Origin of the sequence: Pseudohongiella sp. (assembly GCF_040877505.1) — a bacterium.
Lineage (GTDB): Bacteria > Pseudomonadota > Gammaproteobacteria > Pseudomonadales > Pseudohongiellaceae > Pseudohongiella.
Map to the genome: position 1 here is coordinate 172752 of NZ_JBBDNQ010000019.1, position 56440 is coordinate 229191.

General features: G+C 55.9%; 61 protein-coding genes (2 of these 61 only partly in view). 24 read left to right on the forward strand and 37 right to left on the reverse strand.

Features of this window, described 5'->3' with window-relative positions; translation table 11 throughout:
* A protein-coding gene (locus WD071_RS07670; RefSeq protein ID WP_368047760.1) for a type II toxin-antitoxin system VapC family toxin crosses the window boundary here: on the forward strand, window positions 1-325 show its 3' portion. 65 nt of this gene lie to the left of the window's left edge; 325 of the gene's 390 nt are visible here — the last part of the coding sequence; its start codon lies beyond the left edge, outside the window; its stop codon occupies window positions 323-325.
* Window positions 326-329: 4 nt separating this feature from the next.
* Window positions 330-548: a hypothetical protein gene (locus WD071_RS07675; protein WP_368047761.1), complete on the forward strand. Its 219-nt coding sequence runs from the start codon at window positions 330-332 to the stop codon at window positions 546-548.
* A gap of 136 nt (window positions 549-684) precedes the next feature.
* Here WD071_RS07675 and WD071_RS07680 read toward each other — a convergent pair whose 3' ends face one another.
* Together WD071_RS07680 and WD071_RS07685 are read right to left on the reverse strand one after the other, a co-directional pair.
* On the reverse strand, window positions 685-1053 hold the full coding sequence (locus WD071_RS07680; protein ID WP_368047762.1) for a cytochrome c5 family protein: 369 nt from the start codon (window positions 1051-1053) through the stop codon (window positions 685-687).
* A gap of 96 nt (window positions 1054-1149) precedes the next feature.
* On the reverse strand, window positions 1150-1593 hold the full coding sequence (locus WD071_RS07685) for a cytochrome c5 family protein (RefSeq protein ID WP_368047763.1): 444 nt from the start codon (window positions 1591-1593) through the stop codon (window positions 1150-1152).
* 211 nt (window positions 1594-1804) lie between these two features.
* On the opposite strand from WD071_RS07685, the gene WD071_RS07690 reads away from it, so the two are divergent.
* Genes WD071_RS07690 through WD071_RS07700 form a run of 3 tightly spaced genes read left to right on the forward strand, consistent with a single transcriptional unit; the run spans window position 1805 to window position 2674 of the window.
* A complete protein-coding gene (locus WD071_RS07690) occupies window positions 1805-2116 on the forward strand; it encodes a type II toxin-antitoxin system Phd/YefM family antitoxin (RefSeq protein ID WP_368047764.1) in 312 nt (103 codons plus the stop codon).
* The gene (locus tag WD071_RS07695) at window positions 2113-2523 is read left to right on the forward strand and encodes a type II toxin-antitoxin system VapC family toxin (RefSeq protein WP_368047765.1); all 411 of its coding nucleotides are present in this window, start codon (window positions 2113-2115) and stop codon (window positions 2521-2523) included. The genes WD071_RS07690 and WD071_RS07695 overlap by 4 nt, the downstream gene beginning before the upstream one ends.
* 4 nt (window positions 2524-2527) lie before the next feature.
* A complete protein-coding gene (locus WD071_RS07700) occupies window positions 2528-2674 on the forward strand; it encodes a helix-turn-helix domain-containing protein (RefSeq protein ID WP_368047766.1) in 147 nt (48 codons plus the stop codon).
* 20 nt (window positions 2675-2694) lie between these two features.
* Here the strand turns inward: WD071_RS07700 and WD071_RS07705 are convergent, their stop codons facing one another.
* From WD071_RS07705 to WD071_RS07720, 4 genes are all read right to left on the reverse strand, one after another.
* Window positions 2695-3354 (reverse strand): hypothetical protein, encoded by a 660-nt coding sequence (locus tag WD071_RS07705; RefSeq protein WP_368047767.1) that lies wholly within the window; start codon window positions 3352-3354, stop codon window positions 2695-2697.
* Entirely contained in the window at window positions 3351-4169 is an 819-nt protein-coding gene (locus tag WD071_RS07710) for a SapC family protein (protein WP_368047768.1), read from the reverse strand. The genes WD071_RS07705 and WD071_RS07710 overlap by 4 nt, the downstream gene beginning before the upstream one ends.
* 92 nt (window positions 4170-4261) lie before the next feature.
* Window positions 4262-5797 (reverse strand): methyltransferase regulatory domain-containing protein, encoded by a 1536-nt coding sequence (locus WD071_RS07715; protein WP_368047769.1) that lies wholly within the window; start codon window positions 5795-5797, stop codon window positions 4262-4264.
* 153 nt (window positions 5798-5950) lie between these two features.
* Window positions 5951-8542: a bluetail domain-containing putative surface protein gene (locus WD071_RS07720; protein WP_368047770.1), complete on the reverse strand. Its 2592-nt coding sequence runs from the start codon at window positions 8540-8542 to the stop codon at window positions 5951-5953.
* A 385-nt stretch (window positions 8543-8927) separates the two neighbouring features.
* Between WD071_RS07720 and WD071_RS07725 the strand changes: the two genes are divergently transcribed.
* Together WD071_RS07725 and WD071_RS07730 are read left to right on the forward strand one after the other, a co-directional pair.
* The gene (locus tag WD071_RS07725) at window positions 8928-9227 is read left to right on the forward strand and encodes a BrnT family toxin (RefSeq protein WP_368047771.1); all 300 of its coding nucleotides are present in this window, start codon (window positions 8928-8930) and stop codon (window positions 9225-9227) included.
* Complete coding sequence (locus WD071_RS07730) at window positions 9211-9447, forward strand: CopG family transcriptional regulator (RefSeq protein ID WP_368047772.1); 237 nt, start codon at window positions 9211-9213, stop codon at window positions 9445-9447. The genes WD071_RS07725 and WD071_RS07730 overlap by 17 nt, the downstream gene beginning before the upstream one ends.
* Before the next feature lie 109 nt (window positions 9448-9556).
* Here WD071_RS07730 and WD071_RS07735 read toward each other — a convergent pair whose 3' ends face one another.
* On the reverse strand, window positions 9557-9703 hold the full coding sequence (locus WD071_RS07735) for a hypothetical protein (protein ID WP_368047773.1): 147 nt from the start codon (window positions 9701-9703) through the stop codon (window positions 9557-9559).
* Between the two features lie 93 nt (window positions 9704-9796).
* On the opposite strand from WD071_RS07735, the gene WD071_RS07740 reads away from it, so the two are divergent.
* The gene (locus WD071_RS07740; RefSeq protein WP_368047774.1) at window positions 9797-10039 is read left to right on the forward strand and encodes a type II toxin-antitoxin system Phd/YefM family antitoxin; all 243 of its coding nucleotides are present in this window, start codon (window positions 9797-9799) and stop codon (window positions 10037-10039) included.
* On the forward strand, window positions 10036-10299 hold the full coding sequence (locus tag WD071_RS07745; RefSeq protein ID WP_368047775.1) for a Txe/YoeB family addiction module toxin: 264 nt from the start codon (window positions 10036-10038) through the stop codon (window positions 10297-10299). Before WD071_RS07740 ends, WD071_RS07745 begins: the two co-directional genes overlap by 4 nt.
* Before the next feature lie 222 nt (window positions 10300-10521).
* On the opposite strand, the gene WD071_RS07750 is transcribed toward WD071_RS07745, so the two are convergent.
* A complete protein-coding gene (locus WD071_RS07750; RefSeq protein ID WP_368047776.1) occupies window positions 10522-11841 on the reverse strand; it encodes a tetratricopeptide repeat protein in 1320 nt (439 codons plus the stop codon).
* Between the two features lie 293 nt (window positions 11842-12134).
* The gene (locus WD071_RS07755) at window positions 12135-12401 is read right to left on the reverse strand and encodes a type II toxin-antitoxin system Phd/YefM family antitoxin (protein ID WP_368047777.1); all 267 of its coding nucleotides are present in this window, start codon (window positions 12399-12401) and stop codon (window positions 12135-12137) included.
* Between the two features lie 208 nt (window positions 12402-12609).
* On the opposite strand from WD071_RS07755, the gene vapB reads away from it, so the two are divergent.
* Window positions 12610-12849, forward strand: a complete 240-nt coding sequence (vapB, locus tag WD071_RS07760; protein ID WP_368047778.1) for a type II toxin-antitoxin system VapB family antitoxin — start codon at window positions 12610-12612, stop codon at window positions 12847-12849.
* Window positions 12849-13247: a tRNA(fMet)-specific endonuclease VapC gene (vapC, locus tag WD071_RS07765; RefSeq protein ID WP_368047779.1), complete on the forward strand. Its 399-nt coding sequence runs from the start codon at window positions 12849-12851 to the stop codon at window positions 13245-13247. The genes vapB and vapC overlap by 1 nt, the downstream gene beginning before the upstream one ends.
* A gap of 17 nt (window positions 13248-13264) precedes the next feature.
* On the opposite strand, the gene WD071_RS07770 is transcribed toward vapC, so the two are convergent.
* Together WD071_RS07770 and WD071_RS07775 are read right to left on the reverse strand one after the other, a co-directional pair.
* Window positions 13265-15289, reverse strand: coding sequence for a CHASE2 domain-containing protein (locus WD071_RS07770; RefSeq protein WP_368047780.1), 2025 nt, complete (start codon window positions 15287-15289; stop codon window positions 13265-13267).
* A gap of 1 nt (window position 15290) precedes the next feature.
* A complete protein-coding gene (locus WD071_RS07775; RefSeq protein WP_368047781.1) occupies window positions 15291-16691 on the reverse strand; it encodes a FecR domain-containing protein in 1401 nt (466 codons plus the stop codon).
* Between the two features lie 195 nt (window positions 16692-16886).
* Between WD071_RS07775 and WD071_RS07780 the strand changes: the two genes are divergently transcribed.
* From WD071_RS07780 to WD071_RS07795, 4 genes are all read left to right on the forward strand, one after another.
* Complete coding sequence (locus WD071_RS07780; protein WP_368047782.1) at window positions 16887-17588, forward strand: Crp/Fnr family transcriptional regulator; 702 nt, start codon at window positions 16887-16889, stop codon at window positions 17586-17588.
* 211 nt (window positions 17589-17799) lie between these two features.
* Complete coding sequence (locus WD071_RS07785; RefSeq protein ID WP_368047783.1) at window positions 17800-19503, forward strand: type I secretion system permease/ATPase; 1704 nt, start codon at window positions 17800-17802, stop codon at window positions 19501-19503.
* Between the two features lie 48 nt (window positions 19504-19551).
* Window positions 19552-20868, forward strand: a complete 1317-nt coding sequence (locus tag WD071_RS07790) for an HlyD family type I secretion periplasmic adaptor subunit (RefSeq protein WP_368047784.1) — start codon at window positions 19552-19554, stop codon at window positions 20866-20868.
* A 5-nt stretch (window positions 20869-20873) separates the two neighbouring features.
* Window positions 20874-22313 carry a TolC family protein gene (locus tag WD071_RS07795; protein WP_368047785.1) on the forward strand — a complete coding sequence of 480 codons (1440 nt, stop codon included), beginning with the start codon at window positions 20874-20876 and terminating at the stop codon, window positions 22311-22313.
* 20 nt (window positions 22314-22333) lie between these two features.
* Here the strand turns inward: WD071_RS07795 and WD071_RS07800 are convergent, their stop codons facing one another.
* The 4 genes from WD071_RS07800 to rfbC form a co-directional block, all read right to left on the reverse strand.
* Entirely contained in the window at window positions 22334-23818 is a 1485-nt protein-coding gene (locus tag WD071_RS07800; RefSeq protein WP_368047786.1) for a matrixin family metalloprotease, read from the reverse strand.
* Window positions 23815-24426 (reverse strand): hypothetical protein, encoded by a 612-nt coding sequence (locus WD071_RS07805; RefSeq protein ID WP_368047787.1) that lies wholly within the window; start codon window positions 24424-24426, stop codon window positions 23815-23817. The genes WD071_RS07800 and WD071_RS07805 overlap by 4 nt, the downstream gene beginning before the upstream one ends.
* Window positions 24427-24495: 69 nt before the next feature.
* Window positions 24496-25380, reverse strand: coding sequence for a dTDP-4-dehydrorhamnose reductase (gene rfbD / locus WD071_RS07810; protein ID WP_368047788.1), 885 nt, complete (start codon window positions 25378-25380; stop codon window positions 24496-24498).
* Window positions 25377-25952 (reverse strand): dTDP-4-dehydrorhamnose 3,5-epimerase, encoded by a 576-nt coding sequence (rfbC, locus tag WD071_RS07815; protein ID WP_368047789.1) that lies wholly within the window; start codon window positions 25950-25952, stop codon window positions 25377-25379. Before rfbC ends, rfbD begins: the two co-directional genes overlap by 4 nt.
* Here rfbC and WD071_RS07820 point away from each other — a divergent pair.
* Complete coding sequence (locus WD071_RS07820; RefSeq protein ID WP_368047790.1) at window positions 25873-26286, forward strand: DUF4160 domain-containing protein; 414 nt, start codon at window positions 25873-25875, stop codon at window positions 26284-26286. The two genes, rfbC and WD071_RS07820, sit on opposite strands and share 80 nt — an antisense overlap.
* Before the next feature lie 3 nt (window positions 26287-26289).
* Window positions 26290-26532: a DUF2442 domain-containing protein gene (locus tag WD071_RS07825; protein WP_368047791.1), complete on the forward strand. Its 243-nt coding sequence runs from the start codon at window positions 26290-26292 to the stop codon at window positions 26530-26532.
* Here the strand turns inward: WD071_RS07825 and rfbA are convergent.
* The 5 genes from rfbA to WD071_RS07850 all read right to left on the reverse strand — a co-directional run bounded on the left by rfbA (window position 26522) and on the right by WD071_RS07850 (window position 30899).
* Window positions 26522-27427, reverse strand: a complete 906-nt coding sequence (rfbA, locus tag WD071_RS07830) for a glucose-1-phosphate thymidylyltransferase RfbA (protein ID WP_368047792.1) — start codon at window positions 27425-27427, stop codon at window positions 26522-26524. The two genes, WD071_RS07825 and rfbA, sit on opposite strands and share 11 nt — an antisense overlap.
* A 72-nt stretch (window positions 27428-27499) precedes the next feature.
* Window positions 27500-28435, reverse strand: a complete 936-nt coding sequence (locus WD071_RS07835; protein ID WP_368047793.1) for an NAD-dependent epimerase/dehydratase family protein — start codon at window positions 28433-28435, stop codon at window positions 27500-27502.
* Window positions 28432-29259 carry a glycosyltransferase gene (locus WD071_RS07840; RefSeq protein WP_368047794.1) on the reverse strand — a complete coding sequence of 276 codons (828 nt, stop codon included), beginning with the start codon at window positions 29257-29259 and terminating at the stop codon, window positions 28432-28434. Before WD071_RS07840 ends, WD071_RS07835 begins: the two co-directional genes overlap by 4 nt.
* Complete coding sequence (locus WD071_RS07845; RefSeq protein WP_368047795.1) at window positions 29260-30027, reverse strand: hypothetical protein; 768 nt, start codon at window positions 30025-30027, stop codon at window positions 29260-29262.
* Window positions 30028-30146: 119 nt separating this feature from the next.
* A complete protein-coding gene (locus tag WD071_RS07850; protein WP_368047796.1) occupies window positions 30147-30899 on the reverse strand; it encodes a PIG-L deacetylase family protein in 753 nt (250 codons plus the stop codon).
* Window positions 30900-31041: 142 nt separating this feature from the next.
* Here WD071_RS07850 and WD071_RS07855 point away from each other — a divergent pair, with 142 nt between their 5' ends.
* Together WD071_RS07855 and WD071_RS07860 are read left to right on the forward strand one after the other, a co-directional pair.
* A complete protein-coding gene (locus WD071_RS07855) occupies window positions 31042-31845 on the forward strand; it encodes an ABC transporter permease (RefSeq protein ID WP_368047797.1) in 804 nt (267 codons plus the stop codon).
* Entirely contained in the window at window positions 31845-33050 is a 1206-nt protein-coding gene (locus tag WD071_RS07860) for an ABC transporter ATP-binding protein (protein WP_368047798.1), read from the forward strand. Before WD071_RS07855 ends, WD071_RS07860 begins: the two co-directional genes overlap by 1 nt.
* Here the strand turns inward: WD071_RS07860 and WD071_RS07865 are convergent.
* The 13 genes from WD071_RS07865 to WD071_RS07925 form a co-directional block, all read right to left on the reverse strand.
* On the reverse strand, window positions 33047-34054 hold the full coding sequence (locus tag WD071_RS07865; RefSeq protein ID WP_368047799.1) for a general secretion pathway protein GspK: 1008 nt from the start codon (window positions 34052-34054) through the stop codon (window positions 33047-33049). The genes WD071_RS07860 and WD071_RS07865 overlap by 4 nt on opposite strands.
* Entirely contained in the window at window positions 34051-34734 is a 684-nt protein-coding gene (locus WD071_RS07870; protein WP_368047800.1) for a type II secretion system protein J, read from the reverse strand. Before WD071_RS07870 ends, WD071_RS07865 begins: the two co-directional genes overlap by 4 nt.
* On the reverse strand, window positions 34731-35144 hold the full coding sequence (locus WD071_RS07875) for a prepilin-type N-terminal cleavage/methylation domain-containing protein (protein WP_368047801.1): 414 nt from the start codon (window positions 35142-35144) through the stop codon (window positions 34731-34733). The genes WD071_RS07870 and WD071_RS07875 overlap by 4 nt, the downstream gene beginning before the upstream one ends.
* The gene (locus WD071_RS07880; RefSeq protein WP_368047802.1) at window positions 35134-35691 is read right to left on the reverse strand and encodes a GspH/FimT family protein; all 558 of its coding nucleotides are present in this window, start codon (window positions 35689-35691) and stop codon (window positions 35134-35136) included. Before WD071_RS07880 ends, WD071_RS07875 begins: the two co-directional genes overlap by 11 nt.
* Complete coding sequence (gene gspG / locus WD071_RS07885; protein WP_368047803.1) at window positions 35669-36076, reverse strand: type II secretion system major pseudopilin GspG; 408 nt, start codon at window positions 36074-36076, stop codon at window positions 35669-35671. The genes WD071_RS07880 and gspG overlap by 23 nt, the downstream gene beginning before the upstream one ends.
* 61 nt (window positions 36077-36137) lie before the next feature.
* Window positions 36138-38282: a type II secretion system secretin GspD gene (gspD, locus tag WD071_RS07890; protein ID WP_368047804.1), complete on the reverse strand. Its 2145-nt coding sequence runs from the start codon at window positions 38280-38282 to the stop codon at window positions 36138-36140.
* 56 nt (window positions 38283-38338) lie between these two features.
* Window positions 38339-39547 carry a type II secretion system F family protein gene (locus WD071_RS07895; protein WP_368047805.1) on the reverse strand — a complete coding sequence of 403 codons (1209 nt, stop codon included), beginning with the start codon at window positions 39545-39547 and terminating at the stop codon, window positions 38339-38341.
* On the reverse strand, window positions 39544-41040 hold the full coding sequence (locus WD071_RS07900) for a GspE/PulE family protein (RefSeq protein ID WP_368047806.1): 1497 nt from the start codon (window positions 41038-41040) through the stop codon (window positions 39544-39546). The genes WD071_RS07895 and WD071_RS07900 overlap by 4 nt, the downstream gene beginning before the upstream one ends.
* Window positions 41041-41043: 3 nt before the next feature.
* A complete protein-coding gene (locus WD071_RS07905; protein ID WP_368047807.1) occupies window positions 41044-41637 on the reverse strand; it encodes a hypothetical protein in 594 nt (197 codons plus the stop codon).
* Window positions 41637-43007, reverse strand: a complete 1371-nt coding sequence (locus WD071_RS07910) for a hypothetical protein (RefSeq protein WP_368047808.1) — start codon at window positions 43005-43007, stop codon at window positions 41637-41639. The genes WD071_RS07905 and WD071_RS07910 overlap by 1 nt, the downstream gene beginning before the upstream one ends.
* Before the next feature lie 92 nt (window positions 43008-43099).
* The gene (locus WD071_RS07915; protein ID WP_368047809.1) at window positions 43100-45178 is read right to left on the reverse strand and encodes a diguanylate cyclase; all 2079 of its coding nucleotides are present in this window, start codon (window positions 45176-45178) and stop codon (window positions 43100-43102) included.
* A gap of 74 nt (window positions 45179-45252) precedes the next feature.
* Window positions 45253-45894 (reverse strand): thiol:disulfide interchange protein DsbA/DsbL, encoded by a 642-nt coding sequence (locus WD071_RS07920; RefSeq protein WP_368047810.1) that lies wholly within the window; start codon window positions 45892-45894, stop codon window positions 45253-45255.
* A 126-nt stretch (window positions 45895-46020) separates the two neighbouring features.
* A complete protein-coding gene (locus tag WD071_RS07925) occupies window positions 46021-46632 on the reverse strand; it encodes a cytochrome c (RefSeq protein ID WP_368047811.1) in 612 nt (203 codons plus the stop codon).
* Between the two features lie 242 nt (window positions 46633-46874).
* Between WD071_RS07925 and yihA the strand changes: the two genes are divergently transcribed.
* Entirely contained in the window at window positions 46875-47477 is a 603-nt protein-coding gene (gene yihA / locus WD071_RS07930) for a ribosome biogenesis GTP-binding protein YihA/YsxC (RefSeq protein WP_368047812.1), read from the forward strand.
* A 3-nt stretch (window positions 47478-47480) separates the two neighbouring features.
* Here yihA and polA read toward each other — a convergent pair whose 3' ends face one another.
* A complete protein-coding gene (polA, locus tag WD071_RS07935) occupies window positions 47481-50252 on the reverse strand; it encodes a DNA polymerase I (RefSeq protein WP_368047813.1) in 2772 nt (923 codons plus the stop codon).
* A 74-nt stretch (window positions 50253-50326) separates the two neighbouring features.
* Window positions 50327-51259 (reverse strand): zinc ABC transporter substrate-binding protein, encoded by a 933-nt coding sequence (locus WD071_RS07940; RefSeq protein WP_368047879.1) that lies wholly within the window; start codon window positions 51257-51259, stop codon window positions 50327-50329.
* Between the two features lie 260 nt (window positions 51260-51519).
* Here WD071_RS07940 and znuC point away from each other — a divergent pair, with 260 nt between their 5' ends.
* Both znuC and znuB read left to right on the forward strand, forming a co-directional pair.
* Window positions 51520-52332, forward strand: coding sequence for a zinc ABC transporter ATP-binding protein ZnuC (gene znuC / locus WD071_RS07945; RefSeq protein ID WP_368047814.1), 813 nt, complete (start codon window positions 51520-51522; stop codon window positions 52330-52332).
* A complete protein-coding gene (znuB, locus tag WD071_RS07950) occupies window positions 52325-53110 on the forward strand; it encodes a zinc ABC transporter permease subunit ZnuB (protein ID WP_368047815.1) in 786 nt (261 codons plus the stop codon). The genes znuC and znuB overlap by 8 nt, the downstream gene beginning before the upstream one ends.
* Window positions 53111-53311: 201 nt before the next feature.
* Here znuB and WD071_RS07955 read toward each other — a convergent pair whose 3' ends face one another.
* On the reverse strand, window positions 53312-53971 hold the full coding sequence (locus WD071_RS07955; protein ID WP_368047816.1) for an SCO family protein: 660 nt from the start codon (window positions 53969-53971) through the stop codon (window positions 53312-53314).
* Between the two features lie 24 nt (window positions 53972-53995).
* The gene (gene cyoE, locus WD071_RS07960; RefSeq protein WP_368047817.1) at window positions 53996-54883 is read right to left on the reverse strand and encodes a heme o synthase; all 888 of its coding nucleotides are present in this window, start codon (window positions 54881-54883) and stop codon (window positions 53996-53998) included.
* A 262-nt stretch (window positions 54884-55145) separates the two neighbouring features.
* On the opposite strand from cyoE, the gene WD071_RS07965 reads away from it, so the two are divergent.
* Together WD071_RS07965 and WD071_RS07970 are read left to right on the forward strand one after the other, a co-directional pair.
* Window positions 55146-55685, forward strand: a complete 540-nt coding sequence (locus WD071_RS07965; RefSeq protein ID WP_368047818.1) for a hypothetical protein — start codon at window positions 55146-55148, stop codon at window positions 55683-55685.
* A 321-nt stretch (window positions 55686-56006) separates the two neighbouring features.
* Window positions 56007-56440, forward strand: partial view of a c-type cytochrome gene (locus tag WD071_RS07970; protein WP_368047819.1) — the beginning only. Its footprint extends 934 nt past the window's final position; the window shows 434 of its 1368 coding nt (coding positions 1-434); its start codon is at window positions 56007-56009; its stop codon lies beyond the right edge, outside the window.

Below are 56440 nucleotides of genomic sequence, written 5' to 3' on the forward strand. Positions count from 1 at the left end.
TATCATCAGTCTTACCATGGACTCATCAATCATTGCCCCTGAGATTTTGCCCTACGAAATAGGCAATGCATTATCCGCAATGATCAAGCGCAAGAAGCTATCCAAAAAGGAAGCCCTCGAGGTTGAGATAGTCACTAATTTGATACCTGTACGACTGGTATCGGTTGATATCCATGAGGCGTTGAGAATTGCAGCAGAACAGAATATTTACGCCTATGACGCATACTTCCTACAATGCGCCAGGGCCCATTCGCTGCCATTGCTCACTCTGGACAAACGTATGAAGCTGGTAGCCGAAATGCTCGGTGTTCAAGTATTGGAGTAACATCATGAAAGTATTTACATACTCAGAAGCCAGACAAAATCTCTCTAAGCTTTTGTCGCTGGCACAAGACGAGGAGATAGAAATTCGGCGTAAAGATGGAAGCGTTTTTATCTTGAGGTCCAAGCGTACGACAGATGGTTCGCCATTCGATTTGCCGGGCGTAACTACGAAGGCCAAGACAGACGATGTCCTTGAAGCCATCAGCGAATCGCGAAGCCGTTAAAGGTATAGGGGGAAGACTTTATGGTGATCAGCGCCGAGGATTGGGAGCGCGAACGGGAAGCGTATGAGCCCCTCCGACCTCTTTAAATCAACAAAAAGGGCGCCTAAGCGCCCTTTTCTTTAACCAATCGCGTCCATTACTCGACGCTTTCAGCCAGGATGTAATCAACCACCGCTTTCAGCTCGTCGTCAGAGCAGGTAAAGCACATGCCTTTGGGCGGCATGATGTTGTTGTAGCCATTAATGGTGTTCTCGTACAGCGTTTCAGTGCCTTTTTCGGCACGCGCTGACCAATCCTCAGAATTGCCAAACACCGGGGCACCGGCAGCACCACTGTTGTGGCAAGCGGAGCAGCTTTGCTGGTAGGTGCGCTCAGCGCTGAAGTCTTCGGAAATCTGCGCCAGTGTCAGGGGCTGCTGTGCGGATGCACCACCCACAGTCAGAACAGACGCCAGGACCATACCTGACAGTGCAACACCGGTCTTTACAAAGTTGTTCAATTTCACGTTTATACCCCTCACTTCACGCATTAAATTAGTACTGCGGTTTTGCAGCCATTATCTGCGCCCAATACTGAACAACAGATGAATGGATAGCATTTGCTATTCGTTGCCGGACAGATAATCAACCAGCTCAGCGATATTGTCATCGGAACAAGTGCTGCACATACCGCGCGGCGGCATGGCGTTCACGCCATTGATGGCATTGGTCACGATGGTGTCAATCCCTACATCCGCGATACGTGCTTCCCAATGGGCAGCGTTGCTGCGCTCAGGGGCACCGGCCATGCCCGTGTTGTGGCACATTGCGCAGTACTGGTCGTAGGTCGCTTCCGCGCTGAACACGGCGCTGGCGGCACTCGCAGCGATAGTCGCGCCACCGGAGTCACAATCTTCACCGGCCAGGCACACATTACCCACCGGCTGAAGGCGCTCAGCGATCTGCTGATCGCGGGTGGACTGAGCCCAGACAGAGCCGGCAATGCCGATGCTCAGAATCAACAGGCCGAGCTTTACTACACGGGACTTAAGACCGTTGCGCAACATACTTTAACTCCTGGCTTGAAAAACGATAGACACCCTGACTTGCAGAATACGTCCGAGCAGGGTGTGTCAGACCAATAACATCGGCATTATACACCGTCAGCGCGTTTATGGGGACGGAGGGAATACTTTTTATTCCCTCCGTCCCCATAAACGCGCGCCAACCGGTTGTGCTAAAACATACGTGACAACCCACTTGAACAGGAGACAGCCATTGAAAGCCCGCATGGAGGCGCCTATAATTCTGACTAGAATAGTCAGAAAACCGGAGTTCATGATGCAATCCTGGCAATTACAGGACGCCAAAGCGCGGCTGTCCAAACTGGTCAAGTGTGCCCAAAGCCACCCCCAGGACATCACTGTGCACGGCCAGTCGGTGGCAGTTGTGTTGTCACGAGAAGCGTTTGACCGCCTTTCCAGTCAACAACAATCGCTGGTGGAATTTATGCGCAGCTCACCTCTGTATGACACTGATGACATCCATTTTGACCGGGAGCCGGGCCTGACCCGGGATATTGACCTTTGAGCTACCTGGTCGATACCAATGTGCTTTCTGAACTGAGACGCAAAGCACCTGCCAAAACCGTGGTGGACTGGTTCAGTCAGCGACCGGCAGGCGTTCTCTACATAAGTGTCTTGACGCTCGGTGAGATCCGCAAAGGTGTTGAATCCCTGGCAGTGGGCGAGTGCAAAGCTGCCTTACAGGATTGGTTGGAGATCGATTTACCCGCTTTCTTTGCCGGTCGTATATTAAACATAGACACTGCTGTAGCGCAGCGCTGGGGAGTTCTGATTGCCGATGCCAGGCGCCCGTTGCCAGTCATTGACAGCCTGCTGGCCGCCACAGCACTTGCGCATAACCTGACCGTTGTCACCCGCAATACCGCGGATTTTGACGGCCTGCCGGTACCGATCGTTAATCCCTGGGCTTAGTCAGGTGGCATTTTCTCAGCGCATCAACGTGCCACTGGACACAATCCGTAACTGGGAACAAGGCAAACGCACACCCACAGTTCCGGCCAAAACACTGCTGCGCGTGTTCGATCAGGACCCCGAACACGCATTGCGTGCGCTGCATGGGTAGAACATGGGCCCATGCAGAGGCTAATGCGGCCGGAGGGAATATTTCTTGCCACTGCCGCCCTCGGCAGGCGGTTCAATCCAGGGCAGTTCCAGCGGCAGATGCCATTGGGCCTGCTGGCACTTGTCTATCAATAGCTCGATTAGCTGATGCACGTTATCCACTTCCAGCGGAATGGCAAAAATGGGCTGATACCGGCTGGGCTTAACCATCGCCTCAGGCATGGGCAGGCCCTTGAATGCCAGGGTCATGCGCTCCTCGCCTGACCGCACCATCAGCTCGGTGGCCAGGAAAACATGTTGAGGGGCTGCATCCTCGGTCACGGACGAGTCGAGCGCCGTCTCCCCGGAGGCCTCAGCCGATGGCGGCTCTGCTTTTTCCGCCGCCTGGCGCTCGGCAATCTCCTTATCCGCCGCCGCCTTGGCCTCCATCGCCTCCTGATGCGCCATCTGCAACACCTCCTGCCAATACACCGCCGGTGTTTTCTCGAGCCCGGTCAGCTCCGGCAGCTTGTTCAGCAACTGCTGCAGCACCAGCATCACCATGCGCCGGGTCAGCAGCATGTGCACCTCCGTGGCGCCCACGCGCTGCGCGCGCACAATCAGGCGGTCCTCATAGGGACTGAAATGTATGTTGAACTGTTTGCTGATGGGGTAGGTGGTGTCTTTGCGTTTGTCAGTCATTTGCTGTCCGTGTCGTCATTCGATGACTCAAATGCGTCGAAGTTGAGTGAGCCGGAGTCTTCGTTGCTGAACAAATTGTCCATCCCGGATGTAGGAGTATTATTTAACTTTTCTTTGGCCAGGTGATCGGCTCGATGTGTCAATTGTTCTAATTGCGACATCGAGAATATCTGGGCATATGCTAGCGGCAAAGCACCTACGTCACGCAATGCGGCCATTCTTTCGGGGCTCTGCGAGTTCATTTTTTTTTCGTTGACTCGGTACATGCCGTTAATCGTCAGCGACTCCTGCCCTTCACCGCTGCTAATGGAAATCGGCCATGGCTCTAATAAGTCCGCATCGACCAATGCTGACGTGGCTTTTAACGTCAACAGGCGATTCCGTTCACAATGGCTGATAAAATCGAGAGTGTCAGCTGCAGTTTTTTCAAGTTCACCATCTTCCTGAAACAATCGCGGATGCATATCGTCGTCACTAATGTAGTCTTCATCTAAGCAAAAGATCTTATTGCCTTTCGGATCATTTAACACGGCAAACGGGTAAGCTCTCAGACTGGCGGGCACATAGCTACACAGCCATTGAGAATCACCAGTAACATAAAGGTTTCTTTCGCCGCCCATGCCGACCAGAGCAACAAACTGAAAGGCGCCATCGTCGGCTTCTACAAAACCTGTTGCATAGTGCGGCATCACCTTGGCGAGCTCAGCGAGAATAATTGAAACTACCTGCTGAGTAGCGGCAAATTCATATCCTTTCCTGGGTCGCCAGTGTTTATCGGCGTGATCCGTTCGCGATAGTGGTATCCATGAAATCATGATTACTCCCAGCATTGGCTAACATATTCAGCGGCAGACTGCATTTTTTATCTGCCACAAGTGGTATTTAGCTGACGACAGCCACCGACATGTCATGCAATCAGAAGCGCCTTCATTGATGGTAATTTTTTTCGAGCGAACTGCTCAGCCTGGTCATTTAGCTCAGCTAGGTTTTCTTCTGGTGTCTCGAGCGTTTTTCCCTCCTTCACCAGCCTTTGACCTTGAATATTCAGTATCTGCCAAGCGGTTGCCGCCCAATCGGATGGTTGCTTATGGCCATGTCCGATCGACAGCAAAAATAGTTGCTGGAATCGGGAAACCTGGATACCGCCCCCTGTAACTGGGCTTGCGAGATAGTCTATATCGTTACTACCACGTGACCGCATACATAATTTAGCGTTCAGTTTTTCGGTTTGTTTTTTTGCTTTCTGAATAACAGTGTCATCCTGAACTGTGGCGATATGCCCAGAGGCGGCAAGTATGAGTGTGGCCTCAACAATCTTAGCCATAGTGACACCATAGGCTGGCATGGCCTGTTCGAGCTGCGCCAGTGTTTTCGGTTTATGGTCTGCCAGATAGTCGAGGATAGGGCTGTAAATCTGCTCGCTCATGGTGGCCTCACCTAAACTTCCGTTAGTTTTCAACGAAATATCTGGGCGGGAGCTAACCAAGACTATTTTTATCGACCGCACCTCCTCATTTTGTTCTAGCACTGTCATTCTACGCTCACCCTTAACCCAATAGTCTCTTCGGAATTGCTGGTTTACCATAAAATCCCTGACAGACTCACGGAACATATCGTCTGAGATATCACGGAGAAACTTCTGTTGATCCTCTGTCAAGTTGATTGAATCTATACTTTCAAGATAATTCGCCGAGCACGCGTAACTTAGCTTGGCCGGCTCCAACCAATCAACCATCGTAGCAAAATGCATGGGATGCCAATCTCGATTAAAGTACTCATGCGCCAGATACTGTCTATTCTGTTCTCTCAATTTTGCAACTCTGTCACTTATATTTGGATTCGCTCGTAAATATATGGGGTTTGTTGCGAGTAATGCATCTGCGAATTCAATCGCATCCTCGATCCTGGAAACGATTCCACGGCCTTGTGCCCCAATGACTTCAGCGTGTTCGGTCATTAAGTGTCTCATTGGAGCAAAATTGGACCAGCCTGGCAGTGTGTTGTAGCTGATGTAAAGCACTCCGCCAACCTTAAGTTTACGCCTAATAAAATCAACGATGACTGCTCTGTTTTCATCGGAAATCCAGCTCCATATACCGTGCAGGCCGATATAGTCAAAATCTGGTAAATCATCACGCGCGGCGAAGTCAGAGAATGCTTCGTCATACAGACGTGCGCCGCACCCTGATATCTCAGCGAGCTCCTGAGCAAAGCCAGCTTGAGCGGGGTTGAAATCAGTACCATACCAGTGAGTGGAAGACGCAGCCGCGTGCAGGTTCGCACTGACCCCCTGGCCAAAGCCTAGTTCGCAGGCATTACCTACCTCGGGAAATTTGAGCCCTTTGTTTAAAAATGCAAGCTTCACTCGCAAAGGATTCAATTCAGGATAGTAACCAAAAGTGTAGCCGATGTCCGCTATGTATCCTGCGCTCCAGTTATTCACACGCAACCCTCCAGAATATCTCAGTTCATGCTTTATTAGTAAATAGAGCTTACCTGATATTCAATGCAAAATCCGTAGACAAAAAAACCCCCTGTCCTATCGGAGAGGGGGTTTTTTATTGATGCCCTAACTATAAGAGCACGTACAACTACATTACGCCAGAGTCAGGTAATCAGTAGTTGTGTCGAGAGTTGCGTTTGTCAGGTCGACCGTACCAGTCAACTTAACAACCAAGTCACCGGCTGCAAAACCAGCAGTGCCATCATTAGCAACGATGTATGTGTCACTTCCGTACTGGAACCACGACACTTCATTGGCGGTGTCTGTCAGTGATGCAGCTGCCAGTGCCAAATCAATGTTAGTAACAGTCGCACCAAGAGTGGTTTTCGCACCCAGAGTTGTACCGACCAGCACGTTGCCCGTCAACAGCTTTACGCTATCACCGACAGCGAAGTCTGTGATCGTGGTCAGTGCCGCAGTAGCTTCAGTTGTGCCTGTAGCTACTGACGCTGCAACATCAAACTTATCGTTACCAGCACCGCCCGTCAGCTTGCCACCAAAAGTAGCTGCAGTAACAATCGTATCGTTACCTGCACCAGCTTCCACGGTTGCTTTGTGAGCAACCAATGTAATGGTGTCATTCGCAGAACCACCCTTCACAGTCAGGCCAGCAGCTGCACTATCAGCAGTAACGTTGGTAGTGTTGATGTTCAAACGGCCTGTCGCAGCAGAGCCGTCAATTGAACTAACTGCACCGCCAGCGGCTGTTGGGTTAGTACCATTAGTGCCGGCAAACGCCACATCCAGATTCTTGTCGCCAGTCAAAGTCAGCACTTTCAGTTTATCGTCGGTAAGTGTGATGCTGTTCCAGGTGTTCGCGCCACCAGCGGAATTCACAGTCACGTTCTCAACGCCATTGAGCAGCACAGTACCTGCTTTGATAGTAGCTGCAGTTGGTGTTGATGCTGACGCTGCTCCTGCAAAAGTTACAGTGAATGCGTCAGAAGTACCGGTAGCAGCGCTTTTTACGCCAATGTCGGTAGTGCGAACAGCGTTGTCACCTTTTACAGTCAAGCCAACACCAGACGCGACATTCAGTACTTTAGCCGTACCAGCTGTTGTGCTGCCGTTCAGATTCAAAGACTGAATAGTTGAGCCGGTTACCAGTTCAACGTCCAAGCCAGTAGCAACGGTATCACTGCTCAGATCCAAAGCCTGAAAATTCTTGATATTTGCCGCGTTAGCCGCATTGATTAAAGAGGCTGCAATAGTGTTAGTACCTGTGCCACCATCCACTACTACTGTTGACCCAATGCCAGCACCAGCGCCCGCAAGAACTGTGTCGTTGCCTGCGCCCAACGTGATAGCGGCCGTGCCAGCCAATGCGGCTGCTACTGTGACAGTATCGTTACCTGAACCAGTAGTAACCTTGGCTGCTGTGGAGTTGATCGCAGTGGTCAGGTTACCGGTCAGGTCGCCTGCAGCGATCGTTGTAAATACAGCTGGGTTGCTAACGAACGTAACATTACCAGCGCCTTTGACGTTCAGCGTAGAAGTTGCTGCGTAGTCGGCAGCAACCAAAGAGGCTACCAAAGAAGACTGCGCATCAATGCTCAAGCTAGTAATTGTATTAGTACCACCGCTGAGTGTCACTGCGCCCAGGACGTTTGTACCACCAGTTGAAGTCAGGCTAGCAGTTGTTGCTGTGCCCGCTGTAGCAGTCACAGTTGGCGCTGTAGCAGTTGAGGCGCCTTTCACGCCACCTGCAGCTACAATGCTGATAGCACCGGTCGCGCTAGCCATATTGAACGAGACATTGCCAATATTTGTAGAGCCATTGCCCTGCAAACCTACTACAGCGCCAGCTCCAAGGTTATCAAAGTCGACAGCCTGAGTTGACCGGTCGCTCCATACCTGAGCTTCGCCGGTTACGTTGGCGAAGTCATAAGTAGAAGCACCGCCAGTGTTCACATCGCGTATGAAGAAATTCTCAACGCTAGTGATATCAGCAGCGGGCAGGGAGCCTGCAGCTGCACCAGACACTGTGAGCTGCATCTTGTCTGTGCCTGAACCGCCAGCAACTACGTCAGTCACATTCAACGTACTGTTAGCAGGAGTTGCATTGTCGATTGAACCAACAAATGTGTCGTTGCCAGTTGTACCATCAAACACGTTAACGCCAGTAGTCAGGGAGAAGGTTGTACCTTCTGTCACTGTACCATCGATTTCATTCTTGGCCGTGGTAACACTAGCTTCAGTATTGTCTACATTCGCCAGAATTCCCTGAAGAGCCGACAAAGAAGTAGTAGGTTCCTGTTGTTCTACTGTGTGGTACGTAGCAACTTCAACCTTGTTAGCGAAGGCAGCAGAAGCGTTGCCCCACACAGCATCATCAGTCGGGATTGCTTTCAGGGCAGCTACAGCAGTGAGAACCACATCAACGCGGGTTGCGCCAGCGTTCATTTCTGCAGTCAGGGCAGTTTTGACAGTTGTCTTTTCTGCTTCTGAAACCAGAGTGCCAACCATTTGATCGACAAAGTCGCTGACGAATTCAGCGTTGGTCATGAATGTTGGGAAAATGCTTTTGAATTCAGCGCTGTTGGCCAGGCTTACAGCGATTAATGCATTGCTGTTGCCAAGATCGGAAGCGGCTGTCAGGTCAGACAGAACTGCAACACCGGGAGCAGCGTCAAACATTGCTACTACGATTTCGATGAGTTCTGCACGAGTTTCTTGTGTCGCCATCTGTTGTAACTCCTTAAGGATTAATTCCAAATTGTTTTATCCGATTGTGACATGCCTAAACAGCAAATGACCTCATATCGGCTGTGCCAAGGATAAACGAGGCAAGCGTTCCTGCTTGTGACCTCAGTCACATGAACGAACATTACCCTGAAAAGCCTGGCAGACTATCACTTGGGCCACTCAGGAAACGCACTTAATTAGTGTGCCACAAGCGGACAAGCTTCGAGATCATACGCCGCCAGCCCTGTAAAGACAAGTCTGGTAACAACAAAACTGTGAAGTTTGCCGTGTAAGCAACTCTAATTATTAGACTAATGGCTAGGTTTGGGCTGATTGCCGAGGCACTGTATGGCGAAATAGCCATACATAATCTATACTCTAAATTATGCTGGATACTCTGTTTGAGTGGGATCACACAAAAAACCTCGATAATCAAAAGAAGCATGGTGTGTCTTTTGAAGATGCGCAATATGCCTTTCTTGATAGAAATCGTCTAATTGCCGAGGACCTGGACCACAGCCAGAATGAGAAACGTTATTACTGTTTTGGGCAAAATAAGGAGGCTTCCGGTGTGCTGACCGTCCGCTTCACTTACCGGAACGGTAAAATTCGAATTTACGGCGCTGGCTACTGGCGCAAGGGCAGGAGGATTTATGACCAGAGGACCTATGAAAAGTCAAATTAAATATACTGATGAGCCCATTGGCCGCGTGAAGATTGTGGCTGACTTTCTGCCATCCCCTGAAGAGCTTGCTGTCAGGAACAACAACACCAAAGTGACGATGTCGTTAAGCTCTGAAAGTGTTGAGTATTTTAAGGAGGCTGCGAAGAAAAATGATATGCCGTACCAAAAGATGATCAGAGAGCTGCTGGATGAATATGTGGCCCACCAGAAGGATCGTTGAGGCCAGGGGTGGCCCCTGTGCGCTCTACCTTAGGAGAGTCTGACCATGATCACCCGAAAAAACCAAGTATGTGCATGAAGGCCATTATGTCGCGGAGATTAACGTACAGCTAATTGAAACGGACGACGCCTGGTGTCCGCATCTCAGCCTGGAAGATGCCTATAAATTGGACGATGTTCGAGAGGCGCTTCGGCAGGGCAATGTAGAGGCCGACGCCCGTTACGGAAAAGTCTTCGAACTTCGCCCAGTGGCTCATGGGTGAATCCCGGGGCCATTCATGACGTCCGTCTTGACGTACGTACTTGGTGGCGTACAATTGGCGGAAGACCAACCACACGAGAGGTGCGTCATGACTGGAATAACGGCTACGGAGGCGCGCAGCAACCTTTATCGGTTGATTGATGAAGCTGCCGAATCCCATCAACCAATTGTCATCATGGGCAAGCGGAACAAAGCTGTTCTGGTTTCCGAGGAAGATTGGTCTGCCATCCAGGAGACCCTTTACCTGCTATCAATACCCGGTATGCGCGAGTCGATTCGCGAGGGGATGGATACCCCTGTGGACAAATGCGATGAGGAGTTGAGCTGGTGACATGGAAGTTGGTTTACACCACGCAAGCCCAGAAAGATGCAAAGAAGCTGGCCTCCAGTGGCCTGAAACCAAAAGCCAAAAAGTTATTGGCGTTGATTGCAGAGGATCCTTTCCAGAAGCCGCCCCCGTTTGAGAAGCTTATTGGTGACCTTGCCGGGGCCTATTCACGCCGCATCAATATCCAACATCGTCTGGTATACCAAGTGCTCCATGACGATCGGGTGGTTAAAATTCTGCGCCTTTGGAGTCACTACGAGTAGTCCATCGTATCTCATGATGCTGAATTGCTTGAGGACTACGCGGACTATCCGAAAGGCCCCTGTGTGCTATAAGCACATCACCCCTGCTATCCTTCAGCAGGTTCCTCCAGACCCAGACTTGCGGCGGAGCCCTTGCCATTCACTAGTCGTTATCGTCTAATCACAACTTAACCATCGGGTAAGGACGGATGTTTACCCCGAGACCCCTAAAGTGAAAACCCATCAAAACCGGTGACTGATACCAATTTCCACAGTGCTGTCAGTGCTGCGGAACAGTTCCAGGTTGCTGCGCTGCTTCTGGTGGTAGACATTAAACAGCAGGGTGGTATCGGGCCTGCCGGGCAGCAGGGGCTGGCGGTATTGCAGCAATACATAACTGCGCTTGATCTCGCGCTGCGCGCCGTTGGCCAGGATGGGGCTGTAACCGCGCTTGTCATCGGTTTCGGTGTGGTTGAGCTGGGTCAGCAGCACACCGCGCGCCAGCTGCCATTGCCAGTCAACATTGAACTGCCAGCCCTGGCGGCTGCCACCGGGGCGGCCACTGCGAATGGGGCTGTTATTGAGGGCGCTGAGTTCGGCAACTATTTGCTGCCGACCAAGCTGAGTTGACAACGGACAGGAGACACCGGCGCCGACTTTGCTTTCCACCGCGTTCAGGCGGCTCTGGTCGTGAAACAGCTGGTGCTGGGCAATAGCGCTGGTGTGCGGCCTGCACACCCCCAGCCTGGCATCGGGCATGTACCGGCCGCCTGCCTCGGTGGCGGTATACAGCGGGCTGCCACCGAAAAACAGATGGCTCATGCCGGCATTAAGCTGCCAGCTGCGCTGGTCGCCGGGTTTGACAAAGGCATAACGGGTGTCGAGCTGCAGCAAGTCGGAGGCCTGGTCCTCGCTGACCCGGCCGCGCAGCTCGACCAGCACATTGTGCTGATGCTCGGGCGCCAGCTGGCGGTAGCGGCCACCTAAACGCAGGTTCATATACGGGCCGCTTTTGGGCCGGAACTCGGGGTTCAGTGGCAGCAATACTGGTTCGCCAGACAGGGTCAGGGTGATCTGCCCGGGCTCAGGCCCGCCGTTCAGGTTATTGTCATAACCCACCAACACATCGGCCTGCAGACTGGTTTGCCGGGTCATGCCGCGCCAGCTCTGCTGACGATCCTGCAATACGCTCTGCAGCCCGGCGGGCAGATCATCGCGCGCCAACAGCTGGCGGTTCAGATCAATCGCCGAGAATAGCTGGCCTTGCAGGTACAAAGCCTGCGCGTAATCAACCTGAGCGCCGCCGTTGTCAGGGTTCAACAGCAGGGCGCGTTCCAGCGACTCCAGGGCCTGACCCAGACGGCCGGTGTTCAATTGCGCGGCGCCTCGTAAGGCGAAATATTCGGTGTTTTGCAGACAGCGCGGCAGCAGCGGGTCCAGTTGCTGCTCTATTTGTGCCCAGTCGGCGGGTACTTGCGGGTTTTGCTGCAGCAGTGGGGTCAGGTCAGGGCAGCTTTGCGCCGCGGATTGCGACTGGCCGTGCGCGGGGGCGATGATTGCCAAACACAGCGCCAGGCATAACACCGCCGCTGTAAGGACAGATGGCAGGATACGCCCGCGGCCAGCGCCTTTCCGGGGCCTGTTCCGGTAGCTGGTAGGTGCTGCGTTATTGTTATGGGGCAGGGCGCTGAATGGCATGCGGGCAATTATCTTGAATCGCCTGCTGGTAAGCAATAGCGGTGCTGTGAAAGGTGATGTCCGTATCACGTTTGGGCTTCCTTGTTGTGGTTTTGGCCTTTTAGCTGCGCGGGCAGGTCAATAGTGATGAGGCCCTGGCGTCGTTGACGGCAAAGCGCTTAATTCAACTGACCTTGTTTGTCCGGCTTTGTTTGTCCGGCTTTGCGTGACTGGTAATGGGCCATGGATTTTCTCAGATGCTCTGAATTTGCTGGCGATCGCAATAAATGGACGGTTTCCATCAAGCTGTTGTAATGCCCAAGCGACATAACCACCGCATCTTCGGCATTGCCACGTTGGATGATAGCAATATCTGCATCATTAACAACGCCATCAAGTATAGTCTTCAATCCTCTCTGCGCTTCACTTAACGGCACAATTTTCATCGCCTTGCTTCCTTTGAACTACTGTTTGATAACTTTGGCCACGTCAGGAAAAATTTTAGCAGGCTTGGTAGTTGGCGACTATGCTCTATATATCATTTGCGCAATTCCTTAAGGAGGTCCGATGCCGATTGTCACATGCCACGGTGACGCTATATACTCTAGCTCTAGAGTTACGCTGAAATATGTTGACGATCAAGGGAGCAGTGCAATGGCCTCACCATTAGGAACCGTTTTCAAGAACAATCGCACCCAATCAGTCAGATTGCCCGCAGAAACGCGCTTTCCCGATTCTGTGAAAAAGGTTTCCGTGCGGGTGCTGGGCAAAGAAAGAATACTGGCGCCGGCAGAGTCGTCTTGGGACAGTTTTTTTCTGGGCGATACCACGGTGAGCGATGATTTTATGCCGGAGCGTGCTGATCAGTACCAGACTCCCCGGGAACCATTGTAATGATCAAGTTCATGCTGGACACCAACATCGTCATTTACGTGCTGAAACAACGCCCGGTATCAGCACTCAGCACCTTCAATAAACACCGAAACCAGATGTGCATCAGCGCAATCACCCTGGCGGAACTGATACACGGCGCAGAGAAGAGCCAGAAGACAGAGCAGAACCTGGCAGCGATCGAGGATTTTGTATCCAGACTCGAAGTGTTGAATTATGGCCCGGAAGCCGCCGCGCATTATGGCGATATCCGCGCCGAGCTGGAGAAGGCGGGGTCGGTTATAGGCGTCAATGATCTGCATATCGCAGGCCACGCTCGCGCAAACGGGTTGGTTGTGGTCACAAATAATGAACGAGAGTTTGCGCGCGTAGCGGGGCTCAGGACTGAGAACTGGGTTTGACCTCAATAACCTGACGCTTAAGCGCCCTTGCCACCCGACAGAATCTTCAGGTTGAGCTGCTCGGCGCGGGCATTGCGGCGGGGGGTGTCACTTTTCGTGGTATCCACAGCCGGCGCAAACAGCGTATGGGGAATACGCAGGCCGGTGAGCAGGTAACTGCCCTGGGACTCGGGTTTCAGGTCGCTGAGCTGGCGGGCGACACATTCGCCCAGCAGAATCGGCTGCGCCAGTTCGGCGGTCATTTCCTGAATACGCAGGGTGATGGTGACGGTGTCGCCGAGCAGGGTATGGGTACGGCGATTGGCCGGACCGATGGAACCGACCAGCGCCGGACCCTGTTCAATGCCAATACCCAAAGCCAGTGGCTCCAGGCCAGCGGGCGGGTTCTGCGGCATGTCCCGATCAACAATATCATGCATATCCTGGCCGGCGGCCAGCGCCCGGCGGGCGGATTCGGCGTTCTGGCCATCCCATACCGCCAGCAGGCTGTCGCCCTTGAATTCCTGGATGCGGCCACCGTGCTGCTCAACAATGGCGGCGGCTTTGACAAAAAAGAAGTGCAGCAGGGCGGCGGATTCTTCCGGCGGCCGCGCTTCACCAAAGGCCGAGAAGTTGCGCAGATCAGCGCTGAGCAGGGTGACATCGCAGCGTTTGGCGTTGATGGCCGAGCTGGGCAGGCTGAAGGCGATTTCGCGGGCAATGTCGCTGGGCAGGTAGCTGTTCAGGTTGCCAAACACGCGGCTGCGTTCAGCGCGCACGCGGCTTTGTTCCAGCAACAGCAACAGGCTGGCGGCCAGCAGGCCAAACACGGCCGGGAACAACCAGCCCAGCCAGATTTCATAAGCTGCCAGCAACTGCCAGTGCAGACCGAGCGTGATAACCGGCATCACGATGGCAGCAACCGGCAGCCCGTAGGCGGCAATGCGTTCGCGGGCGCTGGCCAGCAATAAAGTGATACCGGCAAACACCAGCGCCAGCAAGGCCAGCAGCCACTCGGCGCTGCGCGGGGTATAAGGCATGGTGGTATCGAGCAGGCTGCCCAGCAGACGGGCCTGCAATTCAACACCCGGGGTGGCGCCATTGTAAGGGGTCGGTACGATGTCACCCATGCCGAAAGCGGTACCGCCCACCAGTACCCAGGCATTTTCCAGCATGCCGGGTTCGATATTGCCGTTGATAACATCGGCAGCTGATACGGCCCGGAAATTTTGCGGCAGGTCTTTGTAAGAGATGCGCAGGTTGCCCTCGGCATCCAGCGGAATGGTCAGGCCAGGGTAAGCATCCAGACGCAATACCTGTTCGGGTGCAAACAGACCGCTGCCCTCGCTCAGGCTGGCAGACCAGCTGGGGGCATTGGTGGCCTGCAGCAAGGCACTGAGTGCCAGCGCCGGATAGGCTTGGCCGTCAACACAGACAAAGGCCGGGACTTTGCGGATACCGCCGTCGCTGGCCACAATGGGTGCGATATGACCCTTGGGGATGGCGCTAAAACCGGCGTGCGGGGCTATAAAACTGTTGGTGCTGTTAGCTGCAGCGGCACAGTCCAGTCCGCTCAGCGGGAAACTCATGACACCGGTACGCACGTTCTGCTCCTGCTGACCGTTGGCCGACATCACCGGCACCTGCGCCAGCACCGCACCACGGGAGGCGCCTAATGCGGCGATCAGTTGTTCATCGCCTTCACGCACTTCCGGGTAGGTAATATCGTGTAATTGCAGTTGCACACCGGCCTCGTTCAACGCGCTGACCAGGCGGGCCATGTCGCTGCGCGACCAGGGCCAGGCACCGATTTCTGCCAGACTGGCTTCGTCGATGGCGACAATGGTGATGCGTTCTTCGGGCGCGTCATCGGCCGACATCAACCAACCCTGGGCACCAAGACGTTCTTCCAGTGTTTGCAGCGGGCCGGCAAACACGCTCATCAAGACCACACTCACAACGGCAGCCAGCGCCAGCATCAACAGCCGCCCGCGTGCGGGCAGCAGACGCAGGGCGAGTGCTACCGGGTTGATGAACTGAGTGAGTCGGGACAACTGCTGCATGTTAACGGGCGTCCCACAATGTCAGGCCTTGAATACCACCGTTTTCAAGCTGTTTTTCGAAGAAATAACCGGCTTCCTTACCATCCAGGCTGACGGCACCGGCCATACGCTCGGTTTCCGAGCGAGTGTGAAAAAAGCCGCCGTCATACAACCGACCACTGGCGTCAAAACTGACATCACCGGTCAGGCTGTGATTCATCTGTAATGAGGTCGCAAACTGGCTGCTGTCAAAATTGATATCCAACGATCCACCATTGACGGTCATCGCTGCAACACCACTGTCGGAATGGTAGAAGGCCTGAGCACTGACCAGATCAAAACTGACCGGACCCAGACCGCGTTCGACGCGGCTGGCACCGTTGCCATCGCGGAACAGGATGTATTCACCATTACCCACTGCGGTATCACGACCCATTTGGGCATCGGCTCTCGCCAGCGTAATACGTTCCTGTTCTGCCTGACCCTCGCCCCAGCGGCCCCAGATCAGATTGCGCTCGGTCAACTCAGCACTGGCAACCGCGGTTTTCGGCGTAAAATCAACCAGCTGCGGGGTCGGCGGGGTCGGCTCCTGCGGTGTTGCTACATCGGCGAGCTTGTCCTTGACGAGCTGGGAGGCGGCGCTTTCCTGGTAGCTGTCGGTATCGGCATTTTTACCATCGGTGCTGCCCTGCACATCGTTCATGGCGACCTGCACTTCCTCTTCCATCATGCCGGGTCCACGTTCAACAACGGCAGGCAGGAGTTGGGGAGCGGCGCTGTTACTCTCCATCTCTATCACCTGCAGCGAACTGTCAGACAGTTCCACGGCGTTGATCAGGCACGGACCAAAACTGTCAACACTGCAATCATTGGAAAACGGTGCCATCACAATGATGCCTTCGTTAACCAGCGCGCGCACGGCACGGGGAGTGGCGCTGACCACAAAATCGGTACCGCGCACACCAATGGCGGCAATCGGCGTATTCAGGCGGAAGCGGTCACGCGCCGAACTGGCACCGTGGCCGGAAATGGAGCGGGTAATGCCTTCTTCCAGGTTCAGCTTGATAGTGGACTGTTCGGGTTTATCGGCATTGTAGTCGTACTGCACGATTTCCAGGCGGCTGTCCGGGCGCACACTGACCAGCGCCTGGTCAACAAACCGGATGTGCACGTGGCCGTTGGCCTCGGTGAGGATGCGGTCGGTGGCCCGGATTTCGGTACCCGGCGCCACGGTCTGCCGGCCGCTTTCAGAGATCAGCCAGGCTTTGCCCAGCACCAGGCTGACTTCGCCAACCGCGGGCTGCGCAGTTTCGATAGTCAACGGCGCAGATTCCTGGGCGAAAGCCACAGACTGGCCAACCGCCAGCATCAGCAGTGTCATAAAAGCGTTGCAAAAGCCTGATTTAATCGATTTCTGTATCATCGGGTCAGTCCTGTTCGAGCGTGATGGTAAGCCTACCCCAATAGACCGGCAAAGCGAGTGATTGCGGTCACACCGACCTCATGTTTCAGCGCCAACGCCGCGCGTTTGCTATTCAGCATTAACTTACTATAATGAGCCTGCTGCTATAAAACGCCCGTGATATAACGGTTTGCGCCAATTTATCGAGATAACTACATGCAGGTCACGCCGGAGCTTCTGGGTACATTCCCTGGTCTGAAGCCCCTCCCACAAACCACGCTTGTACAACTTGCGCAGCAATCCAGCGTGCGCAAGTTCGCCCGTCGCGCGGTGGTGCTGAATGCCGGTGTGCGCGAGGAATGTGTGTGTTTTTTATTCGAAGGTCGTTTGCAGGGCGTTGATTTTACTATAGATGGCCGCGAAGTGGGACTGTATTTTGTTGAGCCTGGGGACTTCTGTGGCGAACTGGGCATGTTTGACCGTGGCCCGCAGCCGGAATTTGTCATCGCGCTGACGGCGGCGGTGGCCGTGTTTGTGCCCATGGACAGTCTGCGCGAGATATCCATGCAGGCCCCGGTATTGCTGAGCATGCTGGGTGAGAGACTGGCCGCGCGGGTCCGGCAGATGACGCGGCAGCGCTCTTTGCTGGGGCTGCCCAACATCAGCCAGCGGGTGTGTTGCCAGTTGTGGATGCTGGTGCCGGAAAAAGCACAGGAATCGCTGCAGGACACCGTGATCATGAACCCGCCCACGCACATGGAAATTGCCATCATGCTGAGCCTGAGCCGGGAATCAGTGAGCCGGGTATTCCAGATTCTGCAGACCCGGCAGATTGTCAAACGCGACGGGCCGGGCATGTTGCTGATCACCGACACCGGCGCATTAAAACAACTCGCCGAAGGCGCTGAAGAACTGTGACCCGCCAGGCGGGCGCCCCGGTTAGTAAATCACCGCCATCACGGTTATAATCCGCCGGATCACGCACCGGACGTGCCCGCCGGGGTTGAAACCCGCTGGCTTACCCCAACATACTGGTGCTAGCACTGGGCGCCTTTGAGGTGGCACGTCGACACCGGCCCTTACCATTTCAACAGATTTGCCACACGCACGGATGAATGATTAAAACACAATGAATAAACCCAAAAGCTCTGTCACCTACCCTGAATTGTATGACGCCATGAAGTCCGTGCGCCGCTACTTCCTGTATGCCGGCCTGTTCAGCGCGGCGGTCAATATCCTGATGCTGACGCCCATCATCTACATGCTGCAGGTGTATGACCGCGTGATCTCCAGTGGCAGTTACTCAACACTGGGCATGCTGACCCTGCTGATGGTTTTCCTGGTAATGGCAATGGGCGGTTTCGAGTGGGTGCGCTCGATGATCCTGACCAGTGCCAGTAACCGCATTGAGCTGCAGCTGCGTGAGCGCGTTTTTAACGCAACTTTCAAAAATGCCCTGTTATCCGGCAACAGCAACTCACAACCATTGAACGACCTTTCCAGTTTGCGCCAGTTCATGACCGGCAACGGACTGTTTGCCTTTTTTGATGCGCCCTGGTTTCCTATCTACGTTGCCATCATGTTTTTATTCCACTTCTGGTTCGGTGTGGTCGCCATTATTGCCGGCATCGTTATGGTGTTGCTGGCCTGGGCCAACGACAAGGTCACCACCAAACGCCTGAAAGATGCCAACACCAAGGCCAACCGCGTCAACGCGCAGGTCGCCGGCAGCATTCGTAATGCCGAAGTGATTGCCGCCATGGGCATGACTGCTGATATTCGCCGCGAGCAGGAAAAAAGCTCGGACGAAGTGCTAGGTCTGCAGACCGAGGCCAGCCGCGCCGCCGGTATACTAACCAGTATTTCCAAAACCTTCCGCATCACTGTCCAGTCGCTGATTCTGGGCCTGGGTGCACTGCTGGCGCTGCAGCAGGAAATTTCCCCGGGCATGATGATTGCCGGTTCCCTGTTGCTGGGTCGGGCGCTGGCGCCCATCGACCTGCTGGTCGGCACCTGGAAAGGTTTCTCGGTGGCACGTGCGCAATACGAGCGCCTGGGTCAGCTGCTGGAGACAATTCCTGCGGACCGAGAACACATGAGCCTGCCGGTTCCGCAGGGTCACCTGCAACTGGAGCAGGTGATGGTGGCGCCGCCCGGCACCCGCACTGCGGTGGTCAAGGGTGTCTCGCTGGAACTGCCGGCCGGTGAAGCGCTGGGTATTGTCGGGCCGAGTGCGTCCGGCAAGTCGACACTGGCACGCGCTATTCTGGGCATCTGGCCAACGCTGGCTGGCAAGGTTCGCCTGGACGGCGCTGACATTGCTTCCTGGGATCGTGGCAACCTGGGCCCCTTTGTGGGATACCTGCCCCAGGACATCGAACTGTTTGACGGTACCATCTCTGACAATATCTGTCGTTTTGGTGACCCGGACGCCGAGCAGATCGTGGCGGCGGCCAAAATGGCAGGCGTGCATGACATGATTCTGCGCCTGCCTGACGGTTACGACACCGTCATCGGCGGCGCCGGTGGCACCCTGTCCGGCGGTCAGCGACAGCGCATCGGCCTGGCCCGCGCGGTTTACGGCAACCCAAGGTTGCTGGTGCTGGATGAGCCCAACTCCAATCTGGATGACGCCGGTGAACGCGAACTGGTATCGGCGCTGCAGCGCGTCAAGGACGAGGGCGCCACCATTATCGTGATTACCCACCGCACCATGGTGCTGCACGGCATGGACAAACTGCTGGTGATGAAGGACGGTCAGGCCATGAGCTTTGGCCCTAAAGATGAGGTACTGGCCAGCCTGACCGGGCAGAGTCCGGCCGCGCGCGGCTGAGCAGACACGCATTTATTATTTAATTGACTGACTGAACGGACATCGATTGTGGCAGAGAACAGCAAACAGAATATGGCAGCCCCGACAGTGGAAACCAGCATGGAATCGCCAAAACGCATTGGCCTGCTGATTTTTTTCCTGGTGTTTGGTGTTTTTGGTATATGGGCCGCAGTGGCGCCTATCGACGGCGCCGCGAATGCGCCGGGCACGGTCATCGTGCGTTCCAATCGCCAGGTGGTGCAACATCTTGAAGGCGGCATTGTGCAGGAAATCCTGGCGAATAATGGCGACGCCGTGGCAGCTGGCGATCCCTTGCTGGTGCTGGATAACACACAGTCCATGGCACAACTGGAAATGGCCAATGCCCAGTTTGTTGCCTTGCGCGCACATGAAGCACGCCTGATCGCAGAACGCGATGGTATGGACAAGGTGGAGTTCCCGCTGGAACTGTCCACGCTGGAAAGTGACGCGCTGGTCGAGATGGCCTCGCAGGAACAGATATTCCGCACCCGCAAGAGTCAACTGGAAGGCAGTATTGATGTGCTGAATCAGCGCATCGAGCAGCTGCAGTCGCGTCTGCAGGGCATGCGTGCACTACGCGAGAGCAAAGAAGAGCTGGCATTGTCCTATAGCCAGGAGCTGGATGATGTTCGCGCCTTGCTGGAGGAGGGGTTTTCTGACAAGAACCGGTTGCGTGAACTGGAACGCAATGCCTCGGTTTTACGTGGTGAAGCGGCCGAATTGACTGCCAGCATTTCATCAACGGAAATGGAGATCGGTGAAACCCGCCTGCAGATCATTCAGCAGGAACGTGAGTTTCAGAATGAAGTCGCCACTCAGCTCAGCGAAGTGCAAACCAATATCCGGGACGTGTCCGAGCGCCGCAATGCGCTGCGCGATATTGTCAGCCGCACTGTGGTGACCGCGCCGGTCGCCGGTGTGGTGAATGGCCTGCAGGTCCATACCGAAGGTGGTGTCATCAGTCCGGGCAGCCGCATTGCCGATATCGTTCCGCAGTCCGACGAGCTGGTTGTTGAAGCACGTGTGGCGCCGATGGACATCGATCGGGTTGCTGTCGGTCAGGAAGCCAACATTCGCTTCTCCGCATTCAGTAGCTCTGTCCCCAATATTTTTGGCACTGTGATTCACGTTTCTGCGGACGCTTTCACTGATGAGAGCACCGGTGCGACTTATTACACGGCGCGCGTTGAAGTAACACCAGAAGGCCGTGCCAATCTGGGCAACCTGGCACTGGTACCGGGGATGCCGGCCGAAGTTTTTATTACCACCGGCTCGCGCACCTTCCTGCAATACCTGATGAAACCCATCACCAACGCGCTTGCGCGTAGTTTCCGGGAAGATTGATGCGTATGACTGAGCTTTACCCAATCCGCATATTCTCCATGTTACCTGCCCGACTGTTAGGTTGTGCGGCACTGACGGCGATTTTTGCATTACCGGCCACTCTGCTTGCCGCCGAACCGGTGGCGGAGACTGAGGCCCTGGCCGCCGAAGCCGCAGCGGAAGCAGCCATGGAGCAAAGCGGATCAGGGCAGACACTGGAAGATTTTTTCATCGCCGCGATGGAGTACAGCCCCCGAATTCAAGTCGCCGAAGCCCGGCGTAGTATTGGCAGTGCGCGCAAACGCGCCGCCACCGGGCAACTGCTGCCACAGGTCAGCGCCAGCGCCAATGTTTCCGAGAACCGACAGGAAGTAGCAATGGAGCCTGTTACACGTGGCCAGGGCGAGCGTTATGGCCTGCAGCTGCGCCAGGTACTGTTTGACTGGCAGGCCTTCGCCCGGCGCCGATCAGCATCCATGGAAGAGGAACAGTTTGAGGCTGAATATTTCGCCGAGCTGTCAGCATTGTTGACCGAGGTTGCGGAGATGTATTTTGAGGTACTGCAAGCTGAAGATGCGCTGCGCTCCATAGATTCCGAACTGGAAGCCACCCAGACCCAGCTGCAGCAGATTGAGCGCATGCACGGCCTGCAGATGGTGCAGATTACCGATCTGTATGACGCACAGGCACGCCTGGCGGCAGTGGAGGCCGAACGCCTGAACCTGTCAACAGAAGTGACGCTGGCGCGCGAATCGCTGCGCTCGGTGTCCGGTCTGGGTGTCGGCGACCTGTATACGCTGGGCGACGAGGCACAGCTACCGCAAATTGACGGCAGCGTGGGTGAATGGGTGGCAAGGGCGCGCGAAGACAACCACATGATTCTGGCGCGCGAGTACGCAGTCAAAGCCGCCGAGCGTCGGGTATCTGAGCGACGTGGTGCTTACATGCCTCGAGTCAGTATCATTGCGCAACAGCAACAGTCCAACACGGGTTTTGATAACCAGTTACTCGACAAGCGCATTGATACCAGTTACGTGGCCCTGGATGTGACCATTCCACTGTTCGCCGGTGGCAGCAGCCGCGCCGCCGTCAGTGAAGCACGCAGCCAGCAGACCATTGCACAGAACGAGCTGCGACAGTTACATCTGGATGTCAGTGAGCGCACCCGTCTGGCGTACCTGCGTCTGCAGTCAACCGAACAGCAGATTGCCGCGGCGGAAAAACTGCTGGAAGCACGACGCGTGGCAAGCAGAGCACGACAGCGCGGATTCGAGCTGGGCACGGTCACCAGCGTGGATGTGCTGGACGCGGTGCGCGATGAGTTTGTTGCCGAACGTGATCTGCAGGCCATCCGCTACGAACATATCAAGATGGGTCTGTACCTGCGCCGTGATTCAGGCACCCTGACGGCCCATGACCTGGTCGACATCAGTGTCAGCCTGGAAGCACCGGCCGAAAGCCAGTAACCCCCTGCTCCACCGACATCCTACTCCACCAACACATTGATGGGCTGGCCATTAAAGTAGAGCTCGCCCGGATTGCTGTCGACGCCATAGCCGATATAAAAATCCACATCGATTTCGCTGATGCCGCTCTCCGACGCCCGGAACTGCGTCAGCACGTCCATCTCCTCTACCGCGCCGAGTACCTTGCGCTCACTGACCGGTACCAGTTGTACCTCGGGCTGATAGGCCACCAGCTCGCCATTGGTATTCTTCACCAGGATCTCACCTTGCGGCGTGATCAGGGCGGCAGCCAGAAATCCCGGCTGGCCCTGGTGCGCCGGGTCAATTTCGATACGGCCTTTTACATCAAACGCCTGAGTCGCTGAAACCCGGTTGGTATAGTTCTGGCCGCCATTGGTGGTCACGCCACCATAGAACCTGGCGTTGGCGGTGCCACCCTGAAAACTCTGCTGGCCGCTTAATGTCAGCAGATCACCGGTTTGCAGCACCACTGACAAACGGTAATTGCCGGTGTTGGTGACACCACAGGGTGGATCGATGTTGTTGCTGTAGGTGTTGACCAGCACCGTGTGCCGACCCGCTGGCAGGGTGGTGGTCAGGCGCGGATTACAGTTACCGGCGCTGTCTTCGTCGACACGCAATTGACCCAGGTTGGCGTTACCAACAAAGAGGACGCTGTCCAGTTGTCCGTCGGTGATCATGTCAAAGGTCACGAACAGTTCCTGTGTCAGGTCGAGCGTAAAGACGTCGATAAAGCTGTCATCGGAACCGCCACTGAGCAGTTGCTGCACACGGCAGTCACCGTCTTCCAGGCTGCCAAACATCCAGCCAAAACGTGCCGACCGGTAGTCACAGTTTTCAATGCCCGCGTACAGAGTGTCAGCACCGGCGATGTCGTCCGCCTGCAAACGAAACAGGTTGCCGATGGTTGAGGACATGATGGCAGGCTGCGTGTCATCGTGACCCAGGCCAATAACATGCCCGAGTTCGTGCAGGGCAATGCGCTGAAAATCATATTCACGCGAGCTGTTGCTGCCCGGACGCTGCGGCCCGTCATACACATCAAAATTGAGGTTCTGGTTAAAAATGATATCGGTCTCAACCAGATCGGCGGTGCCCAGAATATTGAACTCGGTGAAAAAAACTGTCACTGCCAGGGTGGATGCATTAAAACTGTTGCCACACACAGTGGAACGGAAATCGATGCCATTCAGGTTGTCCGGTGGACTGCCGGGTCCGGCACCGGCACAGGGGTCCCGGTATTGTGGGCTGCTGACAAACGTGAAGCGGGTATTGTCGGTCCATTCCAGCGCCGCGCGCTGCAAGGCAAACGCCCAAGGGGTACCGCTGCGCGAAGTGCCGGGCACGCCAGTGTAGATGATGGTCTGCGCGCCCGGCCATTTATTGGCGTTGGCGCTGATGTCAAAAGCCTGCGCACCTGTGCTGAGTAAGGCTGTGGACAACAGCAGCGGCGACAAGACTAAGGCAATACGTTTGTTCCTCATGGTGTCAGCTCCTGTACCCGTTCGCGCACCAGTGCCTTGAACCCGGTGGCGCTCATGGCTGAGGTCTCGTCAGCGATGGCCTGAATCTGAACGCCATTGGCGATACCGTCAGCATTGAGGGTCTGTGCAGCGGCAAACGGCGCGATCGTGACTCCGCGGATGGGCTGTTGGCCTGCGCTCTGCACGTGGGCACGGCCATTGCTGTCCTGCACAATCAGATAGTGCCCCTGTGACCAGCCCACCAGCGGGTGCAACTGGCCGGCACTCAAGGATTCAACAAAATACACACCGGTTTCGCCCGCTGCAGGCACCTGCATCTCACTGACCTCCAGTTGACGGTTGCCAACGCGACCGCCCAGGTAGCTGAGTTCGATGGTGGCATCGGTGTATTCACCCTTGAGCACGTCCAGTACCTCAAATTCAACAAAGGTATGAATACTGCGCGGCCCGGTCTCGCGTGCCTCAACGGCAAGCACCCGGCCTTCAAATACCAACTCGGCGGTGGCGACCACGTCGTCAAACGACAACTGCGCCACGGTGGTGGCGGTCAATACCGGTGGCATACCCAGCAAACAGATGATCAGAGCGCAGCGGCGAATGGCTTTCATACGGTAACTCCAAAGATGACACTGAGTAATGGACCCGTCGCGGCGCCTGATTATTCTCGGCCGCAGGGACTATGTTGGTGTTTTTTTGTTTATTTGTTTCATAACGTGAACCAGCTCACGCCGCCAGTGCTGGGGATGGCAGTCCAGGGCGGCAATTGTTTCGGCCTTATCCAGCACGCTGAACGATGGCCGCCTGGCCGGTGTCGGGTAGGCCGTGGTCGGAATCGGGTTTATCGGTATTGCCCTGCTCAACAGACCCTGGCTGATGGCCTCATCCTGTATTGCCACTGCAAAATCATACCAGCTGGCCACCCCGGCATCGGTCCAGTGCAGAATACCCACCGGGCGTTTATCCACCGCGGCCGCAATACAGCGCGCCAGACCTTGCGTTGATGATGGTGTGCCAATCTGATCATCCACGACATTGAGGCTGTCTTTTTCTGCCATCAGACGCAGCATGGTTTTCAGAAAATTACGCCCGTATTGCGAGTACACCCATGACGTTCTCAGGACCAGGCTGTTATCGCGCGCCAGATAACGCACGTGCAGCTCGCCTTCAAGTTTGGTGCGGCCATAAATGCTTAACGGGTCGGTCTGGTCGTCGGGGGTGTAGGGGCGGTGGCTGCGGCCACTGAACACAAAGTCGGTGGAGATGTGCAGCAGCCAGCTGTTGCGCTCTTTTGCCCATCGGGCCAGATGCTTGGGGCCGGTGGCATTGGCCAGGCGTGCATCCAGGTCGTCAGTTTCGGCCTGGTCAACGGCGGTGTAGGCGGCGGCATTGATAACAACATCCGGTGCCAGGTCGTCGAGTATTCTGCGCAGCGCAGTTTCGTCGCTGATATCCAGCGCGTCACGGCCCAGCGCGACCAGATCATGGTCCAGGGTTTTGAAGTGGCGCGTCAGGGTCTGGCCCAGCTGTCCGTTGGCACCCAGCAATACAATTTTTTGACTCATGCGGAAGGCCTTGTTGAAGCAGCGTTAAAAACCGGCGCGTCACGCAACAGCAGACCGTTGCGATCTTTGTCAGACAATACCGGTTCAGCTGCACCGGCCACCAGCGGCCAGTCAATCTTTAACGCGGGGTCGTTCCATAACAGACTGTATTCATCGCCGGGCGCGTAATAATCGGAACATTTGTAAACCATTTCCGCACTGTCGCTGATCACATAAAAACCATGCGCAAAACCCGGTGGAACCCACAACTGCCGGTGGTTATCGGCCGATATCAATTCACCGACGCTTTGGCCAAAAGTGGGTGACCCGTCACGCATGTCGACGGCAACATCATAGATTTCGCCCGCCACTACGCGCACCAGTTTTCCCTGCGGCTGCTTCAGCTGGTAATGCAGGCCGCGCAGAATACCCTGCGCCGACTTGCTGTGATTGTCCTGCACAAAACGAATGCCCGGCACCTGTTCATCAAACAGGGACTGACGGAAGGTTTCCATGAAAAAGCCGCGATGGTCGCCATGGACGGTGGGCTCCAGCAACAACACATCAGGGATCGCGGTAGGGGTGATTTTCATTTTTGGGCAATTACTCCGGATTTCAGCTATAACTCGTCAGACTATACAGACACTCAGCAAAAGGAAATTGCCAGTGCCAACAATTTGTGTATTTTACGGCATTACCATCCGGATGTATTACGATGATCACAATCCACCCCATTTTCATGTAATATATGGAAACTTTGCCGCCAAACTTAACATAGATACCGGCAATGTTATTGCCGGAAATTTACCCGGCCGTGTCTTGTCAATGACACAAGAGTGGTCAAAAATACATAGGACCGGCTTAATAGAGAACTGGCGCCGCTGCCAGCTTCATGAGCCTTTGCAAGCGCTTGCACCTCTGGAGTGACCTATGCACAAAATTATCAAAGCCACTGCATTCCCCGATTTCACCCTTGAGCTGACATTTGACGATGGCGCCTGTGGTCGCGTTGATGTCAGCTCTCGCTTGCACGGACCCATGTTTGAACCATTGCGTGATCCGGCGTTCTTCCAACAGGTATCTGTGGATCCGTTCGGTGCCGTCTGCTGGCCTAATGATGCCGATTTATCTCCTGATACGTTATACGCCGACCTGCACCAGCTTAATGTTTGAGCAGGCGCAACAGGTATTGCCCGTAGCCGTTCTTAGACAGCGGCGCTGCCAGCGCGCGTAACTGATCGGCGTTGATGTAGCCGTTGCTGAACGCAATCTCTTCCGGGCAGGCTATTTTCAGGCCCTGCCGTTCTTCCAGTACACGAATGAAATTGGCGGCGTCCAGCAATGACTGCACGGTGCCGGTGTCCAGCCAGGCGGTACCGCGGCTGAACAGCTCAACCTGCAGGGTGCCACGGGCAAGATAGGTTTTGTTGACGTCGGTGATTTCCAGCTCACCCCGCGGTGACGGTTTAATCGATTTGGCAATCTCGATGACGTCGTTGTCATACAGATACAGGCCGGTGACGGCGTAATTGGATTTCGGCTGCGCCGGTTTCTCTTCCAGGTCAATGGCGGTGTTGTTTTCGTCCAGCGCCACCACCCCGTAACGCTCCGGGTCATTGACGTAGTAGGCAAATACCGTGGCACCGCTTTCCTGCAGCATGGCGCTCTGCAGTTTTTCCTCCAATGAATTGCCGTAAAAAATATTGTCGCCCAGAATCAGGCACACGCTGTCGTTGCCGATAAAGTCCTCACCGATCAAAAACGCCTGGGCCAGGCCATCGGGACTGGGCTGTTCGGCATATTGCAGATTGATGCCCCACTTGCTGCCATCCCCCAGCAGGTGTTGATATAGCGGCAGGTCAGCGGGCGTGGTGATAATCAGAATGTCACGGATACCGGCCTGCATCAGCGTGCTCAGCGGGTAATAGATCATCGGTTTGTCGTACACCGGCATCAGTTGCTTGCTGACAGAAATGGTCATGGGGTGCAGGCGGGTGCCGGTGCCACCGGCCAGAATAATGCCTTTGGTGGTTTTGTTACTGGTTTGCTGCGTTGGTGTCTGACTCATAACTCCCGTGTCCTTCCACATCCATTTACTGTGTTTTACGCGCTGCGGGCTCGTCGCCAATCATACCCGCAGCTATTCATGTCCGCGGCCATTCATATCCGCAATAATGGCGGGCAGTTCGCGGTAAAAATCAGATTGCGGATTATAGCCCAGATCGCGCTGGCTTGCCTTGCTGTCCACTGTGTAGTTGCGGGCCAGCGCATGATAGCTGCGCAGCCCGGGCGCATTGTTTATGGGCAGCAAGCGCCCCAGCAGTTCCAGGGCGAGCGCAGCCAGGTAAAACACGGCCCTGGGTGTCGCCCAGGCCGGTTGCGTTTTGCCCAGCGCCTGCCGCATGGCCTGCTCCAGCGCCCTGATCTGGTAGACCTCGCCGTCGGTCAGTAGATATACCGGCGCACTGCTGCCGACAGGGCAAGAGGCTGCCAACAGCAGCGCCTGGCACAGATCTTCCACCCCGATCAGCGAAAATGTCTGCGTAAACCGTGGCAGTGGCGGCATCAGACCCTTGCGGATCAACCGCAACAGGGTCATCAGGTTGCCTTTCATACCCGGCCCGTAAACATTGACCGGTCGCAGAATGACTACCTCGATGTGACCGGCAGCGTGGGTCGCCTGCAGCAGGGTTTCGGCGCGTTGTTTGGCATCACCGTAGGCCGTTCGCGGCTGGTCGTAGGCCGGATCGGCCAGAATACTGCTGACATACACAAACCGTCTGACACCCGCCGCGATCGCCGCTTGCAGCAGATTCGCGGTGCCATCGACATTGGTGGCATACAGGGATTTGACCTGTGCCTGATTGACGTGGGCATAAGCAGCAAGATGGTAGACGGTATCAATGCCCTGGCAGGGGGCCGTCAGCGTTGCTGCCTGCAACAAATCATGTTGTGGCCGCTGCAGGGTGCGCACGGTCACCGGTTCGCCCTGCAGCCTTTTTTGCAAAAACCGGCCGACAAAACCGCTGGCGCCGGTAAGCAGAACAACGGGCTGTTTGTCTGCGTGGGCGCTCATATCCAGCGCCAGCCATGGCTGGAGAAGAAACGCCAGGCGGAGCGGCCAAACATGATGATATGCCGCAGGCCTTTGCGGGCGCTGTTGCCGCCCAGATGGGTGATACACATTTGCGGCAGATAACTCAATTTGCCCAGGGTACGGGCACGGATGGACAGATCAAAATCTTCAAAATACAGGAAGTAACGCGGGTCGAAACCGCCCAGCTGACGCAGGGCATCATGCCGGAACAACATGAAACAACCACTGATAATGGGAACATCATCGTGAATCTGGTCGCCTGGCATGTCGCGCATCTCGTAGTGTGCCAGGCGCTTGCGGAAGCGCTGCTTCAACCAGGCCGGGGCGAAGCCGCGTAGTAGAAAATCGAGCACGCCAGGGTAGCGCTTGCATCCGGACTCCGGATGCCCGTTGCCATCCAGGATGGCCGGAGTCACGGCCACTGCCTGTGGTGCCTGCTGCAGATAGCGGATGCCGGCACTGAGTGCCTGCCTGTCGACAATGACATCCGGGTTCAGAATCAGGTAATACTCGCTGTCGCAGCGATGAATGATCAGGTTGTGTGCCTGCCCGAAACCGATGTTGCCATGACCGGTGATCACATCAACGTTAATAGAGTTATTTGTTGATTTAAAGCAGCGGCTTAACAGCACTTCCAACTCATCGACGTGGTCAGCGTTGTCGACCAAAGTGATATTCACCCGACCGAGCACACCTTCACTTTGGGCGATACCGACGGCTTTGTGCAGAGACATCAGGGTGTCGCTGAGCACGGCCTGGTCAAAATCATAAACAACCAGCGATACAGTGAGTTGCACGGACATTTATTCAGGGACCACCCGATCTCCGAATGGGGTGCGGACCAGACGATAACCTTCGGGCACATCTGCCGGATCGATACGTCGCGGACGGAAGCGCTGTGCCTCGGCCCGGGTCGCGGCCGCATCAGGTTCACCGCGTTCGCGCGCAGCTTGTAACGCAGCAGCAAACGGGTTTTGCGGGCGATCATCGCCTTCCTGCTCGCTGGCGTCTGCGTCCTGGCTATCTCGATCCTCATTACTGCGGTCACGACGTCGTTCTGGCTCTGGTGGCGGCGCAATGGCCTCAGCCGTGGCCAGCGCCAGGCGAGTCATATTGTCGCTTTCGCAGGTGACACCCTGATCGCGGAACTCAAAGCAGGGGCTGTTGGCCGGTTGCTCCAGTAAAACATGACGCGACTCAACCCGGGTAACTCTGAAGCCGGGGTGGCCGGGAATTGCTGCGCTGCCCCCGTCACCGGCATCAACGGTGATGACCTCGCCACTGCTGTCGCGCACACTGACGCGGTAACGTTCGCCGAAGCGGGAAGTGCCTATCAGGGCAAATTGCGGGCCGCCATTCGCCGATGCGGTCGGATTGCGTGGCCCGGATGGCTGGGCTTCCCCGGTACCTGATGTTTGTTCGATGGGTTCAAACAGCGACAGTGACGGGGCTTGATCCTGCTCTTGGGTCTGTTCTTGGGCCTGCTCTTGAGCGTGAGCCGACATTGCCACGCACAGTGCCAGCGCGGTGGTCGCAATAAGCGTGCGGTGTTTGCTGGAGATCATGTTCATGGTTATTGTCCTGCTCAGGGCTTTCTGTTTATCAGGCGCTCAGGGCTTTGATTATGCGCTCAGGGCTGTTTGTTCGCTCAGGGCTGTCCGTGTACTACGTTAGACGTACCATCTTAAACTTAAGTTTCCTGCACAGCAAAGTAACGCGCCAGTGCGGCCTCGGCGGCTGCTCGCAGACTGCCGGCGGCCTCATCGTCACTGAACTGATAAAACGCTTCGGCGTGGCTGACCGCAGCGGGCAGCGAAAACGTGCGGGCCTTGTTCAACGCCATGATCAGTTCGGGATAGTTGTTCTGTGAATTCTGGCTGGCGTACACCGCCATCGCTTGCTGCTTGATCGCCGTGACCGAGGTGATATCCAGCAGACGATTGACCGGACTCTGCACACTGATCTCGTAGGACCAGAGCTGGGGCAATGCACCTCGCCAGGCCCGGCGCCGCAGCACCTGGGCAGCCTGCCAGACCAGCAGCGCCGTCATCCGGTGATCCGGGTGCAGCTCCAGTGGTCCGGGGAAGAATACGGTACCGGCACGGACGTCCGCGATCTGGCTGGCAATACGCTCGATCAACGCGGGCGCCAGCACCAGGCCTCGGTCAGGCTGATCCCAGGTGTCGATGTCGCTGACCCCGAGCAGGGCGCAGGCTGCGTTAAGTTCCTGTTGCCGCGTCTGCACCAACGCTGCTGCCTGTGCCGCGTCAACCGACTCGCCGCCCAGTGCCCCGTCGGTGATGACAATAACATGCGTCGCAATGCCCTGATCGGCGGCCAGCCGCAGGGCGCCGCCCATGCCAAAGGTTTCGTCGTCAGCGTGCGGTGCAAAGATCAGCCACGGACCGGGTGGCAAACCGGCGCATTGGTATGGCACAAGCATGTGTTCTGGATTCATGTGGCGAATTGTAGGCGGTTTTACCGGTTTTTTTTAGCGTTTTCTGGCGATTGGGCGCCTATTTATGCTTAAATTCGCGATCTTGCCGGGCAGGTTTTCGCCTGTACCCGGATTTGCCAGGGATTTTATGTTTTTTATTTTAATGCGTCAGTGGGTGTTGTCTCCGGTTCGTCATTTCCGGCTGTTCCACCAATTTGTCCGACAGGAGTTCAGCGGCCAGTTCGCCGGGTCGCTAGGCGGTTTCCTGTGGCTGTTTGTCACGCCCATCGTCAACATCAGTATTTACTCCTTTGTCTTCAGTGTTGTGTTCCGGGCACCCATGCCGGAGAACTTCGGTGACGTCCCTTTTGTGATCTTCCTGATGATCGGCTATCTGCCCTGGTTTGCCTTCGCCGACGCCATGGGCCGGGCCAGCGGACTGTTGCTGGAAAAGGCGCCACTGATTACCAAGGTCATGTTCCCTGTCCAGTTGATTCCGATGGTAGGCACGCTGGTGCCTTACCTGGTGCACGGCATCGCGTTTTTTGTGTTCCTGTTGTACCTGGCTACGCAGGGCTATTTTGATCTGATGTGGCTGTGGTTGCCGTTGGCACTGGCGTTACAGTTCCTGTTTACCATGGGTCTGGTTGCCATCCTGTCTGCATTTTGTGTGTTCCTGCGGGACATTCAACAGATGGTCACCCTGATGCTGACGGCCTGGTTTTTCCTGACCCCCATCATTTATCCGCTAACGCTGTTGCCGGAACACCTGCGGCCGTTGATGATGTTTAACCCCATGCACAGTTTTGTGCAGTTCTACCGGGAGATCATTCTGCTGGGTGATTTCTCGATGCCGCATTTTCAGGTCATGGTGCTGGCATCGGTCATCAGTTTCCTGCTCGGTGGCTGGCTGTTCATGCGCATCAAGCACGCGTTCGGGGATGTGTTGTAATGCATAGTATTTCAGTGGAAAACGTGTACAAGGATTTTCGCATCTACGGGCGGCCCCAGGATCGTCTGGTAGAACTGTTGCTGCGCAAACCGCGACATCGCATGTTCCACGTGCTGCAGGACATATCCTTTAATGTGCCGGAAGGCAAAAGTCTGGGCATTGTCGGTGACAACGGCGCGGGCAAATCCACCTTGATGAAACTGCTGGTGGGCACGCTGGAACCCAGCGGCGGCCGCATCGATATTCGCGGCCAGGTAGCGGCTTTGCTGGAACTGGGCGCGGGCTTTCATCCCGAGTTCAGCGGGCGCCGCAATATTCACCTCAACGCCAGCCTGCTGGGTGTGCCCGATGATGACATTGACGCCCTGGAGAACGACATCATTGAGTTTTCCGAGCTGCGGGATTTTATCGACCGGCCGGTGAAAACCTATTCGTCGGGCATGTACGTGCGGCTGGCATTTTCCATTGCCACCATGGTGCGTCCGGACGTGCTGGTGATTGATGAAGCATTATCAGTTGGCGACATCGCGTTCCAGAAAAAATGCGTGCAACGCATGAATGAGTTCCGCGAACAAAACAAAACCATGGTGTTCTGCAGTCATTCCATGTATCACGTGCAGGAGTTATGCGACACCGCAATCTGGCTGGAAAACGGCAAGATCCGCGAAATGGGCAAAAGCGCCGAAGTTGTTGCGCACTATGAAGACTACAGCAACAGCCGCCGGGTTTACACCCAGGGTGAAGCGCAGGCCAACAACCATCAACAGGAAACGCCGGATGCGGTCAAGGACTGCCGCATACTGCACACACGGGTGCGCAATGTCGATGGTGAGCTGATTGAGAACATCGATCCGCTGCAGGATTTTGTCATGGAGCTGGAAGCGGAAATACTGAATGACAACGTGACCTGTTATTTCGGTTTTGCCCTGATGAAAGACCTGGAAGAGGTCATGTCATCCTACCTGGCTATTGACCGCCCGGAAGTCGAGCATGGTCCGTTCAAAAAAGGCGAGCGCATAACCGTGCAGGTCAGGGTGCAGGCCATGGCCATGCGGGTTGGGAAGTTTCATGTGCTCAGTGGCGTCGCCGACGAAAGCGGTTTGTTGTGGTATGAGACACGCCTGAGCAAGGAAATCAGTATCAACCCGGGCAAGGGCTGGGGCACGCTGGTGATGCGCTCTTCCTGGAGCATGGCGCGCGACTAGTCCAGCGTTGCTGGCGCCGTATCAGGCAGTCGCGCATAAGGATTGACCTGGTATATTCGTGCCCTGTTATTGAATGACCGCACCTCCATCATCTGCATGTAGGCTTGTTGCACCGGATCATGCCCCGACGTTTCTCGCGCCGGATAGGCATAAACCGAATAGAAGCTTGAGGTATTAAAGCCCAGCCAGGGCGACAGCTCTACCATTATTTCCAGCGGTACTATTTCACCGACCTCGCGAATCGCACGAAAATCCGTTTGCTCGCGGTGCGCAATAATCTCTTCCACCAGTTCTTCGTCCAGCCCCGGCAGCAGCATCAAGGCTTCGCGGGTGGCCAGATTCGGATTGACCGCGGAGCCGGTACCATAAATGGTAAACGCCGCATCCAGGTTCATGTCACCAAACAATTCATCAAACCCGCGTATCAGACGCAGCTCTTCCACTGAATCCATTTCCGCGACATTCCGCGCCGTGTAGGGTATCTCCAGCGATTGATAGTAGTCGTCTTCAGCACCGCCCGGTGTCATCAGGGTATTCAGGTCTGTCCAGTCCGTCCAGGCCGCCAGCAATTCCTGAACCTGAAGCGGGTCATAACCCTCGCCCAGTTGTTTCTCGATGATCTGCTGCATGCGCTCGCGCTCCAGGCGGTTGAGATTGATCTTGCCCGCGTGGTCATAAATGCGAACCACCATGTTGTCGTCAGCGGCATAGTTCAGGGTCAGCGACTGGCCATTAAAACGGTAGGCTGGAATGCGAAATTCACCGTCTTCGTTCAGGGTCAGTTCCTGGCCGACAGGCACCGGCATGCGCTCCATCATCAACTCCATTTCCGCCCTGTGCATGGTGGCCGTGATGGCGGCGTAGTCCTGATTACCAGCCTTATTGTGGAACGCGGTAGTCGCTGACATTCGGACATTGGCAGCCAGCACGGTCACCAGAATGGTCATCACCACGGCCGTCCACAGCACCATGATCATGACTGCGCCGCGCTGCCGGGCCTTCATCGCAACAACCCCGTCGTCGGTGTGAGGTTTCGATGTTCGGTGGTTCTGACGGGCGCGATGATATTCAGCTCCCCGGTGCGGGGCGCGTCTCCCGTGGGGCGCAGCAGTATGTGCACGGCCAGGGGCAGGGCTGTGAGTTCTTCGCCTTCCCAGCTATCGCGCCAGCGTCGTTCAAGTGCCAGATCCTCAAACAGGTAGCTGAATTCAAGCGTGTAGTTGGCCAGCAGCAGTCGTGGTTCGGCTGCTGCCAGCCGCTGCTGCGGATTGTCGCTCAACGCCGGGGCAAGCTGCAGATACACGCCTTCTCCCGGTTCATCGTACAAGCGCCAGGCTGTGAGACCCGGATTTCGCTGCGGTGACACCGTGGAAACCCAACTCAATGCGTCGCGCTCGCCGACAAAAAAAACATGGCGCGCCTGAGTGTCCGGGTCCCGGTAACTGTGAGGAAAGGCACCTTGCAGGGCCCGCTCCAGTTGCAACACGGCAACGGTTTCATCCAGTGAACGCTCCAGTCCTTCGGCGTTGTTGTCCCAATCACGAATCACGCCATACATACCTGCCGTCAACATGGTGAGCAGCATCGCTGTCAATGACAGGGCGATGATGATCTCAAGCAGCGTGAAGCCCCGCTGTGATGTGCGCAAGCTGCCGGGCATGGATGTCATCAGACCCGGTTTCATTGCGGCAGCTCCAGGCGCACCCAGCGCACCCCGTCGATAACTTCGTCGGTATCACGGTCTATGATCTGATACGACTGCAGCAGGTCATTCATGGGTGCGGTGCGGCGCAGCACGTCCGGCAGGATGTCCAGAGCCTCGACCTGGTAGCGGGCGTCGTCGTCGATAATGGGTTCCAGATCGCGGTATTCGTTTTCCAGCAAGGCAAAATTAATGTGCGCCCTTGCTGCCATGGTGTCCTGCAAGGTCGTTTGCGTGCGCACGGCCAGCTGCTTGCTGCCCGCAGCCAGGCTGAACAGTCCGCCCAGTACCAGGCTGGTGATGGTCAGGGCAACCATGACTTCCAGCAAGGTAAAACCCTTGTTGGCCCGGTTGTTGTCTGGGGGGCTTGTGGCACTCAGGCTAGTCTTCATCAAGCACCTGTACCCGGCCCGAGAACGGATCCACGGCGATGATGAGTGAACGATTGTCCTGTTGCAGGATGAGTTCCCCACCCGTGCTTCCGCCTTCGGGATAAAATGTGACATGGAGACGTTCTTCAACAGATTCGGCCCGACCAGCACTGTCACGGTAACTGAGTTCGATAGTGTCGCCGACCCAGCGCCCGACGATATCAGTCGGCTGCTGGCCGGGTTCATCGTCATTGTCTTGCAAGGCTTCTTCCGGCACTGTCAGGAATTCAATAGTGGCAGGTGTCCCTTGCACGACAGCGATGCGCCGGGCATAGTTCAGCAGCCCGGTGGCCTCGCGGGCCTGGGCATTGAAGCCGGGCGTTTCCAGCGTCGCCAACCCCGGCCCCAACAACATGGCGGCCATGCCAAGAATGCCCAGCACCAGCAACAGCTCCAGCAGCGTGAATCCGCGTTGACGGATCGGGAGACGGGCCGGAAGACGGACCGGGAGTAGCCTCACATTCGGGCTGAGTGTGGTAACCGCATCAGATGCTGATATCAGCGTCATTGCCTTCGCCACCTTCACGGCCGTCGGCGCCATAGGACATCAAATCATAGTCACGGCCATCAGATTCGTATTGATAGTCATTGCCCCAGGGATCTACCGGCAGCTCGCCACGAATATAGGGACCATTCCAGGTTGAGCGACTGCTGTTGTCTCGCACCAGGCCTTCCAACGAGTCCGGGTATTGCCCGATGTCCAGTCGATAGGCATCCAGCGCGCTCCCCAACGATGAGATCTGTGACAGCACAGCGTCACGACGTGCACCATCTGCCTGATTAAACAGATTGGGCGCCACCATGACAGCCAGCATGCCCAGAATCGCCATCACGATCAGCAGTTCTATAATGGTGAAACCGCGCGCACGCGCGGATGTTCTTGTGTTGTTCATGTGTGATTCCTCTTCATTGTTTGCAATACCCGCCTGCCCATTCGCTTTGGCAAAACCTGTTTCATTCGGACAGCATTTCCGCAGCCATCTCGAAGCGACTCAGGATCTCACGATAGCTGGCATCGCTCTGCTCATTGACGTTGACTATTTCCGGGCGGATAACAATAAATAATTCGCGCCTTTCATTGTTGTCCTGCTGATAGCTGAACAGGCGCCCCAGTCCGGGCACTCGATTGAGTATCGGTACACCCGTGTTTAGTGCATCATTGTTGGTCTGGATCAGACCACCCAGCACGACGTTCTCGCCATCGCGCACCACCACAGTGGTTTCAATTTCCTGATTCTCAAAGATTGGGTTACCGCTGACGCCCGAACTTTCAGACACCGATGACAGTTCCTGACGAATCACCAGATTCACCACACCCTCACCATTGATTCGGGGCGTAATATTCAGTTCGATACCGGTGTCACGGTACTGAATATTTTCTGTGGTGCCAACCGTTGTTGTGGTCTCACCGAGCCGGACCGGCACTTGAGCGCCTATGCGAATCTGGCCTTCCATGTTGTTCACCACGGTCAGCGACGGACGTGCCAACAGGCGCACATCGTTGTTGATGGCAATCGCCTCCAGCGTGGCTTCGACGCGCGCTGCGCCATCCAGAAAGGCGCGATTGAACAGCAGGCCGCCGAGACCGCCCCGGTCTTCTGTACCCGTTGGCAGAAAACTGGTACCGATGCGTGAAGAGCCACTGGCGGTTTCCAGTATCCGCGACCAGTCCACACCAAACGATGTATCGTCGGTCAGCACAATCTGCGCAATGACTGCATTGAGCATGACCTGCAGCGGCGCGCTGTCCAGTTGATTGATAATAGCGAGCAAGTACCGGTAGTCACGCGGATTGCTGCGAATCAGCAGGGTATTGGTCGCCTCGTCGGCGACAATAGTGACCCGCAGGTCGGCCGATACCGCGACTGTGGTCACGGTGGTGCCGGCACCGGGCTGGCTGCGCATGACAGGTTCGCCCTGCTCATTCAGCTCAACCACCGTTTCGCGCTCGCTGTCCTGATCCTGCTCGTCGTTGCCACGGATGTCTTCGTTTTCGTCTTCCACGCGAAACACTTCGGTCAGCGTTGTCGCCAGTTCAGTGGCGTTCAGATTCTTCACCCGATACTGAAACAGTTGCTCGGCCTGCTCTTGTCGGTCGGCATCCAGAATCCGGATCCAGCGGCTGATCTCATCGAAGCCACGGGCCGCCGGCGCTGTCACCAGCAACGAGTTGATGCGCTCCAGTGCCTGTACCTGGAAGGCCGGTGAACCACCTTCGATCAATACCAGAATATCCTGCAGCTCCTGTGCGACATCACCGGCACTGGCATTGTTCAGCGGGTATAGTTGAATGCCCTGGTTACGAAACGGATCATCATCAATCAGGTCCAGCAATTCGTTAACCCGTGACAGTTGCCCCCGGCTGGCCGATACCGCCAGTGTGTTGCTGTTGGTGATGCGCATGACCGTGCCGTCAGGCTCGACCAGCGGGGTCAGCAATTCCAGCGCTGATTCCACGGAAATATAGGTCAGCGGTGTGATCTGCATGATATAACTCGCAGTTCCCTGCTGCAGACCGCCGGGTGTGGATATTTCCACCGGCAGATTCGATTCACCCTGACGCGCATAATAAATGTCGCCTTCGCGCTCCAGCAGCACACCATTCTGTCGCGTCAGCAGTCGAACAAGGGGCCAGATATCATCGTAAGACAAAGGTCGATTGACGGCGGTGCGGATGCTGACCACATCGGCAATGGTCGGATCGATGATCATGGTGATATCCAGTGCATCCGCCAGCTCAGTCAAGATATCGCGCAAATCCGCCTGTTCATAGTTAAGCTCCACGACATCCTGCTCGGGCGCTTGCGTTGGCAGCGGTACTGTCTCGCGGTAACCGTTGCTATCGATGGGGACACCGTCACGATTGATTTCATCAATCAGCGCCTGGCGCTCCGCCGAGTCAGTTGCTTCCGCCATTTGTCGGGCGGACGCCTGCGATGATACGCCGGTACTGCCTGCTACAGCCGAGGTTGTGGCGCCGGCGCTCGATGGCGGGGCTGCGCGGTTGTTTTCGCTGCCAGAGCCTGTCTGCATGGAAGCGCAGGACGATAGCGCTGCTACCAGGCCCAGCAAGGCGAATGGTCTAATGTTTCCTCTCACGTTCCGTACTCCCCGTCTGTGTCGTCAGGTCAGTGACGACGGATACTTGCCTGACATTAAAATTCCACTGCGTTCATGCTGAACACCGCCGACAGCATGGTGATGGTAATGCCGCCCACCGCAATACCCAGCAACAGAATCAACGCTGGCTGCAAGGCAGATACCAGACTGGCCATTTGATTCTTCACATTCTGATCAAAAGTTTCCGCCGTTTTCAGCAGAATGCTGCCGGTCCTGCCTGATTCTTCGCCCACGGCAACCAGCTGATGCAACAACGTGGGAAACACACCGGCCTTTTCCAATGAAATTCCCAGACCAGCGCCACCTCGCACATCTTCTTCAACACGGGCCAGCAGACGTACCAGCTCGGTATTGCTGACCACTTCGCGCGCTACCCGTAACGCCCGGATCAGCGGAATACCGGCGCCCAGCAGGGCGCCCAGGGTGCGGGCAAACACGGCACAATCGCGATACAGCAGGAGCTGCCCGAGCATTGGTGTGCGCAACAGGAACGCATCTTTTCGCAACTTGCTGGCCGCATCGCGATCCTGCCAGCGCCACCAGAACACTAGCGCGACGATCAACAATACCAACAAGTAGCCATACTGCGTGACGCCATCGCTCAGCGCCAGCAGGAATGCGGCAGACGCGGGCACATCGGTACCGGCGTCCTGAAACATGACAGCAAACTGCGGAATGACAAAAACCAGCAACAGGAACACTGATATCACGCCAGTGACCAACAATACAATCGGGTAAACCATGGCAGAGATAATCGCCTGCCGGTTTTTGGCGCTGGTTTCCAGAAAATCGGCCAGGTCTGGCAGCAACTGGTGCAGGATGCCGCCTTCTTCGCCGGCCCGCACGATGTTGATGTACATTCTGGAAAACACATCGGGCCGGTTCTCCATGGCTTCAGCCAGACTTTTACCTTCCTTGACGTCCCGGCGCATGGTGACCACCAGTTCTCGCATGGCATTGGACTCGGTAATGCCTTCGAGCAGCCGCAAGGCTTTGTCCAGTGGTACCCGGGCATCCACCAGGGTGCGCAACCCGGTCGTGAAATCAAGCAGATCGCTTTGCCGGATTTTTTTGCCGGTACGCACCCGTTTTTCACTTTTGCTGGCGCGACTGATCTTGACCGGCACCAGTTGGCGGCCCTGCAGCAGTTTGACCGCCTCACGTTCCGAATCGGCGGCAATATGGCCGCTCTGCACCTTGCCGGCCGCATCGTAGGCCTGATAATTGAACTGATTGACGCTCATGACGCGGCTCCGGCACGTGTCACCCTGACGACTTCCTCAGGAGTGGTCATGCCTGCTGCCAGTTTTTCCAGCGCATCTTCACGCAGCGTTTTCATGCCTTCCCGGATAGCCTGATTGCGGATGATGTTGGCATCCGAACCGGTGGCAATTTCATGGCGAATAGCATCGGACATGACCAGCAGCTCGTACAGACCAATACGGCCACGATAACCAGTTTCACCACAGCGTTCGCAGCCTTTACCACGACGCACATTCGGGTAATCCTGCGCACGGATCTGCAATACCTGCTCTTCATCCGGCGTGATGGTGTGAGGCTCACCACAGTCGGTGCAGATTCGGCGCACCAGGCGCTGGGCCTGCACACACAACAGACTTGAACTGATCAGGTAACCTTCGACGCCCATGTCCTGCAAACGGGTAATGGCGCCGGCAGCGTCATTGGTATGCAGCGTGGAAAACACCAGGTGGCCGGTGAGGGCGGACTCAATCGCGATCTCTGCGGTTTCATGGTCGCGGATTTCGCCCACCATGATGACGTCAGGGTCCTGGCGCACAATTGAACGCAGACCGGCAGCAAATGTCAGGCCGATGGCCGCATTCGCCTGAATCTGGGTGATACCTTCAAGCTGGTACTCCACCGGGTCCTCAACGGTAATGATCTTGCTTTTCTGATTGTTGATTTTTTCCAGCGTGGCATACAGCGTTGTGGTTTTGCCGCTGCCGGTCGGGCCGGTGATCAGGATCATGCCGTGGGGCTGGTTGATCAGGCTTTGGTAACTACCCAGAATATTCTCCGGCATACCCAATTGCTGCAGACTGACGGCGGTATCGCCGCGGTCCAGAATACGCAGCACAATGGACTCACCGTGGACACCGGGCAGCGTGGAAACCCGCATGTCCAGTTGTTTGCCGCCGGTGCGGAAATCAATGCGGCCATCCTGGGGCAGACGCTTTTCACCGATGTCCATGCGTGCCATCAGTTTCAGGCGCGAGGCCACTGCGGTGGTGATACGTACCGGCAGACGTTCGATGCGATGCATGATGCCATCAACACGGCAGCGCACATCCAGGTGTTCTTCATTCGGTTCAAAATGTATGTCACTGGCATTCAGGTCAAGTGCGCGGGCAAACAGGTGATTCACCAGCCGGATGATCGGCGCTTCTGACGCCAGATCTTTCAGCTCTTCGTCATCTTCAAAGCCGGAGACAAACAGATCGTCGGTACTGGCGGTATCAATGGTGGGTGATAACTCGGCACGCCAGTGCTTGATCAGGCGCCTGACTTCATCGGGTTTTGCCGCCCGGAAGCGTACCGGCCCGGCGGCCACACCTGTTTGTGAATTATTCAGTACAAAACGAATACGTGCCCGGAGCTGGCTGTCGGGCAGGCTGTCACATACAAGTTCATTGCTGTCGACAAAGTCCTGCGCCGGTGCGATGCCGGCTGGCTCCAGTAGTTGTGTAAACACGGGCAGCGTGATGACATTTGACATGGCTCAGTCTCCCGCCGCAGCAATCGTAGTGTCACGACTGAAACCGACCACGGTTATTTCACCGCTATACTGGTTCCGATTACGGCGCATCGTGAAGTAGCTTACCGCGAGCCAGGGTTCAGATGCATCAAGGCGAGCCAGGAAGTCCAGAGTGTTGCCCTGATTATCAAGATTGAATGACAGGGTTTGTTCAACCAGCAGCCAGCCCCGGGTTTCGCGGGACTCAGCCAGGCTGGTTGAGGTAATGGTGACACCTGTCTCTTGTGCATATTGCCTTGTCAGCCGCTGAATATTGGCTGCCAGCACGGGCACTGTCGGCATTGCGCCCTGAGCGTTTCCGGTGAACAGGCGCGCGTCGAGTGTCTGCAATTGTTGATCGATATCGCGTCGGCGTTGCTGCCACAGTTCTGCGTTTTCCAGCAGTCTTTGCTCGCGCGCGATGTCAGTGCGCAATTGTTCGATTGCCTGCGCACGTTCACTGTAAGTATTACGAAGCATCGGAATGCCATTGGCCAGACCGATCACCAGTGCCAGCACAATGGCGAGGCGCAGAATATTTTTTTCCCGTGATGTCAGCGAACGTATTCCCATTAACATTATTGTGACTCCGGGAAGTACCATTCATGGTAGGCAGGAAAGTTTACCGTGGTGAGTCGCAGATCAATATAGTAACGGTTGTTGCTGGTAGCACGCGCAAAGTCTACCTCGGTGAACATGTCGTTTTGCTCAAGCTGTTGCAGCAATGCCTGCGGGTCCTCACTCTCACCCTCAATACTGATATAACCTTCTTCCAGTTCCAGGAACGTTAATACACTGGGGCTGATCACAGCCTGCAGCGCCAGCAGCATGGCCGGCACATCCTGTTGCGGGTATTCGGTCAATACACCCCAGCGCGACTCAAAATCCCGTACGGCGAGCTGGTCGGCCCGCGCCGGAGCAGCCAGCGCTTCCTGTTCAGCCAGGGTGTTGGTCAGGCTGCGTAGTTGAATGGCCTGCACAATAAACGGCAGGGTGCCGACAAGCATCAATGCGGCGAGCACTGCGGCCCCCAGCCACAAGCGTTTGCCTTTATCGAATTGATGCCGGGCAGCAAGGGCAGCGGCCGGGCAGATAGCATAGGATGACCCGGCCTGCCGGACAACATCACCGCCGTGCTGGCGAATCTGATCAAGGTAGTCCTCGGCGCTGCGCAGGGTAACCCTGGTTGGCGCGGAGGCCATCAGCGCTGTCGTTTCTGCCTGCCATTGCTCATCAAACGCAGGGGTATCCAGATCGATGAGCCTGGTTTGCAGACACTGACGCACCACCCCGTCACGGGCTTGAATCACCGACAGGTTGTCGCCGTCCTGATCATCCACGACGATCTCACCGTGCTGCGCGCTGATCAGGGCAGGGCGTGGCATAACAGCAGTGAGAAACAGCGACTCCGCAGCAAAAGCGTCAAACAACGTGTCAATATCAGCCGTCGGCAGCCAGAATGCCATGTGGGGTTCAGTATTGCCGACGTCGCCCTGATCAGCGGTGGTTTTCACCGCCGGGCTCAGTGGCTCGTCAAAGCCGGGCAGCAGACTGTCGGCCTGCAATTGCAGTGCTGGCCTGACAGCGGCAGGCGCAACGCCAGGCAATTTTACCGGTGTCACCAGAAAATCAGCGGGCGGCAGCAATAACAGAACGTTGTGCGGATCTTTGCGCGAGCCATCATCGGCATCAGCCAGCAGGGTTGCTGCTGCGCGCGCGATACGAACGGCAGTCGTGCCCGCTTCCGCGCGCTCCTGCCTGCTATCGTTGTGGTCGTCGCTCAGGTTGGCCCAGCGCCCGTTGCCGAGCTGGTAGAGTCTGTTGTCGAATACCATCAGAACCACAGTAATGCGGCTGACAAGGGCGGCGCCTGGTTCACTCGTGTTCAATGAGCGCCCTGCGGTCGACAGCAGCTGGCGGACCTGATCGCCGATATCGCTCAAACCCATTCTGTGAATCCCTGTTGTTGTTTCTTGCTGCGTGAGCTTCCTGTGACGTATGTCACCGTGAAAAAGTTTGTCCGGTTTACCCTATCAGTGTGTCAGTGCTCCTGCCGGTGCCGGTGCACGCGGTTCTTGCCATCCGCCTTGGCCTTATAAAGCACACTGTCGGCGCGTTCAAATAACGATTCCGGGCTGTCCCCGTGGTTCGCATCCGCAACGCCGAAGGACACGGTAATTTTCAGCTGCCTTTCTTTAAAATGGAACGGAATATTCGCGATCGCCTCGCGCACTTTATTCAAGGTATGTTCGGCATCGGCGGGACGTGTATGCGGCATGATGATAACAAACTCTTCACCACCATACCGTGCTACAAAGTCCGAGTCACGTAGTCGCGACACCAGTTCCTTGCTGATGATTTTCAGAACCTTGTCACCTGCCAGGTGGCCATAGGTATCATTTATCTGTTTGAAGTTGTCGACATCAGCCACCGCCAGGCAAAGTGCACGATCATCATCGCGGCGTTCGTGACTGGCGCCATCGCGCCACTCGGTCAGAATCAGGCGCAAGCGCTGGTTATACGCGTCCCGGTTCGGCAGATCGGTCAAGGTGTCAGTTTGTGCTTTTTCCTTTTGCTGGGCCAGGTGCAGGCGAAGCTCTCTGGACTCGGTTTCAAGGGCACTGATGCGCTCAATCAGTTCGCGCATCTCCCCAGACATACCGTCCTCTTGTTGCTCGCGCTGAGACTTGAAACTGTCTAGTGAACTGATGATTGCCCCTATTTGCGATTGCACACTGATTTTGAGCGAATCCAGGTCGGCATCACCATCCGCGACAGCGTCACTGATGCTGCTGATTTGTTCACGCACCTTGGCATCCATGGCGGCGTCGGTGGCAGCGCTTTGGTCAGCGTATTTACGTGAGTTATCAACAAAGGCCTGCACCTGCGCCAGGCTCTCATTCACTTCGGTCAGGAAATCCTGAAACTCGACACGCTGTTCATCGGCGGCATTGCGCAGAATCTGCAGTATTTCTTCCAGCACCGCGACAAAATCGTACCAGTTAAGTCCTTTGAGAATGTGACGCCGAATCGTTTCCGCGAGCTTGACCGATTCGCCAGTGATGTGGATTGACTCAAGTATTCTGAGCAGCAAAGGTTCAACATGGCCAGCAATGAAAGAAAACGCGGGTTCGGCGAGTCCGGAGCGGTCGCGGATCAGTTCGCCTTCAATGCTGATACCGTCGTCAGGGTCAAGCCTGGCCTGCTGGTGGCGGAGAGCCGCTTCTTGTGCGAACTGTGTTTCCTGACTAAGTTTGCTGGCAGTCAGCGACGCGCCGAGGTCATCGTTTTCGGCTGCCTGGTACTGCTCTTCTTCGGCCTCGGTTTCCGGTTCGAGCTGAACTTTAGTTTCCGTTGTTGATCCGGATCGGCTGGCAACCTGCGGTGAGGGGATATCATCCCGATCAAGGAGCTCGCCGGTGATGGCAGTGTCGTGGTGGTGGGGGGCTGAGGGCTTTTCCTCATCCACCGGGGGCGCTTTACCCGCTGAAGGCTCTTTTCCCGCTGAAGGCTCTCTATCCGCTGAAGGCTCTTTACTGGCTGAGGGCTCCTGGCCAGTGCCGAACAGGCGTTGCCACAGGCCACCGCTGTTGGCCGTTGGCTGGCTCGCGGTCAGGTGTTGCTGTTCCTGTGCCTTCAGGGCCTGCACCGCTTCGCTGAGCATCTCGATGAAATGACGAATCAGGCCTGCGTGTTGCTGCGGATCTTCCAGGCGTGCGGACAGGCTGCGGGAGAATTTTTTCAATTGGCGACGCGATGGGCCAGGCAGAGGAACCTGCTCGAGCTCCTTGAGACTGCTTTCAAACGCCTGCTTCAGCGCCCAGGTGCTGGCGTTCTTCTCGTTGTCCAGACGGATGATGGACTTTTCGATTTGTTCCAGCAGAATTTCGAGGCCGGTTTCACGGTCGTCGTTGCGCAGGGTGCTGCGCAACTGGGTAAGCTGTTTATCAAGAACGGGGTCGTTGCCGTCACCCGCCAGGCTGACGCCAAGCAAGCCCCGGCGAAGCAACCGTATACGATTGCTGAGAGTTTTTTCGCGTTGTTCGTGATCTTCCAACGCATCAAGAAACTTGCGCTTCCAGCGCAACGCTTCTTCGCCATCTTGCAGCCGGTGAACCATAGGCTCGTTTCCTGACGCTTGTCTCAACGTCTTGTTGTTAGCCGCCGCATTGCCACCGGCGCAGTGTTGGCGGATTAGAGGGCGGCGCGCTCCTGTGCAACGAGGAAGTCAACAATTGCCAGCATGTCCTGCTGGGTTCGCACCGCTTCATTTGTTGTTACCAGATATTTGCCGTTGACGATGACATTGGGCGTGCTACGGATCTGATAATCCTGCATTCGGCTTTCGGCCTGATTGACCTTGGTGCGCACCGGGAACGAATTGAATGCGCTGGAAAAAGCCTCTGCATCCACGCCGTGTTCGGTAAACAGGGCAGCCAGCTGGCGTTCGTTTTGCAGACGATTGCCCTGCAGGTTAATCGCCTCAAAAATCGGCTCATGCACGGCGCCTACAACGTCCAGGCTTTCAGCGGTGTAGTAGGCCTGCGCATGAATCTTCATCAGTTCGTTCCAGATGGCAGGGTAGCGCACGTAGTCAACATCGGCCGGGGCATTTTGCGCCCAGTCTTCGATCAGCGGCTGGAAGCGGAAACAATGACCACAGCCATACCAGAACACGTCAAGTACTTCGATTTTTTCCGCATCATTGGTGCGCACCGGTGCCGGCAGCTCTTCATAATGGGTGCCTGCCACATACAGCGAGGGCTGAGCCCAGGCGGAGAAGGCCAGCGCGCTTAACAGCGCCACGGCGCCCAGTTTGATTGCTTGCTTGATCATGTTGCTACTCCACTTTGGTTCTTTTGTTAGGTCAGGACGACGCTTAAGTAGACCGCAAGACGGCTGAATAATTGCTTAACAGGTCTGGCAGGGGCCACCGTTTTGTCCCCTGCCGCCGGCGCCGGACTAGTTCAGGCCGGAGACGTAACTGGCCAGCGCTTCGATTTCAGCATCTGTCAGGCGTTCTGCAACAATACGCATGGGCGCGGAATCACCGTCGTTGTCACGCGCACCGGAACGAAACGCCTTCATCTGGGTTTCAATGTATTCGGCATGCTGGCCACCGAGCGATGGGAACCCGGCCTGCGCCATGCCATTACCTGTCGGCGCATGGCAGGCGGAACAGGCAGCAACACCCAGATCCGTAATACCGGCGCGGTAAATCTGTTGACCCAGGGGCACCAGGTCGGGATCAGCGCCTTCCAGGGTAATTTCCTGTTCTGCGTAAAACGCAGCAATGTCCATCAGGTCCTGATCATCCATGTTGTCGAGCAAGCCAGTCATCAGCGGCACTTCACGAGCACCCGATTTGATGTCGCGCAGCTGCTTGAGCGTATACCGCTCACCCTGGCCGGCCAGTTTGGGGTTGCTGCCCAGGTCGCTGTTGCCGTCAGCGCCGTGGCAAGCAGCACAGACCGCCACTTTACCTTCACCCGCGGCGGCATCACCTTGGGCATACGCAGTTAAGCTGGTCACAGCCATGAGAATTGTCGCCAGGGAGAAAACTAGTCTTTTCATGGATAATCGAAGTTCCTGAACAGTTGTGAAAGCGGTAGTGTGTATTCGTTTGCTGCCATTACCCGGACTGCCGGGGGGAACGAAACGCAGCGACCGAGGAGTATACCACAGCTGCCCGTTATGTGTAGGCGCCCTCAGCCCTAAAATGGCCGCGGTCGTCAGCCACTACCGCTACCGTATTGTTGTTGAAAATCCCGCTATTGCTGGCTTAAGGTCGTCACGCTCCGGTAGAATGCCAGCCCATGAACTATCAAGCCGCCAAATTTGTGATCAGCGCCGCCAAACTGCGCGATTGCCCCCCCGACAGCCTCAGCGAGGTTGCCTTTGCCGGCCGCTCCAACGCGGGCAAATCCAGCGCCATTAATACGCTGACCCGCAACGGTCAACTGGCACGTACCAGTAAAACACCGGGCCGCACCCAGCTGATCAACTATTTTGCGATTGACGAAGGTCGTTATCTGGTCGATCTGCCCGGCTACGGTTATGCCAAAGTGCCGTTGTCGGTAAAAAACGACTGGCAGGTGCATCTGGAGCAATACCTGAACAAGCGCGATGCGCTCAGTGGCCTGGTACTGGTGACTGACATCCGGCATGTGTTCAAGGATTTTGACCTGATGATGATCGACTGGGCACGCAAACGGCAGCTGCCCCTGCATATCCTGCTGACCAAGGCCGACAAGCTCAAGCGCGGTGGTGTGCAGGATGCGTTGACCAAGGCCAGGCAGGCGCTGGAAGGCATGCCCGATGCCAGCGCCCAGGCGTTTTCGTCACTCAAGCGACAGGGTGTCGATATTCTGGCCCAGCGTCTGGATGGCTGGCTGAGCGAGCCCCCGGCAACGGCCTAGCCGTCAGTGGGCTTCGTCCCAATTGTCACCGACCCCAACGTCGACAACTAAAGGTACATCCAGTGCCGCGGCACTGGCCATGCGGAAACGCACACCGTCGCTGAGCAGGGCGACATCGGCCTCAGCCACCTCAAACACGAGTTCATCGTGTACCTGCAACACCAGGCGCGCATCCAGTACCCCGGTGCCTAGCCAGTGGTCGATATCCACCATCGCCTGCTTGATGATATCTGCCGCCGTACCCTGCATCGGCGCGTTGATGGCCGTGCGCTGAGCGGCCTTGCGCAACATGCCATTGCCAGCCTTGATGTCCGGCAGATACAGTCGGCGCCCGAACAGGGTTTCGATATAACCCTGTGTTTCCGCCAACTCCCGGGTGCGCTCCATGTATTCAAGCACGCCCGGGTATTTTTCGAAGTAACGGTCAACATACTGCTGGGCATCGTGACGCTCGATGCCCAGTTGTTTGGCCAGACCAAACGCCGACATGCCATAAATCAGCCCGAAATTGATGGCTTTGGCTCGGCGGCGCTGTTCGCCGGTGACCTCTTCCAGCGCCACGCCAAACACTTCTGCCGCGGTGGCTTTGTGCACGTCCAGCGCATTGGCGAAAGCATGCAGCAATCCTTTGTCCTGCGACAGATGCGCCATGATGCGCAGCTCGACCTGCGAGTAATCGGCTGCGACCAGTTTATAACCTTTTGCGGCCACGAAAGCCTGCCTGATCTTGCGGCCCTCGGCACTGCGGATGGGGATGTTCTGCAGATTGGGCTCGGTTGAAGACAACCGACCGGTGGCGGCGACGGCTTGCTGAAAGCTCGAATGGATACGCTGGGTACTGCGATTCAATTGTGCCGGCAGCTTGTCGGTGTAGGTGGATTTGAGTTTGCTCAGCCCGCGATGTTCCATGATCATGCTGGGCAGTTCATATTCCAGGGCCAGCTCCTGCAGTATGGGCTCCGCTGTTGACGGCTGGCCTTTGGGAGTTTTTTTGATCACCGGCAGGTTCATTTTGTCGTACAGAATAACCTGCAATTGTTTGGGCGAACCGAGGTTGAAGGTTTCGCCGGCCAGTTCGTAGACCGCCGCCTCGACTTCGGCGAGGCGGGTCGCCAGGGCCTGGGACTGTTTATGCAACAGCTCCGGGTCCACTGCGATACCGTGCCGTTCCATGCGCTGCAGCACCGGTGCCAGCGCCAGCTCGTAGTATCTGTACAGACCCTCAAGTTCGCCGGTTTTCCTGAGCTGCGCATTCAGCAGATGGCTGAGCCGCAGCACACTGTCCACCTGCGGCGCCAGCCAGGCCAGTGCGGCAGCCGGATCAGACTGACTCAGCATGAGTTTGTTGCGACCACTGCCGGTGAGCACCTCTTTGCCATCAAGGCTCCTGTGCAGGTAGTAAGCGCTTACATCTTCAATGCTGTGATTGCTTGCCACCGAGTTGATAACATAGGAGGCAAGGTGGGTATCAAAGTGCCAACGCCCGACATCAATGTCGTGATTCAGCAGAATATGGCTCAGCCGCTTGCTGTCATGCGCCACTTTGCGCACCAGCGGATCTTCAAGTAGCGGCTTGAGCATGTTCAGCGTCGCACGTCGGTCCAGGGTGGAAGGCGCCTCCAGGCTGTCGTGCGCCAGCGGGATATAAACCGCCTGCCCGGGCTGCCAGCTGAACGCCAGTCCGATAATCTGCGCCAGCATATAGTGCTCGTCGGTAACCAGCATGGCGACGGCCGTCTGCCGGGCTGCCTTGATGGCTTTGATACAGCGATTGAGCCCGTCCTCATCATTGATAAGTTCGTAGTTCTGCTCATCGGTATCAAGTTGTGCATCATCCGGGCCGCTATCGTCGTCCGCAAGCGGCGTACTGCCCAGATCTTCCTGTGCCGCAGCCAGGTCGCTGGCCGACATTTCAACGCCGGCCTTATCGAGTTCCTTGACCCAGGTCCTGAACTCCAGTTCGGTGAACAGTGCCATCAACTGGGTCTGGTCTTCCGGGCCGGGAATCAGTTCATCCAGCGACATTTCCAGTGTCACATCCAGCTTGATCGTTGCCAGTTCATAGGACAATCGCAACTGTTCGATGTTGTCACGCAGCTTTTCGCCGACTTTACCGCCAATATCGTCGGCATGGGCGATCAGGTTTTCCACCGAATCGTATTCTTGCAGCCACTTGACGGCTGTTTTCGGCCCCACGCTGGGCACACCAGGGATGTTGTCAACCTTGTCGCCCGTGAGTGCCAGAAAATCCACGATGCGGGCTGCCGGCAGGCCAAATTTATTGACCACGCCTTCAGGGTCCAGGCGTTCACCGGTCATGGTGTTAATCAGGGTGACGTGATCGGTCACTAACTGGGCAAGGTCTTTGTCACCTGTCGATACCAGGGTTTCCCGTTGCTGTTTGCTGGCCTGGGCGGCGAGGGTACCGATGACGTCATCGGCCTCGACATCGGGCACTACCAACAGGGGCAGACCCATGGCTTTGATGATCTGATGAATGGGCTCTATCTGACTGCGCAGCTCATCGGGCATCGGCGGCCTGTGGGCTTTGTATTCCTTGTAGATTTCATTACGAAAGGTGCCACCTTTGGCATCAAAGACCACCGCCACCGGGCTGTCCGGATACTCTTTTTTCAGGCTGCGTATCATGCTGATCACGCCTTTAATGGCGCCGGTAGGCTGACCCCGGCTGCTGACCAGAGGAGGCAGGGCATGAAAGGCTCGAAACAGGTAGGATGATCCATCAATCAGGATCAGGGGTCTGGCGGCTGACATAAGCAAAACGTCCGATGTGGAGAAGGCTGCGATTTGCGTATGGTATCAGGCTCTGACAGGAAGCCGCGAGAAATTCAAAGCGCAGCCCCACACTGCCTGAACGCGTCAGCAAGATTGTCCATCATGTGTATATAAGCCATTGGCCCCGAGGTCAGGTTCTGACCCACGGTATCCACCCTGATGCGGCGCAGAGTCTTGTCGCCGAGCAGGGTGTCGACTGTGGCGGCCTGCGTGGTCACATCTTCCATCAGACAATTCAACGGTGTGCTTGCCACGGCGCGGCGCACAGTCATCATGTGCCTGACACCGGGCTGCAGTTCCTCGCTCTCCACGAATACCAGTTGATGCTGCAAGCCGAACTGGCGCTCAAAATACTGAAAGGCATTGTGATAAACCGCATACGGCGAATCAGCCGGTATCAAAGCCTGCGCCTGAATGTCGGCTTCAAGCCCGGTCAGACGCTGTCGGAACAGATCAAGATTTTGGCCGTACTGATCAGCGTTAACGGGATCAAGCTCGCTCAGCGCAGTGCTTATCGCCTGTGCAATCAACAATGCATTCCGGGTGTTGAGCCACACGTGAGGATCGATGGTATCGGCGTGTTTGTGTTTGTGACCGGCATGCAGCCCCTCATCGGGAATCAGCACTTCGCGACTGCCTTCTCCGTCCATGCCCGCGTGATGCACTTGCAGCTCCGGCAGCGCCAGCACCTGCAACTGCTGTCCATGGGCGCCGGCCTGCTGTACTGCGTCACTGAGGTAGGTCTCCAGTTCCGGGCCCACCCACACCAGCAGGTCTGCCTGGCGCATGGCGCGCAATGTTGACGGACGCAGCGTGAAATGATGGTAAGACTGATTGGACGGAATCAGGACCTCCGGCTCGCTCACACCCTCAGTGATGGCGCTGGCTATCATCTGCAGGGGCTTGATGCTGGTGACCACAGTTGCCTGCGCCTGTGCCGTCGAGCTACCCAGCGCCAGTGAACCGCCCAGCGCCAGCAAGAGCATCACGCATACACGTGACGCAAACCTAGTGCAATTAATCGTACAATAAATCGTACAATTAATTGCACTAAAGCCCGTACAATATGCCGCAGCGAGCTGCAGGTTTGTCGTGACATATTTGTGGATATTGGACGCTCTGGTCATGGAAACTCTGATCTTGTAAGTCAATGGCCTCATAGAAATGCTATGATATACCATTTCCGTGAAACAGTTTAGTATTCGCTACATCAAATCACATCTTTATTGTGTCACTGCGGGATCTTATGGATAGCAAGGTGTTGATCAAGACAGATAATATCGGTTTCAAAACGGCCGATCGCCAGATTTTGCAACAGATCGATCTGGAGTTGCGGCAGGGCCAGCTGTTGACCCTGATCGGTCCCAATGGTGCCGGCAAAACCACATTGGTGCGCATTGTACTTGGTCTGCTGCAGCCGCATTCCGGCACCCTGCAACGGTCGGCGGGACTGCGCATTGGCTATATGCCGCAGAAACTGTTTATTGAGCCGACCCTGCCATTGACGGTCCGCCGGTTTCTGCAACTGGCCGCGCCGGGGCGAAAGCAGTCAGTGGAACCACTGCTGGACGAGGTGCGCATCGTGCATTTGATGGATCAGCAGGTGTCCGCCCTGTCCGGCGGCGAGCTGCAGCGTGTCCTGCTGGCCCGTGCACTGAGCCAGTCACCGCAGCTGCTGGTGCTGGACGAACCGGCACAAGGCGTTGATGTCACCGGACAGGTGGAACTGTATCAATTGATTAACGGTATCCGCGACCGCCACGGCTGTGGCGTCCTGATGGTGTCACACGACCTGCACCTGGTGATGGCCACCACAGATGAGGTTATCTGCCTGAATCAACATGTCTGCTGCCATGGCAAACCCGAACACGTGAGCAATGACCCGGCATATCTGGCTTTATTTGGCCGCCGCGAAGCCGAAACGCTGGCGGTTTATACCCACCATCATAACCACAGCCATGATCTAACCGGTGATGTCAGCCAGGACGCGCACACCGATGCCTGCTCCCATACCATTGCCGACCGGAACGCAGATAACAAGGATCATAACCATGGCTGATTTCATGGTATACGCGTTAATTGCCGGTCTGTTCATTGCCGTTGTTGCCGGCCCGCTGGGTTGTTTTGTGGTGTGGCGACGCATGTCCTACTTTGGTGACACGCTGGCACATTCCTCGCTTCTGGGCGTGGCACTGGCCATATTGTTCAGCATCAACCTGCAGCTGGCCATCATTACCAGCTGCGCGGTATTCGCCGGTGTTCTGCTGTTGTTGGAGCGGCGTCAGCTGCTGGCCACCGACACCTTACTGGGCATTATTGCCCACAGCACCCTGGCTTTTGGTCTGCTGGTGCTCTCGCTGTCGGATATGGTGCAGGTAAATCTGATGGCGTTTCTGTTCGGGGATCTGCTGACGGTGACCCCCACCGACCTGATCTGGATTGTCAGCAGCTGTGTGGTCACAGCCGCGCTGTTGCTGTATTTCTGGGATCAGTTTCTGGCTTTGACGGTACATCGGGAGCTGGCGCAGATTGAAGGCATTGCCGTTGACCGGCTGTACGCCCTGCTGGTTCTGCTGATCGCGCTGCTGATTGCCGTGGCCATGAAAATCGTTGGTGTGTTGCTGATCACATCCTTGCTGATCATTCCGGCGGCAGCGGCACGCCGGGTGGCCAATACGCCGGAGCAGATGGCGGTGGGGGCAGCCATCGCAGGCTGCCTGTCCGTACTGGGAGGGATGACAATGTCGTATTTCTGGGATACGCCGGCGGGGCCGTCGATTGTTGCCACTGCCTGTTGTCTGTTTATTCTGCTGTACCTGAAACCGGCACCGCGCTAAAAACTACCTGCGTTGCCAATCCTTCGTTAAAAATGGCCTCAAAATGCTCATTTACTAGGTGTAAACTGCGCTTTTTCGGCCATTTTTGCCTCGACTTGGCGGCCTCGCCAACGTTTTTCAACTACCTCGGCTTTGGCTTCCTGCGTCGCTCTACCTCCTGCATCCATGCAGTCGTCGGGTTTAGCTTCACTGTGTTGAAAATCAGATGGTCTGGCGGATGATCTGATAGGCTTCCAGAATATTGGCGCGACGAATATTGGGTTCGAGGAAGCCGCGGTACTGGCCCTGTGGGTCTATCAGCAGAATGTTGCCACTGTGGTCGACCATGAATTCGTTACTTTCGCCGCCGTCTTCAGCGGGTACCGGCATGACACCGTGAGAGATATACAGGTCCCGGGCCAGGCGTGACACTTCGGAATACTCGCCGTTTACGCCCAGAAAGTCCTCGTGATATGCCGACATATACTGAGCAATCTGTGCGGTATCGTCGCGGAACGGATCCACACTGATCATGACCACCTGGGTATCGGCCTGATAGGGGCCTGCAGCCAGATCACGGTAAAAGCCGGTCAGCTCGTTCATGGTCAGCGGACAGATGTCGGGACAATTGGTGAAACCAAAAAATATCATGCTCCATTTACCCTGCAGCGTTTGCTCGGTAAAAGGCTCACCGTGATGATCGACCAGACTGAAAGGTTCGAACGCCACCGGCTCTTCGTACACCATGGCTCCGATTTCACGCAGCTCTTCCTGCGACACCTCGGCAGCATTGTTGCCGGCGTAACGATAGAAAGTGACCACCAGCACCAGGGCAACCCACAGCAGGCACACAATCAGTGTGATCTTGATATTTCTCTTCATAATTTGACGCCTGTAAAACGTGTGTCAGGTAAACAGATAGTGATCGACCAGCAGCACCGGGAACAAGACCATAAGGTAAACGATTGAGTATTTGAATGTGTCCATCGCTGTTGAGGCCTTGGGACGGTACATCAGCATCAGTGACCACCACAGGAAACCGCCGCCCAGCAACAGCGCTGCCACCAGATACAGCGGGCCACTCATGCCGATCAGCCAGGGCAGGACACTCACCAGGATCATGATGACGGTGTAGAGAATGATGTGGATCTTGGTCAGGTGCTCGCCATGAGTCACGGGCAGCATGGGTATACCGGTTTTGGCATATTCATCCTTGCGGTGAATGGCCAGTGCCCAGAAATGCGGCGGGGTCCAGGCAAAAATGATCAGCACCAGAATCAGCGCGCCCGGCTCAATGGTGCCGGTGACCGCCGCCCAGCCCAGCAGGGGCGGCATGGCGCCGGACAACCCGCCAATGACAATATTCTGCGGCGTCGCACGTTTCAGATAACCGGTATAAATGAAGGCGTAACCAATAAAGGAGGCCAGCGTCAGCCAGGCACTCAGCGCATTGACCCAGAACAGCATGATTACCATGCCCGCAATACCGATAGCGGCAGCGAATGCCGCCGCCTGCTTTGGTTCAACCCGGCCCTGGGGCATGGGCCGGTTGTGGGTGCGACGCATGACCGCATCCACCTTGCGATCAATCAGGTGATTGACCACGGCACCCGAGCCCGCTACCAGCGCAATACCCAGGTTGCCCAGAATCAGAATATCCAGAGGCACCATGCCAGGCACCGCCAGAAACATCCCCACCATTGAGGTCAGTATCATCAACATGACCACCCGGGGCTTGCACATCTCGTAGTAGTCGCGCCAGCTGGCTGTCTGTTTCCGCGTAAGCTCTGTCACAAGGCTCTCTCTTTTGCGAAGATCCACCAGGCATAATATCAGGGCGGGATCAGGGCTGAGTTTGTCAATGAGGGTTGGTAATTGTACCGCAAAACCCGATTTTAGCGAAAAAAATGAGGACAATTAATTCTTACCGGAGTAAATTGAAGCCATGCACGGTCTAAAAACAGTCACGCTGTGCTCATTGGTCTGAGTTCATGAGTAGTCATTTGGACTGATAGATGTACGAACGGCGATCCCATAATTAGAAAGGAGAAGCTAGATGAAATGTATCTATTATCTGTCACCAACACTCAAAAGCACGCATCAGATTTCCGATGATCTGCATGCCATTGGTGTCGACGACTGGTTCCTGCATATACACAGCAAGGATGAAAGCGGGCTGGTCAAAGAGCATTTGCATTCCAGCAACTATCTCGAGTCACTGGATTTCATTCGTGAGGGCTTCATTGGCGCAGCGCTCGGTTTTGTCGCCGGCCTGGCAATGGCAGGGCTGGCGTCAGTCACGGATCCCTTTGGCACACCCATCCCCTGGATTGGGTATGCCGCCATTGTTTTCCTGGTGACCTGTTTTGGCGCCTGGGTTGGTGGCCTGACCGGTGTCATGCAAACGAACAAAAAAATTGCTCATTTCCATGAGGACATCAAGGCCGGCAAATATCTGGTCCTTATTTACGCCAAGGAACATCAGGTCAGCAAGATTCAGGAAATGATGAAACAGAAGCATTCCGAAGCAATATTTGCTGCTGTTGACCCGCACTTTCTCAACCCGTTTGCAGACCTGCAAATGGTCCGTGCATAAATGCGGCCCTGACCGCTGGAGCTGTTGCACTGGTTTAAACAATGCTATACGATCCTGAGAAGTAGGCGGCGCCTGTCGCCGCCTGCTCCGCTCGATTGATTGATGTTACACGTTGAGTACCCACCGGAAGATAAAAATAAAAGGAGGGAGCGACGTTGTGAACGTACTTAGTCGTACTGTTCGTAGTCAACTGCGTGACTGCAACACTCATACCCGGATGATCCCGCTGTGTCGGGTTCCGCGGTCTTTTATTATCTTTCGCTATACAGTTGCTGTATCCACTGTTGTCCGTGCTCGCACTTTCACAAGGATATCCCGCGTATGGCTATTGCTGTTGTTATTGTCCTGTTGGTCGTCGGCTCTGTTGTTTTCCATTTTGTCAGCCCCTGGTGGTTTACTGAAATCGCATCGCACTGGACCAGTGTCGATTTCACCATTGAGCTGACATTCTGGGTGACCGGGGCCGTTTTTGTTGCTGTGAACCTGTTCCTGGCCTACAGCGTCTATCGTTATCGCCAGCGCAAAGGTGAAAACAACAGAGCAGTTTACGAACCGGAGAACGCCCGGCTTGAAACCGGCCTGACGGTGCTAACAACGCTCGGCGTCGCAGCCATGCTGGCACCCGGCCTGTTTGTGTGGGCTCAGTTTGTATCGGTGCCGGAAGAAGCAACAGAATTTGAAGCCTTCGGGTCACAATGGCAGTGGGCCTTCCGCTACCCGGGTGACGATGGCGTGCTGGGCACCGCTGATATCGA

Coding starts and splice junctions, on each gene's coding strand:
- WD071_RS07850 (WP_368047796.1), bottom strand. CDS start 30,899: ATGCTTGTGCCATACCAATGCGCCGGTTTGCCACCCGGTCCGTGGCTG.
- WD071_RS07840 (WP_368047794.1), bottom strand. CDS start 29,259: ATGTCCGTGCAACTCACTGTATCGCTGGTTGTTTATGATTTTGACCAG.
- WD071_RS07900 (WP_368047806.1), bottom strand. CDS start 41,040: ATGTCAAATGTCATCACGCTGCCCGTGTTTACACAACTACTGGAGCCA.
- WD071_RS07965 (WP_368047818.1), top strand. CDS start 55,146: ATGAAATGTATCTATTATCTGTCACCAACACTCAAAAGCACGCATCAG.
- WD071_RS07915 (WP_368047809.1), bottom strand. CDS start 45,178: ATGGTTCACCGGCTGCAAGATGGCGAAGAAGCGTTGCGCTGGAAGCGC.
- WD071_RS07820 (WP_368047790.1), top strand. CDS start 25,873: ATGAAAAAGCCGCGATGGTCGCCATGGACGGTGGGCTCCAGCAACAAC.
- gspG (WP_368047803.1), bottom strand. CDS start 36,076: ATGAACAACACAAGAACATCCGCGCGTGCGCGCGGTTTCACCATTATA.
- yihA (WP_368047812.1), top strand. CDS start 46,875: ATGAACTATCAAGCCGCCAAATTTGTGATCAGCGCCGCCAAACTGCGC.
- WD071_RS07860 (WP_368047798.1), top strand. CDS start 31,845: ATGCATAGTATTTCAGTGGAAAACGTGTACAAGGATTTTCGCATCTAC.
- WD071_RS07675 (WP_368047761.1), top strand. CDS start 330: ATGAAAGTATTTACATACTCAGAAGCCAGACAAAATCTCTCTAAGCTT.
- WD071_RS07735 (WP_368047773.1), bottom strand. CDS start 9,703: ATGAGCCACTGGGCGAAGTTCGAAGACTTTTCCGTAACGGGCGTCGGC.
- polA (WP_368047813.1), bottom strand. CDS start 50,252: ATGTCAGCCGCCAGACCCCTGATCCTGATTGATGGATCATCCTACCTG.
- WD071_RS07875 (WP_368047801.1), bottom strand. CDS start 35,144: ATGAAGACTAGCCTGAGTGCCACAAGCCCCCCAGACAACAACCGGGCC.
- WD071_RS07685 (WP_368047763.1), bottom strand. CDS start 1,593: ATGTTGCGCAACGGTCTTAAGTCCCGTGTAGTAAAGCTCGGCCTGTTG.
- WD071_RS07725 (WP_368047771.1), top strand. CDS start 8,928: ATGCTGGATACTCTGTTTGAGTGGGATCACACAAAAAACCTCGATAAT.
- WD071_RS07705 (WP_368047767.1), bottom strand. CDS start 3,354: ATGACTGACAAACGCAAAGACACCACCTACCCCATCAGCAAACAGTTC.
- WD071_RS07775 (WP_368047781.1), bottom strand. CDS start 16,691: ATGATACAGAAATCGATTAAATCAGGCTTTTGCAACGCTTTTATGACA.
- znuC (WP_368047814.1), top strand. CDS start 51,520: ATGGATAGCAAGGTGTTGATCAAGACAGATAATATCGGTTTCAAAACG.
- WD071_RS07755 (WP_368047777.1), bottom strand. CDS start 12,401: ATGAAAATTGTGCCGTTAAGTGAAGCGCAGAGAGGATTGAAGACTATA.
- WD071_RS07805 (WP_368047787.1), bottom strand. CDS start 24,426: ATGAAAGCCATTCGCCGCTGCGCTCTGATCATCTGTTTGCTGGGTATG.
- rfbC (WP_368047789.1), bottom strand. CDS start 25,952: ATGAAAATCACCCCTACCGCGATCCCTGATGTGTTGTTGCTGGAGCCC.
- WD071_RS07740 (WP_368047774.1), top strand. CDS start 9,797: ATGACTGGAATAACGGCTACGGAGGCGCGCAGCAACCTTTATCGGTTG.
- WD071_RS07940 (WP_368047879.1), bottom strand. CDS start 51,259: ATGCTCTTGCTGGCGCTGGGCGGTTCACTGGCGCTGGGTAGCTCGACG.
- WD071_RS07895 (WP_368047805.1), bottom strand. CDS start 39,547: ATGAGCGTCAATCAGTTCAATTATCAGGCCTACGATGCGGCCGGCAAG.
- WD071_RS07835 (WP_368047793.1), bottom strand. CDS start 28,435: ATGAGCGCCCACGCAGACAAACAGCCCGTTGTTCTGCTTACCGGCGCC.
- rfbD (WP_368047788.1), bottom strand. CDS start 25,380: ATGAGTCAAAAAATTGTATTGCTGGGTGCCAACGGACAGCTGGGCCAG.
- WD071_RS07955 (WP_368047816.1), bottom strand. CDS start 53,971: ATGAAGAGAAATATCAAGATCACACTGATTGTGTGCCTGCTGTGGGTT.
- WD071_RS07880 (WP_368047802.1), bottom strand. CDS start 35,691: ATGACGCTGATATCAGCATCTGATGCGGTTACCACACTCAGCCCGAAT.
- WD071_RS07795 (WP_368047785.1), top strand. CDS start 20,874: ATGACTGAGCTTTACCCAATCCGCATATTCTCCATGTTACCTGCCCGA.
- WD071_RS07770 (WP_368047780.1), bottom strand. CDS start 15,289: ATGCAGCAGTTGTCCCGACTCACTCAGTTCATCAACCCGGTAGCACTC.
- vapC (WP_368047779.1), top strand. CDS start 12,849: ATGATCAAGTTCATGCTGGACACCAACATCGTCATTTACGTGCTGAAA.
- WD071_RS07925 (WP_368047811.1), bottom strand. CDS start 46,632: ATGAAAAGACTAGTTTTCTCCCTGGCGACAATTCTCATGGCTGTGACC.
- WD071_RS07905 (WP_368047807.1), bottom strand. CDS start 41,637: ATGTTAATGGGAATACGTTCGCTGACATCACGGGAAAAAAATATTCTG.
- vapB (WP_368047778.1), top strand. CDS start 12,610: ATGGCCTCACCATTAGGAACCGTTTTCAAGAACAATCGCACCCAATCA.
- znuB (WP_368047815.1), top strand. CDS start 52,325: ATGGCTGATTTCATGGTATACGCGTTAATTGCCGGTCTGTTCATTGCC.
- WD071_RS07865 (WP_368047799.1), bottom strand. CDS start 34,054: ATGAAGGCCCGGCAGCGCGGCGCAGTCATGATCATGGTGCTGTGGACG.
- WD071_RS07720 (WP_368047770.1), bottom strand. CDS start 8,542: ATGGCGACACAAGAAACTCGTGCAGAACTCATCGAAATCGTAGTAGCA.
- WD071_RS07920 (WP_368047810.1), bottom strand. CDS start 45,894: ATGATCAAGCAAGCAATCAAACTGGGCGCCGTGGCGCTGTTAAGCGCG.
- WD071_RS07845 (WP_368047795.1), bottom strand. CDS start 30,027: ATGAACATGATCTCCAGCAAACACCGCACGCTTATTGCGACCACCGCG.
- WD071_RS07825 (WP_368047791.1), top strand. CDS start 26,290: ATGCACAAAATTATCAAAGCCACTGCATTCCCCGATTTCACCCTTGAG.
- WD071_RS07800 (WP_368047786.1), bottom strand. CDS start 23,818: ATGAGGAACAAACGTATTGCCTTAGTCTTGTCGCCGCTGCTGTTGTCC.
- WD071_RS07855 (WP_368047797.1), top strand. CDS start 31,042: ATGTTTTTTATTTTAATGCGTCAGTGGGTGTTGTCTCCGGTTCGTCAT.
- WD071_RS07910 (WP_368047808.1), bottom strand. CDS start 43,007: ATGGGTTTGAGCGATATCGGCGATCAGGTCCGCCAGCTGCTGTCGACC.
- WD071_RS07870 (WP_368047800.1), bottom strand. CDS start 34,734: ATGAAACCGGGTCTGATGACATCCATGCCCGGCAGCTTGCGCACATCA.
- WD071_RS07710 (WP_368047768.1), bottom strand. CDS start 4,169: ATGATTTCATGGATACCACTATCGCGAACGGATCACGCCGATAAACAC.
- rfbA (WP_368047792.1), bottom strand. CDS start 27,427: ATGAGTCAGACACCAACGCAGCAAACCAGTAACAAAACCACCAAAGGC.
- WD071_RS07780 (WP_368047782.1), top strand. CDS start 16,887: ATGCAGGTCACGCCGGAGCTTCTGGGTACATTCCCTGGTCTGAAGCCC.
- WD071_RS07730 (WP_368047772.1), top strand. CDS start 9,211: ATGAAAAGTCAAATTAAATATACTGATGAGCCCATTGGCCGCGTGAAG.
- WD071_RS07785 (WP_368047783.1), top strand. CDS start 17,800: ATGAATAAACCCAAAAGCTCTGTCACCTACCCTGAATTGTATGACGCC.